This window comes from Saccharopolyspora mangrovi (assembly GCF_035320975.1).
GTDB classification, from domain to species: Bacteria; Actinomycetota; Actinomycetes; order Mycobacteriales; family Pseudonocardiaceae; genus Saccharopolyspora; species Saccharopolyspora mangrovi.
Window position 1 is genome coordinate 1 of the sequence record NZ_JAWLNX010000006.1, and the last position, 44,706, is coordinate 44,706.

Annotated in this window: 32 protein-coding genes and 1 other RNA gene; 12 read left to right on the forward strand and 21 right to left on the reverse strand. The window is 71.9% G+C overall.

All coding sequences use genetic code 11. The annotated features are described in order from the left end of the window. Positions 1-522 precede the first annotated feature (522 nt). From R4I43_RS10235 to R4I43_RS10250, 4 genes are all read right to left on the reverse strand, one after another. Positions 523-4,221 carry an FkbM family methyltransferase gene (locus R4I43_RS10235; RefSeq protein WP_324265340.1) on the reverse strand — a complete coding sequence of 1,233 codons (3,699 nt, stop codon included), beginning with the start codon at positions 4,219-4,221 and terminating at the stop codon, positions 523-525. 235 nt (positions 4,222-4,456) lie between these two features. Continuing rightward, positions 4,457-5,800, reverse strand: a complete 1,344-nt coding sequence (locus R4I43_RS10240; protein WP_324265341.1) for a glutamine synthetase family protein — start codon at positions 5,798-5,800, stop codon at positions 4,457-4,459. A gap of 74 nt (positions 5,801-5,874) precedes the next feature. After that, positions 5,875-7,488, reverse strand: a complete 1,614-nt coding sequence (locus R4I43_RS10245) for an SLC13 family permease (RefSeq protein WP_324265342.1) — start codon at positions 7,486-7,488, stop codon at positions 5,875-5,877. A gap of 59 nt (positions 7,489-7,547) precedes the next feature. Then, positions 7,548-9,128 carry an alpha/beta hydrolase gene (locus R4I43_RS10250; RefSeq protein ID WP_324265343.1) on the reverse strand — a complete coding sequence of 527 codons (1,581 nt, stop codon included), beginning with the start codon at positions 9,126-9,128 and terminating at the stop codon, positions 7,548-7,550. A gap of 83 nt (positions 9,129-9,211) precedes the next feature. Between R4I43_RS10250 and R4I43_RS10255 the strand changes: the two genes are divergently transcribed. The 5 genes from R4I43_RS10255 to panB all read left to right on the forward strand — a co-directional run bounded on the left by R4I43_RS10255 (position 9,212) and on the right by panB (position 16,880). Then, positions 9,212-10,957: an NAD+ synthase gene (locus R4I43_RS10255; protein ID WP_324265344.1), complete on the forward strand. Its 1,746-nt coding sequence runs from the start codon at positions 9,212-9,214 to the stop codon at positions 10,955-10,957. 170 nt (positions 10,958-11,127) lie between these two features. Then, positions 11,128-14,112: a DEAD/DEAH box helicase gene (locus tag R4I43_RS10260; protein ID WP_324265345.1), complete on the forward strand. Its 2,985-nt coding sequence runs from the start codon at positions 11,128-11,130 to the stop codon at positions 14,110-14,112. Continuing rightward, positions 14,105-14,908, forward strand: coding sequence for an SWIM zinc finger family protein (locus tag R4I43_RS10265; RefSeq protein ID WP_324265346.1), 804 nt, complete (start codon positions 14,105-14,107; stop codon positions 14,906-14,908). The genes R4I43_RS10260 and R4I43_RS10265 overlap by 8 nt, the downstream gene beginning before the upstream one ends. A 202-nt stretch (positions 14,909-15,110) precedes the next feature. After that, a complete protein-coding gene (locus tag R4I43_RS10270) occupies positions 15,111-15,902 on the forward strand; it encodes a transporter substrate-binding domain-containing protein (RefSeq protein ID WP_324265347.1) in 792 nt (263 codons plus the stop codon). Positions 15,903-16,025: 123 nt separating this feature from the next. Further along, on the forward strand, positions 16,026-16,880 hold the full coding sequence (gene panB / locus R4I43_RS10275) for a 3-methyl-2-oxobutanoate hydroxymethyltransferase (RefSeq protein WP_324265348.1): 855 nt from the start codon (positions 16,026-16,028) through the stop codon (positions 16,878-16,880). Between the two features lie 48 nt (positions 16,881-16,928). Here panB and R4I43_RS10280 read toward each other — a convergent pair whose 3' ends face one another. The 16 genes from R4I43_RS10280 to cobC all read right to left on the reverse strand — a co-directional run bounded on the left by R4I43_RS10280 (position 16,929) and on the right by cobC (position 32,866). Further along, positions 16,929-17,315 carry a DUF4326 domain-containing protein gene (locus tag R4I43_RS10280; protein WP_324265349.1) on the reverse strand — a complete coding sequence of 129 codons (387 nt, stop codon included), beginning with the start codon at positions 17,313-17,315 and terminating at the stop codon, positions 16,929-16,931. Positions 17,316-17,631: 316 nt separating this feature from the next. Further along, positions 17,632-18,297 (reverse strand): NADPH-dependent F420 reductase, encoded by a 666-nt coding sequence (gene npdG, locus R4I43_RS10285; protein WP_324265611.1) that lies wholly within the window; start codon positions 18,295-18,297, stop codon positions 17,632-17,634. Between the two features lie 80 nt (positions 18,298-18,377). Beyond that, positions 18,378-19,829: an RNB domain-containing ribonuclease gene (locus R4I43_RS10290; RefSeq protein ID WP_407691224.1), complete on the reverse strand. Its 1,452-nt coding sequence runs from the start codon at positions 19,827-19,829 to the stop codon at positions 18,378-18,380. Positions 19,830-19,835: 6 nt separating this feature from the next. Continuing rightward, positions 19,836-19,994 (reverse strand): hypothetical protein, encoded by a 159-nt coding sequence (locus tag R4I43_RS10295; protein WP_324265350.1) that lies wholly within the window; start codon positions 19,992-19,994, stop codon positions 19,836-19,838. A gap of 111 nt (positions 19,995-20,105) precedes the next feature. Continuing rightward, positions 20,106-20,552, reverse strand: a complete 447-nt coding sequence (locus R4I43_RS10300; protein WP_324265351.1) for a hypothetical protein — start codon at positions 20,550-20,552, stop codon at positions 20,106-20,108. Positions 20,553-20,596: 44 nt separating this feature from the next. Further along, positions 20,597-21,610, reverse strand: coding sequence for a C40 family peptidase (locus R4I43_RS10305; protein WP_324265352.1), 1,014 nt, complete (start codon positions 21,608-21,610; stop codon positions 20,597-20,599). Positions 21,611-21,613: 3 nt separating this feature from the next. Beyond that, complete coding sequence (locus R4I43_RS10310) at positions 21,614-22,201, reverse strand: hypothetical protein (protein ID WP_324265353.1); 588 nt, start codon at positions 22,199-22,201, stop codon at positions 21,614-21,616. Positions 22,202-22,219: 18 nt separating this feature from the next. Continuing rightward, complete coding sequence (locus tag R4I43_RS10315) at positions 22,220-24,157, reverse strand: hypothetical protein (RefSeq protein ID WP_324265354.1); 1,938 nt, start codon at positions 24,155-24,157, stop codon at positions 22,220-22,222. Further along, positions 24,154-27,045: an ATP-binding protein gene (locus tag R4I43_RS10320; protein WP_407691225.1), complete on the reverse strand. Its 2,892-nt coding sequence runs from the start codon at positions 27,043-27,045 to the stop codon at positions 24,154-24,156. The genes R4I43_RS10315 and R4I43_RS10320 overlap by 4 nt, the downstream gene beginning before the upstream one ends. Next, entirely contained in the window at positions 27,020-27,577 is a 558-nt protein-coding gene (locus R4I43_RS10325) for a hypothetical protein (RefSeq protein ID WP_324265355.1), read from the reverse strand. The genes R4I43_RS10320 and R4I43_RS10325 overlap by 26 nt, the downstream gene beginning before the upstream one ends. A 6-nt stretch (positions 27,578-27,583) precedes the next feature. Then, positions 27,584-27,874, reverse strand: a complete 291-nt coding sequence (locus R4I43_RS10330; protein WP_125088700.1) for a hypothetical protein — start codon at positions 27,872-27,874, stop codon at positions 27,584-27,586. A 795-nt stretch (positions 27,875-28,669) separates the two neighbouring features. Next, positions 28,670-29,061, reverse strand: an RNA gene (gene rnpB / locus R4I43_RS10335) — RNase P RNA component class A. A gap of 53 nt (positions 29,062-29,114) precedes the next feature. After that, positions 29,115-30,245, reverse strand: coding sequence for a bifunctional RNase H/acid phosphatase (locus R4I43_RS10340; protein WP_324265356.1), 1,131 nt, complete (start codon positions 30,243-30,245; stop codon positions 29,115-29,117). Beyond that, a complete protein-coding gene (locus tag R4I43_RS10345; RefSeq protein WP_324265357.1) occupies positions 30,242-30,967 on the reverse strand; it encodes a zinc ribbon domain-containing protein in 726 nt (241 codons plus the stop codon). Before R4I43_RS10345 ends, R4I43_RS10340 begins: the two co-directional genes overlap by 4 nt. Next, entirely contained in the window at positions 30,964-31,839 is an 876-nt protein-coding gene (locus R4I43_RS10350) for a Nif3-like dinuclear metal center hexameric protein (RefSeq protein WP_324265358.1), read from the reverse strand. The genes R4I43_RS10345 and R4I43_RS10350 overlap by 4 nt, the downstream gene beginning before the upstream one ends. Further along, complete coding sequence (cobC, locus tag R4I43_RS10355) at positions 31,820-32,866, reverse strand: Rv2231c family pyridoxal phosphate-dependent protein CobC (RefSeq protein ID WP_324265359.1); 1,047 nt, start codon at positions 32,864-32,866, stop codon at positions 31,820-31,822. The genes R4I43_RS10350 and cobC overlap by 20 nt, the downstream gene beginning before the upstream one ends. Positions 32,867-32,934: 68 nt before the next feature. Here cobC and R4I43_RS10360 point away from each other — a divergent pair, with 68 nt between their 5' ends. The 3 genes from R4I43_RS10360 to R4I43_RS10370 are packed head-to-tail and all read left to right on the forward strand — an operon-like array spanning position 32,935 to position 35,227. After that, positions 32,935-33,390 (forward strand): low molecular weight protein-tyrosine-phosphatase, encoded by a 456-nt coding sequence (locus tag R4I43_RS10360; protein WP_324265360.1) that lies wholly within the window; start codon positions 32,935-32,937, stop codon positions 33,388-33,390. Then, positions 33,390-34,253 carry a fructosamine kinase family protein gene (locus R4I43_RS10365; RefSeq protein ID WP_324265614.1) on the forward strand — a complete coding sequence of 288 codons (864 nt, stop codon included), beginning with the start codon at positions 33,390-33,392 and terminating at the stop codon, positions 34,251-34,253. Before R4I43_RS10360 ends, R4I43_RS10365 begins: the two co-directional genes overlap by 1 nt. A gap of 47 nt (positions 34,254-34,300) precedes the next feature. Next, complete coding sequence (locus R4I43_RS10370; protein ID WP_324265361.1) at positions 34,301-35,227, forward strand: SURF1 family cytochrome oxidase biogenesis protein; 927 nt, start codon at positions 34,301-34,303, stop codon at positions 35,225-35,227. 97 nt (positions 35,228-35,324) lie between these two features. Here R4I43_RS10370 and R4I43_RS10375 read toward each other — a convergent pair whose 3' ends face one another. Further along, positions 35,325-36,260, reverse strand: coding sequence for a cobalamin biosynthesis protein (locus R4I43_RS10375; RefSeq protein WP_324265362.1), 936 nt, complete (start codon positions 36,258-36,260; stop codon positions 35,325-35,327). A gap of 138 nt (positions 36,261-36,398) precedes the next feature. On the opposite strand from R4I43_RS10375, the gene R4I43_RS10380 reads away from it, so the two are divergent. From R4I43_RS10380 to R4I43_RS10395, 4 genes are read left to right on the forward strand one after another with little or no spacing between them, the layout of a single operon-like run. After that, positions 36,399-38,048, forward strand: coding sequence for a TIGR02677 family protein (locus R4I43_RS10380; RefSeq protein ID WP_324265363.1), 1,650 nt, complete (start codon positions 36,399-36,401; stop codon positions 38,046-38,048). After that, entirely contained in the window at positions 38,045-39,244 is a 1,200-nt protein-coding gene (locus R4I43_RS10385; protein ID WP_324265364.1) for a TIGR02678 family protein, read from the forward strand. The genes R4I43_RS10380 and R4I43_RS10385 overlap by 4 nt, the downstream gene beginning before the upstream one ends. Further along, positions 39,241-43,359: a TIGR02680 family protein gene (locus tag R4I43_RS10390; RefSeq protein ID WP_324265365.1), complete on the forward strand. Its 4,119-nt coding sequence runs from the start codon at positions 39,241-39,243 to the stop codon at positions 43,357-43,359. The genes R4I43_RS10385 and R4I43_RS10390 overlap by 4 nt, the downstream gene beginning before the upstream one ends. Before the next feature lie 28 nt (positions 43,360-43,387). Beyond that, the gene (locus R4I43_RS10395) at positions 43,388-44,608 is read left to right on the forward strand and encodes a DUF2399 domain-containing protein (protein ID WP_324265366.1); all 1,221 of its coding nucleotides are present in this window, start codon (positions 43,388-43,390) and stop codon (positions 44,606-44,608) included. The last annotated feature ends 98 nt before the right edge of the window (positions 44,609-44,706 follow it).

The following is a 44,706-nucleotide window of genomic DNA, read 5'->3' on the forward strand; positions in this document are numbered from 1 at the left end:
AGATCCCGCGATGAGTTGGTTAGGGGCATATAAAGAACACTAACCAAAACAGTCCACTGTTGAGTTCTCAAAGAACACACCCACACCATCACCCACGACCCATTTCAGAGCCGCACGATCCGGGGAGTCATTTCCTCGTTCGTTCTTGTGTTGGTAACTCTAGCAGGCCCTCAATTCGGCGTTTTCAGGGGGGTCCCCCTTACCGATCTCGCCGGAAGAGCGAGCCTTGTTCGAGTTATCAACTGCCGGTTGATCGCCGAACCGAAGTTCCGCGTCTCTCCAGCGACCGCCTTACGTTACCCGGTGCGCTTCGCGGTGTCAAACCGCGCGCCCCGAACCGGTCTGCGCAGTCGCGGTGGTCCGAACCGTGATCCGGAGCTTCGCGGCGCTCCCGGTGCCGTCCTCCGCGAGCAACTCGCGTCGTTCGGCTTTCCGTGCGACAAAGAGAAAGTTACGCACACTCTGCGTCAATGTCAAATCGCCTGCGCATGCCTTGACATCACCCGTTCAGCCCAGTGCCGATCACTTCTGCTTCGGGCGCAGCCAGAGCTTCACGGTGCTGCCGCTGCCGGCCGCCCTCATGGCTTCGAGCAGGTCAGTAGCTTCCACCGGGCGGTCACGACCGACCGGGACGAGCTCGTAGCCCCAGGTTCCGAACTCACGGAGAGCAGCTGCGGGATCGTCGCCGAGCCCGCTGATCGCATCCGGTGTGAACGAGCACACGATCGAGGGACGATCCCGGCGCAGCAGGCGGACCAAGCCGCCGAGCACCCGGTGAACTCGGGCGCCCACGTCGACGTGCACGACGGAGAGCTTGAGGTTCTCCAGCGCTGCGTGGTGCTCCAGCTCCTTGTCGAGCCGGAACGCGGGGACCCGCTCCCCCGGTTCCTGATCGGGTTCCGGCGGGATCGGGCTGACCGACACGCCGCCGGCGAGTGCGGGTTCGCCCGCGAGCTCCGCCGGCCCGTCCCAGGCAGCCCCTTCGATGAGCATCAACCGCTGCGTCCACGCCGATGGCACGTTCATCTCGACGTTGTGCTTGAGCAGGGCTCGCGCCTGCGGGCTGGGCTCCACCGCGACGACCGCGCCGCTGTTGCCGAGCCTGCTGAGCACCCGCACCGTCTGGTAACCGACGTAGGCGCCGACGTCGAGGAACACCCCATCGGGTTCCAGCAGCGAATCGATGAGCGCGGACGCCTCGGCGTCCCACGTCGGGTTGGACGACAGCCACGGCAGCATCAACGCGTCGTCGGCAGGCAGCCGCATCAGACCCGCGTCGCAGAGCACCGGCGTCGTGGTGCCGTCGCCACCGGTGGCGCGCTCGTGCTCGCGCAGCAGGATCCGCTGCAGCACATCGGTGCGCTGCAGCGCGTTGGCCGCGTCCCCGGCCGCGCTGCGAACGCCGGATTCGAGGTCGTGACCGGGCTGGCGGGCCTCCATCGCGTCCATCCGGTCGAGGACCTTCTCCAGCGCGCCGGTGAGACCGTCGATGCGTTCCGCGAGGGCATCCACCCGCTCGTCCGAACCGCTGACGTCGACCGGGACCCCGGCCTCCTCCAGGCGGCGGAGCCTGCGGTGCTGCTCGGCGAGATCGGCACGGGCGCGGACCAGGCCGTCGTCGGTGCCGACCAGCTGCGCACCGAACTGGTCCTGGCGGCGCAGCAGCTGCGCGAGCTCGGCGCGCATGGACTCGACGTCACCGTCGCCATCCGCCTCGAACTGGCGGCGCAGCAGCTCACCCGCGGTCTGCTCGACCCCGTCGACGAGCGAGCGGAGCACGTCGCGGATGTGGTCGTCGTAGTGGCTGAGCGCCCGCAGCACCGCCTTGCGCAGGGTCGGGGCGATCGCGTTGCTGCTCTGCCCGACGTCCGGGGCGCGGTGCAAGGCGTGCCGGGCGACCAGCAGCGGACGCAGCGGGTCGTCGAACTGGCCGTGCTTGTCGCCGGCCCACTTGGTGCGCCAGTTGCGGTAGGCGTGCTCGACGCGTTCGCGCAGCCGGGCGCCCGCGCGGGCGACGGTGTGCGTGCCCAGCAGGGTTTCCCGCGCGGCGACGCCGAACGCCGCGGTGCCCTCGGGGTCGTCGGCGGCGGTGCGCATGATCTCGGCGGCGGCCTCGAGGTCCGGTTCGCCGACTCCCTGGCAGGGCACGAGCCGGGCGCACTGGGCGCCGAGTAGTTCGGCGACCGCGCCGTGCTCGCCTGCGATCACCGGCACGCCGTGCGCGGCCACCTCCATCAGCCGCAGGGCGTGCTCGTCACCCGCGTCACCCCGGTGCAGCGAGCTGAAGCAGTCCGCGGCGGCGAGCAGCCCGTGCAGGTCGAAGTCGGTCTCGACGAGCTTGATGCGGCTGTCGGAAGCGGTGGCGAGGCGGAGCCGTTCGGCCGCCTCGGGGTGGCTGGCCGCGCCGGCCACGCCCATCAGCAGGCGCACGTCGTCGCGCTCGGCGAACGCGGTGAGGAACGCCGAGACGAGACCGAGCGCGTTGTCCGCGCGCTCGGTCGCGTGGTCGACGTGGGCGGCGATGACGAACTCGTCGGAGAGCTCGAACCGCGCGCGAGCGCCCTTGCGGGTGGGCAGGTTGATGCGCTCGCGCTCCGGAGCGGGCAGCGTGACCACGCGGGTCTTGGTGCCGGTGCGGCGCACGGCGGCCCGGCTGGACTCCGACAGCACCCAGGTCTCGGCGGCGTCCGAGGTGGCACCGCCGCCGGTGTGCACGTCGATGACGTAACGACCCGCGGGAACGGCGAGCCCGGGAGCGCAGCGCAGGACCACCGGGTAGTAGGCGGTGTCGGCCGAAGGCAGGCCGGAGGCCCCGACGGCAGTGCGCATCAGGTCCGCGACCGGACCGGTGCCGAGAACCGCGACACCGAGCTGGTCCACCAGGGCGAGATCGCCGCCGGTGCGGCGGTGCACCGCTTCGGCGGGCACTCGTCCGCTGGCGACGCCGACGCCCGCGCACCACTCGTGGAACGCCCCCGCGTCCGCGCCGAACGGGTCCGGGTAGTCGCGGCGCAGCAGCTCGTCGTCCGACCACACCGCCGCTGTCCAGCGCGAACCGCCCGAGGTGCGCTGCCGGTCGTCGGCGGGGGCGCAGGCCCACTCCTTGAACGGCTCCGCTCCGCCTGGTTCGAAGGGGCTCGGTGGTGCGTCGCCGTCGCCGAGCCAGGCCTCGAGGTACTGCTGGCGCAAGCCGTCGGGCAGCAGCACGCCGTCGGCGAGCGCGTCGAAGGGATGCGGTTGCTCGCGGCTGTAGCCGGCGTCGACCAGCGCGTTGCGGTAGTTCGCGCAGAGACCGGCGAGCACCGGGTTCTCCGACAGCAGCAGTCGCGGGCTGTCGGCGTAGTCGGCCGACAGCAGCCACGGGCGCTGCGGCTGGAAACCGTCGAAGTGCACGCTGCGCAGCGCCGATCCGTCCACCACGTGCTCGCCGTCGGCGAGGTCGAGTTCGCGCTGCGCCGCGTTGAACACCGACAGCCCCACGCCCGGATCGCGGATGACCTGGTGGTCGACGAGCGCGGGAGCGCCGTCGAGGACCGGCGCGGTCATCGTCGGGTCGGTGCGCAGCTGCTCGATCCAGGTGGTCAGCAGGTCCTCGGCGCCCGGGCGGACGGCGACGGCGCTGGAGTCGAAGGTGCCGGATTCGGCCAGGTCTGCGGGGCTCGGGCGGAGGCCGTCGGCGGCCAGCGGGTGCAGCACGCGGGGCACCAGGGCGACCGGTCGTTCGGCGATCAGGCCGGCGAGCAGCTCGTCGAACGGGCCGAAGACCTGCACCCACGGTTCGAAGTGCAGCACGGTCGAACCGGAGCGGAGCAGGTGCTTGAGCAGTCGCGGGCGCAGCACGCCGCGGAGCTGCTCGGCGGTGCAGCCGATGGCCAGCCTGGCGAACTCCTGCGGGTCGACGCCGATGTCGGCGATCGACAGGGCGTCGGGCTCGTCGCGGACGGCGGCGGGCTCGTCGACGATCAGCAGGACGAACCCGGCGCCGGGGTGGTGCTTGCGGAAGCTCCTGCGCAGCACGCGCGCGGCCGGGAGCTGATCGCGGCAGGCCAGGGTGCAGCCGAGCAGGGTGAGCGCGGCGGGCTGGGAGGTGGCCGGCTGCTCGGCGGGCCACTCGGGTTCGAAGGACTCCGACGGCTGCTCCAAGACGCCGGACTGCAGCTCGACGGCGGACTCGCCGGAGCGCGTTTCGTCGTGCTCGGAGTGCGGCTGCGAATCAGTCACACCCGCAACCTATCGCCCCCACGCTACTCAGAAGAACTCCGTGGTCCCTCTGCTTAGCGGTGCAGGTAGGGGAACCTGAGCGGCGCTGTGGACTCCGCGCGCCACGACTGATGTATGTCCAATACACGGCGTCGCGGCGTGCTCGCCACAGCACCGCTCAGAACCCCCGGCGGTGCCAGTTGCTCGGGCGGGGTAAGGAGAAAGCGACTTCGTCGCTTGCCTGACGGGCTTCCTCCTACAGCACCGGCAGCATTGAGGAGAGCTCGTAGGGGGTGACTCGGCTCCGGTAGTTGTTCCACTCCTCCCGCTTGTTGCGGAGGAAGAAGTTGAACACCTCCTCGCCGAGGGTTTCCGCGACCAGCTCGGAGTTCTCCATCTCGCCGAGCGCCTCGGTGAGGTTCTGCGGCAGGTTGGCGTAGCCGGCGGCCTTGCGCTCGTGCTCGGTGAGGCTCCAGACGTCGTCCTCGGTGGCCGGTGGGAGCTCGTAGCCCTTCTCCACCCCGCGCAGACCGGCCGCGAGGATCACCGCGTAGGCCAGGTAGGGGTTGCAGGCCGAGTCGGGGTTGCGGACCTCGACGCGCCGCGAGGAGGACTTGCCCGGCGAGTACATCGGCACCCTGACCAGCGCGGACCGGTTGGCGTGGCCCCAGCAGACCGCGGTCGGGGCTTCACCGCCGACGACGAGCCGCTTGTAGGAGTTCACCCATTGGTTGGTCACCGCGCTGATCTCGCGGGCGTGGTGCAGGATGCCGGCGAGGAACGCCCGGCCGGTCTCGGACAGCTCGTAGGGGTCTTCGGGGTGGTAGAAGGCGTTCTGGTCGCCTTCGAAGAGGCTGAAGTGGGTGTGCATGCCCGAGCCCGGCTGGAGGCTGAACGGCTTGGGCATGAAGGAGGCGCGCACGCCCTGGGTGATGGCGACTTCCTTGACGACGTAGCGGAAGGTCATCACGTTGTCGGCCATCGTGAGCGCGTCGGCGTAGCGCAGGTCGATCTCCTGCTGGCCGGGTGCGCCCTCGTGGTGGCTGAACTCCACCGAGATGCCCATCGCTTCGAGGGTTTCGATGGCGTTGCGGCGGAAGTGCGGGGCGGCGTCGTGGCTGGACTGGTCGAAGTAGCCGCCGGAGTCGGCCGGCTCGGGCTCGCTGCCATCGCCGGGCAGCCCCTTGAGCAGGAAGAACTCGATCTCGGGGTGCACGTAGCAGGTGAAGCCGGATTCGGTGGCGCGCGCCAGGGTCCGGCGCAGCACGTGTCGCGGGTCCGACCAGCAGGGCGAACCGTCGGGCATCTGGATGTCGCAGAACATCCGGGCCGAGTAGTGCTCGCCGTCGGCGGTTTCCCAGGGCAGCACTTGGAACGTGGTCGGATCGGGCTTGGCGACCATGTCGGACTCGTAGACGCGGGCGAAGCCCTCGATCGCCGAGCCGTCGAACCCGATGCCCTCGGCGAAGGCGCCCTCCAGTTCGGCGGGCGAGATCGCGACCGATTTGAGCATGCCGAGGACGTCGGTGAACCACAGCCGCACGAAGCGGATGTCACGTTCCTCCAGGGTGCGGAGCACAAACTCCTGCTGGCGGTTCATGCCCCGCACTCTAACTTCCTGGCCTCGTGCTCGTCGTGATCGGCGTGCCCGGTCACGAGCTAGTCGCGCGATCTTTACCCGAACCCGAGAGCGGCGACCATCAGCGGCAGCACCAGAGCGATGGCGATCGCGCCGGCGACGTCGAACACCGCGCCGGAGCGGATCATCTTGGTGATCGGGACCGCGCCCGAGCCGTAGACCACGGCGTTCTGCGGTGTGGACACCGGGAGCATGAACCCGAACGACGCCGCGAAGGTCGCGGCCAAGGCGGGCACGAACGGGTTGGTCCCCGCCGCGAGGGCCACCGGGATGACGATCGGGACCACCACCGACGCCGCAGCGGTGTTGGAAGTCGTCTCGGAGACCAGGATCGCCAGGACGATCGCGAAGATCGTGATCGCGACTCCGCTGGTCAGGCCCAGCGACCCGGCCGTGCCCTCGCCGATGGTCTTGGCCAGTTCGGTGTCGGCGAGCAGCGAGCCGAAGATGATGCCGGTGCCGAACAGCACCACCGTGCCCCAGTCGATGCGGGAGGCCTCGGTCCAGGTGAGCGTGAAGCGGCGCTGGGACCAGTCGGTGGGCAGCAGGAACAGCAGGGCGGCGCCGAGGACGGCGACGATGCCCTCGTCGAGGCGGTCGCTGACGGCGTCGTAGGCGGCGGAGTCGTTGCCGGCGATCAGCGCGACGAACCCGGGCGTCACCCACAGCGCGACGGTGATCCCGAAGGCGATCAGGGTGTTCTTCTCGGCGCGGGACAGCGGGCCGAGCTTGGCGCGCTCGGCCGCGACGTACTCCTCGACACCGGTGAGCTTGTGGATCTCCGGGCGGTTGAGCAGCAGGAGCACCACGGCCAGCACCACGAACATCAGCAGGCAGACGGGCGCGGCCATGGCCATCCACTGCAGGAACGAGATGCGCTGGCCGGTGGCCTCCTCGATCAGCCCGCGGCCGATGAGGTTCGGCGGCGAACCGATCGGGGTGAGCAGGCCGCCCACGCTCGCGCCGTAGGCGAGCATGAGCATCAGCGCGACGCCGACGCGCAGTCGCAGCGGGTCGAACGGCTTCCCCTCCGGGGTTTGCTGGCGGACGAGTTCGGCGATGACGGCGAGGATGCCGACGGCGGTGGGCAGCAGCATCGCGACCGTGGCGGTGTTGGACACCACCGCCGAGAGCACGCAGGTGATCGCGCCGAACGCGATGATGACCCGCCACGCGCTCTTGCCCACGCCCGGCAGCGACAGGATGGTGAAGGCGAACCGCCTGGCCACGCCGTGCCGCAGCATGGCCTGGGCGAGGATGAACGCGCCGATGAAGGTGAACACCGTCGAGGAGCCGAACGGTTCGAGCACGTCGTCGGGCGGCATCACGCCGAGGATCACCACCGCGGCGACGCCGAGCAGACCGCCCACCGGGATCGGCACCGGTTCGCACACCCACAGCACGATCACGCCCAGCAGCACGGCGGCGAGCTTGTGCTGGGCAGGTTCGAGCTGGGTCGGCAGCAGCAGGAAGAGGATGGTCAACGCCGGGGCGAGGAACAGGCCGGTGGTGCGGCGGGCTCGCTCGAACCGCTCCTCCGCCGGGGACAGCACCTGCTCACCGAGGCTCTTGTACGTGCTGCCGGACAGCAGCACCGAGGTCACGCTCTGCTCCGCGGGCTTCTTGCCCGATTCGTCCGCAGGGTCCATGCGCCGACGATAGGCGCGACGTGACCTGGTTCACCACATCGGTGATCAAAACGAATCGATCAACCCGCGCAGCGGGTTCCTTCGGGCGGCACTTCGAGGTCCACCAGGTACTTGGTGCCCGCTTCGTCGACGCAGCCCACCCCCTGCAGGAACACCGTGTGCTGGGTGCCCTCGTAGGTCATCAGCCTGCCGTGCAGCGCCTGCGCCAGCTGCACGCCCGCCTGGTACGGCGTGGCGGGGTCGGCGGTGGTGGAGATGACCAGCACCGGCGGCAGCTGCCCGACCTGCGGCTGGGTGGGCTCGCCGGTCACCGGGACGGGCCAGAACGCGCACATGTCGCGGGCCGAGCTGGGCGGGTTGCCGTCGTCGAGGAACGGCGCGGCCTCGCGGTAGCGGCGGTCCGCGGCGCGGACCTCCTCGGGGTCCAGGACGCGCTTGTCGTCGACGCAGTGGATCGCGTCGAAGGCGTCGGTGGTGTTGCTGTAGCCGCCCGTGGCGTCGCGGCCGAAGTAGCTGTCGGCCAGGCCCAGCATTGTCTGGCCGCGCCCCTGCTTGAGCTCGGCGAGCCCGGTGTCGAGGGTTTCCCACAGCGTCGGCGCGTAGAGCGCCTGGATCGCGGCCATCGTGGAGTCCGAATAGGACAGTTCGCGGCCGTAGCCGGCCTGCACCGGCTTGTCGACCAGCGGGCGGGTGAGCTGCTGGAAGCGGTGGACCGCCTGCTTCGGGTCGTTGCCGAGCGCGCACTGCGAGCGCGCCGCGCACCAGGCGGCGAAGTCGTCGAAAGCACGCTGGAAACCGGCACCTTGGGCGACCAGGGCGTCCACCGTGGTCTGACCGGGGTCGATGGCTCCGTCGAGGACCATCGCGCGGACGTTGCCGGGGAAGCTCTCGGCGTACTCCGAGCCGATCCGGGTCCCGTAGGAGTAGCCGAGGTAGTTCAGCTTCGGTTCGCCGAGCGCGGAGCGCAGCACGTCCAGATCGCGCACCACGTCGCGGGTTCCGACGTTGCCGAGCATGTCGACGCCGGTGCGCTCGGCGCACTTGCCCGCGTACTCGCGCTCCTCCTGCTCGGACTGGGCGACGCCCGGCGGTGAGGTGTCGGCGTCGGAGTCCAGGCGTTCGGCGTCGCGTTCGGGGTCGGTCAGGCAGCGCACGGCGGGTTCGGAAGCGCCGATGCCGCGAGGGTCGAAGCCGACCAGGTCGAAGCGCTCCCCCAGGTCGTTGTCGGCGATGCTCTCGGTGAGGCTCGCCGCCGCGCTCATGCCCGACGCGCCGGGCCCACCCGGGTTGACCATCAGCGAACCGATGCGCGCCTGCTGGTCGGAGGCCGGTTTGCGCAGGACCCCGATCCGGATGGTCTTGCCGTCCGGGTGCGCGTAGTCCATCGGCACTTCCAGCCGCGCGCACTCCAGTTCCGGGTCCTGGAAGGCGGCCCGCTCGGAGGAGGAGGTCGCGTAGTCGGAGCACGGTCCCCAGCTGAGCTCCTGGCCGTAGAAACGGTCCAGGCCGGTGGGGATCGGGCCGACGGGCCCCTTGCGCTCGTTGTGCGGCTGCAACGGCTGATCGCTCGGGACGCCGCATCCTCCGGCGGCCAGCACGAGCAGGGCCATCGCGGTCAGCACTCGAAGTCGGCGGGCCATCTGGTGATCCTGACATGAACGTGCCCGTGTGATTCATGTCGGGCAGGGGCACACCACCTGGGTGGGTGCGCGAAGATGGGCGCATGCCCCAGTTGCGGATCGCACTCGCACAGGTCAACACGTGTGTCGGCGACATCGTCGGCAACAGCTCGCTGGTCCTGGACTGGACTCGCCGCGCTGTGCAGGACGGCGCCCACGTGGTGGCGTTCCCGGAGATGACGCTGTCCGGTTACCCGATCGAGGACCTGGCGGTGCGCAAGTCGTTCGCCGCGGCGAACCGCGAAGCGCTGGAGCGGCTGGCGCGCGATCTGCAGGCCAACGGCTGCGGCGACGCGCTGGTGGTGGTCGGCCACCTGGGCCGCGACGACGAGGGGCCGCGCAACTCCGCGTCGCTGCTCTACGGCGGCGAGGTCGTGGCCACCTACGACAAGCACCACCTGCCCAACTACGGCGTCTTCGACGAGGCCCGCAACTTCGCGCCCGGCTTCGACCTGCCGATCGTCAAGCTGCACGGCATCGACGTCGGCGTGGTGATCTGCGAGGACATCTGGCAGAACGGCGGCCCGGTGGCCGCGCTGGGCAAGGTCGGCGTCGACCTGGTCGTGTGCATCAACGCCTCGCCCTACGAGCGGTCCAAGGACGACCAGCGGGTTCCGCTGGTGTCGGGCCGCGCGGTCGAGGCCGGGGCTCCGCTGGCGTACGTGAACCTGGTGGGCGCGCAGGACGAGCTGGTCTTCGACGGCGACTCGCTGATCGCCGACGCCGAGGGGCGGATCATCGCCCGGGCACCGCAGTTCACCGAGCACCTGCTGGTCGCCGACCTGGAGCTGACCGCGGGCGGCCACACCTCGACGACGGTTCCGGCCGAACCCGGGCCGATGCGGATGCCGGCCTTCGACGTGCACCGGACGGTCCTGCAGCCCGATGCGCTGCCGAGCTACGAGCCGCTGCCGCTGCCCCCGCCCGCGGAGCCGCTGTCCGACGAGGCCGAGGTGTGGGGCGCGCTGGTCACCGGTCTGCGCGACTACGTGCACAAGAACGGGGCGCGGTCGGTGACCTTCGGGTTCTCCGGCGGCATCGACTCGGCGGTGTGCGCCGCGCTGGCGGTCGACGCGCTGGGCTCGGACTCGGTCCACGGCGTGTCGATGCCGTCGGTGTACTCCTCGGAGCACTCCCGCTCGGACGCCGCCGACCTGGCGCGGCGGCTGGGCTGCCACTTCGAGACGCACCCGGTCGCCGACATGGTCGAGGTCTACGTGCGGCAGCTGGGCTTGACCGGGCTGGCCGAGGAGAACGTGCAGGCGCGGGTGCGCGGCATGCTGCTGATGGCGCTGTCGAACCAGCACGGGCACCTGGTGCTGGCCACCGGCAACAAGACCGAGCTGGCGGTGGGCTACTCGACGATCTACGGGGACGCGGTGGGCGCGTTCGCGCCGATCAAGGACGTGCCGAAGACGCTGGTGTGGAAGCTGGCCCGGTGGCGCAACGAGGACGCGGAGAAGCGCGGCGAGGTGGCGCCGATCCCGGAGAACTCGATCAGCAAGGCCCCCTCCGCCGAGCTGCGGCCGGATCAGACCGATCAGGACTCGCTGCCCGAGTACGACGTGCTGGACGTGGTGATCGACGGCTACGTCGAGGGCGACAAGGGCTACCAGGACCTGGTGTCGGACGGTTTCGACGCGGAGCTGGTCGAGCGGGTGCTGCGGATGGTCGACCGGGCGGAGTTCAAGCGCCGGCAGTACCCGCCGGGCACCAAGATCACCTTCAAGGCCTTCGGCCGCGACCGCAGGCTGCCCATCACCAACCGCTGGCACGAGATCGCTCCGTAGGGCGTCCCACCTCGGGGCGTGGTGCGGCCGCGGGAGGCGGTTCGGACCGGAACCGCCCTGCTCCCGCCACCCGGAGGTGAGCGGGAGCGCGGACCCTAGACTCGCGGGAATCCGCTTCCGGGAGCCGCTGGGCGGCTGACCGGGTTCGTCGGGAGCATTGGGGGCCGGTTGTGTGGGTTGTGCACGCGTTGTGCGACTCCGGGGGCCGGTTGCTGGTGTGGGCCGAGGACTCGGAGCGACCCGCGCGGCTGCCCGGGCGGGCGCCCGCCGGAGTTCTGGCGCACCCGTTCGCCGTGGACGGCGAGGAGCTGCTGGGCGCGGTCCCCGTCGACGGGGTCGTCGAGAGCGCCGAGCTGGCGCTGCCCTCCTTCGCGTCGGCCCCGGTGGCCTCACCGGAGCTGGTGCGGGATCCGCTGACGGCCGGAGCGGCACCGCGCGGGAAGTTGCGGTTGCGGCACTGGCGGGTGGGCGCGGTGTCGATCCCGCCCGCGGTCCTGCCGGAGCTGCTCGCCGCCGAGCTGCCCGGGTGCCGGATCGGGTCGGACGCGAGGTTCCTGGGCGAGCTCGCCGACTTCGCCGAGTCCCTGGTCACCGGCGGCCGGGTGATCCCGTCGCTGCTCTTCGAGGGCGATCGGCCCGCCGCGCGGTGGATCCCGGCGATGGCGGGATCGGATTCCGCGCGGTTCGTCGCGCTGCGCGACGCGATGCCGCACGCCCTGCGCGCCGCGAGCGGAGACGCGCCGGAGCAGGTCCTGCACGCGGCGCTGAACGCGCTGGTCGACGACCTCGCGCGCACCAAGCTCACGCGGGGTCTCGTCGCGGCCGAGGGGCCCACCGCGGCCTGGCTCAACGCCCTGACCGGTGAGCCGCACTTCGCCGGCGACCGCGCTCAGCTGCGCACGCTCGCCCGCCAGCTGGAGTCCTGGCACACCGGTCTGGCCGGGCAGAGCCCGTTGCGCACCTGCTTCCGGCTGCACGCGCCGGAGGACGACGAGCCGGACTGGATCGTGGAGTTCATGCTGCAGGCCGTCGACGACCCGGGCGTGCTGATCTCCGCGCAGGACGTGTGGGCCGACAACGACCACGTGCTGCACCGCTGGGTGGACCAGCCGCAGGAACTGCTGCTCGCCGAGCTCGGCCGCGCCAGCCGCATCTGCCCGGAGCTCGACGCCGCGCTGCGCTCGACGCACCCGACCGAGCTGGTGCTCGACACCGAAGGGGCCTACGAGTTCCTCAGCCGCGCCGCTCACCTCGACCAGGCCGGTTTCGCGGTCCTGCTGCCGTCGTGGTGGGGGCGCAGCCAGCGGCAGCTCGGCCTGAAGCTCAACGCCACCAGCACGGGGACCGCGGGCGCGGTCACCAAGGAATCCGGCATCGACAAGAACGCCCTGATCGACTACCGCTGGGAACTGGCGCTGGGCAACGAGACCCTGACCCAGGACGAGCTCGCCGAGCTGGCCGCCGCCAAGGTCCCGCTGGTGCGGATGCGCGGGCGCTGGGTGCAGGTCGACCGCAAGCTGCTGGCCGCCGGCCTGGCGATGCTGGAGCAGGACGCGACCGGCCAGATGACCGCGCTCGACCTGCTCAAGCAGGCGGGCGGTGAGGGCGAGGAGCAGCGCCCGCTGCCGGTGGTGGAGGTCAACGCCACCGGCTGGCTCGGCGAGCTCATGTCGGGCCAGGCCGACCAGCACCTCGAACCCGTCGACCCGCCGACCGGTTTCGGCGCGACGCTGCGCCCCTACCAGCGCCGCGGGCTGGCGTGGCTGGCGTTCCTGAACCGGCTCGGGCTCGGCGGCTGCCTGGCCGACGACATGGGCCTGGGCAAGACCGTGCAGCTGCTCGCGCTGGAAGCCCTCTCCCGCCAGGAGGAGTCGCGCCCGCCGACGCTGCTGGTGTGCCCGATGTCGGTGGTCGGCAACTGGCAGCGCGAGGCCGAGCGCTTCGCGCCCGGGCTGCGGGTGCACGTCCACCACGGCGGCCGGCGGCTCAGCGGCGAGGACCTGCGCGACGAGGTGGAGCGCTACGACCTGGTGATCACCACCTACCCGCTGGCCGCGCGAGATGCCGAGGCGCTGCGCGAAATCCGCTGGGAACGCGTGGTCCTCGACGAAGCGCAGAACATCAAGAACAGCAACTCCCGGCAGGCCAAGGCGGTTCGCGGGTTGTCGGCGCGGCAGCGCATCGCGCTGACCGGCACGCCGGTGGAGAATCGGCTGGCCGAGCTCTGGTCCATCATGGACTTCGCGAACCCGGGAATCCTCGGCTCGCTGAGCACTTTCCGCGCCCGCTACGCGGTTCCGGTGGAGCGCGACGGCGACACCGACGCGGCGGCGAGGCTGCGCCGGGTCACCGGGCCGTTCGTGCTGCGGCGGGTCAAGACCGATCCCGCGGTCATCACCGATCTGCCCGACAAGATCGAGATGAAGCAGCTGTGCAACCTCACCTCCGAGCAGGCCACGCTGTACCAGGCGGTGGTGGACGACATGCTCGCGCGCATCGCCGAGAGCGAGGGCATGGAACGCCGGGGCCTGGTGCTGGCGACCATGTCCAAGCTCAAGCAGGTCTGCAACCACCCCGCCCAGCTGCTCGGCGACGGCTCGCCGCTGCCCGGCCGTTCCGGCAAGCTCGCGCGGCTGGAGGAACTGCTCGAATCGGTGCTCGCCGAGGGCGACAAGGCGCTGGTGTTCACCCAGTTCGCCGAGTTCGGCGGGCATCTCGTGCCGCACCTGTCGGCGCGCTTCGACACCGAGGTGCCGTTCCTGCACGGCGGCACGCCGAAGAAGGCCCGCGACGCGATGGTCGAGCGCTTCCAGGACCCCGAGGGGCCGCGGATCTTCCTGCTCTCGCTGAAGGCGGGCGGCACCGGCTTGACGCTGACCGCCGCCAACCACGTCATCCACCTCGACCGCTGGTGGAACCCGGCGGTCGAGGACCAGGCCACCGACCGGGCGTTCCGCATCGGGCAGCGCCGGGACGTGCAGGTGCGCAAGCTGACCTGCATCGGCACCCTGGAGGAGAAGATCGACCGGATGATCGAGGACAAGAAGGCGCTGGCGCAGCTCGTCGTGGGCAGCGGCGAGAACTGGCTGACCGAGCTGTCCACCCAGCAGCTGCGCGAACTGGTGACGCTGGACGCGGAGGCGATCGGTGCCTGAGCAGTGGAAGTTCGAAGCGCGCGGGCCGATCCGGGTCTCCGGTGGCATCAAGGCGCGCAGCAAGCGCGGCTCGATCCCGCAGACCTGGTGGTCGCAGCGGTTCATCGAGGTACTGGAGTCCTTCGGCATGGGCGGCCGGCTGCAGCGCGGCAAGAACTACGCGCGCGCCGGCCAGGTGCTGAACCTGACGCTGTCGACGAGCGTGGTGGTCGGCCTGGTGCAGGGTTCGCGGTCGGAGCCCTACCGGGCGCGGATCGGGATCAAGGCCTTCACCTCGCAGCAGTGGGCCCACATCGAGCGGGAACTGGCGGGTCAGGCGCTGTACGCGGCGAAGCTGCTGGCCGGTGAGATGCCGACCGATCTGGAGCGGGTGTTCGCTGAGCTGGGGCTGGAGCTGTTCCCGTCGACGATGCGCGAGCTGACGATGGACTGCTCGTGCCCGGACTGGGAGATCCCCTGCAAGCACCTGGCCGCCACCTGCTACCTGCTGGCGGAGTCCTTCGACGAGGACCCGTTCCAGATCCTGGCGTGGCGCGGGCGCAGCCGGGAAGAGCTGCTCGACCGGTTGCGCGCCCTGCGCGGAACGCAGCAGGTCACCTCGGAGGAGGCATCGGCCGAGAAGCCGCTGGAGGACCACCTGCACGACTTCTGGACCAGCCCCGCCCCCGCCGGGACGTCCGAGGGCCAGGCGGCCGGGACACCGGTGCTCGACGAGCTGGAGCCGCTGCCGCTGGAGGTGGACGGCGTGCCGGTGACCGATCTGCTGCGTCCGGCCTACCGGGCGTTCACCGAGTAGTGGTGCGGGGAGGGGAGTACCCCCAGGTGGCTCCCCTCCCCGACTTCGCACGGCTCCCACGCGCTCCGTCCGTTGGACGCGCGTGGGAGCCGTTGGTTGCCTGCCGGGTTTTCCCGTTTTTGCCGGAACTCTCGCGACCCGGGTATGGCTTTCCGAGCGACGGCGGGATATGTCTTGTCGCGCACGGAGATCGGGAGGGCGCATGCGCTGGGTGAAGTTCGGCATCGGGTTGGTCGTGGCAGCGGCGGTGGCGGTGGGGTGCTCCGCGCCGCCACCCGCACCGCAACCGGCCCCGAACCGGCTGCAGGACGTCCTAGGGCGCGGTGAGCTGCGGGTGTGCAGCACCGGCGACTACCGGCCCTTCACCTACCGCGACGCCGCAGGGGCGTGGAGCGGCATCGACATCGACGTCGCCCACGACATGGCGCGCGAGCTCGGCGTGCGCGCCACGATCGTGCCCACCACGTGGAAGACGCTGATGGACGACTTCGCGGCGCGCTGCGACATCGCCGTCGGCGGGGTGTCGATCACCCTGGAGCGCGCCCAGCGGGCGTTCTTCAGCACGCCGTTCGGGGTGGACGGCAAGACGCCGATCACGCGCTGCGAGAACGCGGCCCGGTTCCAGACCCTGGAGCAGATCGACCAGCCCGGGGTGCGCGCGGTGGTCAACCCCGGCGGCACGAACGAGAAGTTCGCCCGGCAGAGCCTCAAGCGGGCGACCATCGTCGAGCACCCGGACAACAACACGATCTTCCAGCAGATCGTCGACGGCCACGCGGACCTGATGATGACCGACGCCTCGGAGACCCGCTGGCAGGCGCGGCAGCACCCGGAGCTGTGCCCGGTCCACCCGGAGCAGCCGTTCACCTTCGCCGAGAAGGCCTACCTGCTGCCGCAGGGCGACGTGGCGTTCCAGCAGTGGGTGAACCACTACCTCGACATCGCCCGCCACGATGGCACCTACCAGCGGTTCGCGTCCGCGTGGATCGGCTGAGCGGCTGTGATGTGAGCCGGTAGTCATCGCCTCGCCGTGTCCCTCGTGCGAGGCTGGGAAGTGCAACCATCCGCAACTACCCGGGGACCCGCTTCGGGCCTCGAGGGAACAGGACGGTCAACGATGACTGCTGCCCACAACCAGGGCGAGACCGCGGCCCCCTACGGATCGGGGCCCGGCCGGCGCAAGGTGCGCATCCACCACCTCCAGCAGCTCAAGGAGCGCGGCGAGCCGTGGCCCATGCTCACCTCCTACGACATGTACAGCGCGCGCATCTTCGACCAGGCCGGCATCCCGGTGCTGCTGGTCGGTGACTCCGCGGCCAACAACGTCTACGGCTACGAGACCTCGCTGCCGGTGACCGTGGACGAGATGCTGCCGCTCACCCGCGCGGTCACGCGTTCCGTCGAGCACGCGCTCGTGGTCGCCGACCTGCCGTTCGGCTCCTACCAGGCCTCGCCCCAGCAGGCGCTGGAGACCGCGACCCGGTTCATGAAGGAAGGCCGCGCGCACGCGGTGAAGCTCGAGGGCGGGCGCCGCTTCGCCCCGCAGATCGAGGCGCTGACCTCGGCGGGCATCCCCGTGATGGCCCACATCGGCTTCACCCCGCAGCACGAGCACGGCCTCGGCGGCTACCGGGTGCAAGCCCGCGGCGACCAGGCCGACCAGCTGCTCGACGACGCTCTCGCCGTGCAGGAGGCGGGCGCGTTCTCGGTGGTGCTGGAGATGGTCACCGCCGAAGCCGCCAAGCGCGTCACCAACGAGCTGCGCATCCCCACCGTGGGCATCGGCGCGGGTCCGGACTGCGACGCCCAGGTGCTGGTGTGGACCGACATGTCCGGCATGAACACCGGTCGCACGGCCAAGTTCGTCAAGCAGTACGCCGACCTCGGCAACATCCTCTCCGGCGCGGCGGAGCAGTTCGCCGCGGAGGTCAAGGGCCGCTCCTTCCCCGGCCCCGAGCACTCCTTCCACTGATCGACCGCGCGAGGGGCCCGGGGTGCGCGCACCCCGGGCCCCTCGTCGTCAGCCCGCCCGGTGGGCGAGGACGTCGGCGTGGCAGGGCTTGGGGGCGCACCAGCAGCCGAGGGCCCGGCCGGCGAGCTCTCCTTCGCGGAGGCGTTCCAGCAGGTCGGGGCGGCCGTCGAGCCACTGCTCGTAGTGGCGGACCATGGCTTCGCGGTCGGTCTTGGCCTCGGAGACGAAGGGGCTGGCGAAGTCCGACTGCGGCCATCCGTGCCTCGGACCGGAATGGCCCACGTAGGTCAGCAGGTCCTGCTCCACCAGCCACGGCACCAGGTGCTTGTGCGGTCCGTCCTTGCGGACGTTGACCACCACGGCGTGCCCGTCGAGCAGTGCGTCCGCCCGCTCCCGCTCGTCATCGCTCCAACTGCTCGCTTCCTCCGGCAGCACCCGAACCACCTCCGCCCCCAGCCTGCCGTCAACGCGGCCACGCCACGACCCCGGCCGCGCTCAACACCCGGAATACCGCCGTAATCAGGGAACGGAATACCGCAGTAATCCACCCAACCGACGATCACCAGACCGAAAACTCCGGTAATCGGTGCCCTGAATACCGCCGTAATCGGGGAAACGAGTGCCGCGGTGATCCGCCTCCCCGGGGGTCACAGGACCGGGTGCACCGGTGATCCACGTCCTGGACACCGCCGTGATCGGGGTGGGCCTGGCTCGGGGCGGCGGATTCGGGTTGAGGGTGGCCGGGTTCCGGTCAGACGTCGGTGATGCGGAGGCCTGCGTGGGCCTTGTAGCGGCGGTTGATGGCGATGAGGTTGGCGGTGAAGGCCTCGACCTGGTGGGCGTTGCGGAGGCGGCCGCCGTAGATGCCGCGGACGCCGGGGATGATGTCGGCGAGTTCCCGAACCGTGTCGGTGGCCTCGCGGTCGTCACCGAGGACCAGGACGTCGAGGTCGACGTGGTCGACACCGAGGTCGGCCAGGGTCACCGCGGAGACGTGGTGGAAGGCGGCGGTGACGCGCGAGTCGGGCAGGATCTGCTCCGCCTGCTGGGCCGCGCTGCCCTCGTCGACCGGGAGCGCGTAGGGGCCCTTCTTGTCGAAGCCCAGCGGGTTCACGCAATCGATGACGATCTTGCCCGCCAGCTCGGTCTGCAGCGACTTCAGCGTGTCGGCGTGGCCCTCCCACGGCAGTGCCGCCAGCACCAGGTCCGAGGCCGCCGCGCAAGCCGCGTTGTCGGCGCCGGTGACGTCGCCGCCGGCGATCTCCTTGATCTCGTCGGCCGCCTGCTGCGCGCGCTCCGCGTTGCGGGACCCGATCACGACCTTCAGCCCGGCCTTGGCCCAGCGGATCGCCAGTCCCCGGCCCTGAGCTCCGGTACCGCCCAACACTCCGACGGTCATCTCCCGCACGCTCGTCACCTTCACGGCCCCTTTCGTCGCCATCGACCTTCCGCGATCCACAATCGACCCGTGGCCCCGAGAATGCCACGAGGTGTGCGTCAGGCCACTTCGAACTCGACGTCGCGGCGGGCCGGGTCGGCGGTCACCAGCCGCACCCGGACCTGCTGGCCCTCGACGAGGCCACCGCCGGTGCAGCGGGCGATGATCGGCGGGTCGGCGACGAAGACCTCCCCCGCCACCCCGTTGGGCACGCGCAGCACGGTCGCCGGGAACTCCTCGCCGACCCGCGACTCCAGCGACCAGGCCTGCGTCTGGGCGATGCAGGCCCGCTCGACCTGCGCGGCGACCCGGTCCGAGCCGCCCATCGCCGAGGGCAGCCCGGCCAGCGCCTCCAGCACCCACCCGGGGATCTCGCGCCCGGCGGTCACCGCCAGGCAGACCTCCGCGCTGTAGCGGTCCACCAGCCGCCGGATCGGGGCGGTGACGTGCGCGTAGGAGGCGCCGATGCCGGCGTGCCCGGACTTGGCGGGAGCACCGTCACCGAACGCCGTGTAGCCGGCGCCGCGCAGCAGGCGGGTGGCCGCGACGTGCACGGCCAGCGCCTCCGGGCGGGCCGGGTCGAGCTCGGCGAGCGCTTCGGCGGCCGAGAGGCCGACCGGCCAGTGCACGCCGAGCTGGTTGGCCGAGCGCCGCAGCACGTCGACGGTGCCGGAGTCCGGGTCGGGCACCGTGCGCAGCACGCCGACACCGGCCTCCAGCATGATCTCGGCCGCGCACATGCCGGTGAGCAGCGAGATCTCGGCGTTCCACTCCTCGACGACCAGCCGGGGCCGCAGCGCCAGCCGCCAGCCGCCGTTGCCGTCGGACTCCACCTGCTGCTCGGGGAGCCCCAGCTCGATCGCGCCGCGCCGCAGCGCCTGCTCGCGGCGCAGCCTGCCGATCTCCGGCAGCAGCTCGATCGACGGGTGCGCGCAGCCCTGCACCAGCGAGCGGTGCACGCCCTCGTAGTCGAGGCGGGCGACCGAGCGCACCAGCGCGCGGCGCAGGTCCACCAGCTCCGGCGAGCCCTCGGCGTCCAGGTCGATGGTCCACAGCACGGCGGGGCGCACCTGGTCGGGAAGCAGGCTCGCGGCGTCCTCGGACAGCCTCGTGGGGTGCAGCGGGATGTTGCCGTCGGGCAGGTAGAGGGTCTGGCCGCGCCGCCGCGCCTCCTCGTCGAGCGCCCCGCCGGGCGGGACGAATGCGGCGACGTCGGCGATGGCGTAGTGGACCCGGTAGCCGGGACCGCGGCGTCGCAGCAGCACGGCCTGGTCGAGGTCCTTGGCGCCCGGCGGATCCACGGTGACCAGCGGCAACTCGGTGGCGTCGTGGCGGAACCCGGTGGGCAGCGGTTGGGCGACGGTCTGCTCGACCTCCGCGAGCGCGCCCGTCGGGTAGTCGCGGGGCAGGTTCAGCTCGCGGCGGACCGCGGCGAAGTCGAGCCCCCACTGGTGCGCGGCGACGGGAGGAACAGCGTGGACGCCGTCCGGGGACTTCTCCGCCGCCGCCACGAGAACTCAGTCCTCTTCTTTCCAGCGGCGGTCGGCCTCATCGGCCGCCTCGTTGCGCTCCTCGGCTATCTCCAGCGCGCGAGCGGCGGTCTGCTGGTCCGGGTACGGGCCCAAGCGATCGGCGGCACGGCAGCCCGATTTGGGCTCGACCTGCCGATGCTTCAAACAGAAGTACCAACCTCCGCGGGCCATGCGTCGAGCCTCGCACGGGAACGCCGAGCTGTCACGCTTCGCGCGCGGGTTCGACCGGGATGTCCGAACGGCCACCACGGTTGGTCACCAGGCGGGCGGCGGTGGTGCGGCCGGGGGCTGGGCGCCGCGCGGCGGGATCGGGTCCAGGCAGGACACCAGCACCTGGTGGTCCTCCGGGTTCTCGATCCGGCGGCCGTCGCGCATCCGGTACTCCAGCTCGCCGTCGTCGCCGACCTCGACGGTGCAGCCGACCTCGGCCAGCTGGTCGTCGTCGAGGTTGGCCAACCGCTCGTAGCGGGACGGCACCACCCGGTAGACCGGCCACTGCACGTGCCCGAAGGCCTGGTGGAACTCGGCGAGCAGGTTGCGCATCTGCTGCTGCCACGGCAGCGGCATCGCCTCGGCGAGCGAACGCGGTAACACCGCGTAACCCGCCGAGCTCCCGGGCGGTGACTGGTTCAGGTAGTCACCGAGCGGCGTGCTCGACGCGGGCGGACCGGTCGGCCGCGGAATCGGGTCCGGCGTGAACATGAGCAACCCTTTCCGGAGTTTCAGCAGGCCGACGCCATTCTTACCTACCGCACGCCGCCTGCGGCGGGTATCGCGCCGGGCGGCGCGGGCGTGTCCGCGACCGGCCGGACGACCGTCGGCAGCAGCTGCCCTCCGTCCCACAGCTTCGTGACCTCGACTGATTCACCCGGCTGCGGTGCGTGCAGCAGTTGATCGTCGCCCAGGTAGAGCCCGACGTGGTGGATTCCGTGCGGGTCCCGGCCGTAGCCCCAGAACACGAGATCACCCGGTTGGGCCTGCGCGAGGGGCACGTGCACGCCGCCTTGGAAGTACTGGGTCTGCGAGTACTTGGGGATCTCGACGCCTGCCGCCTTCCACGCCTGCTGCGTCAGGCCCGAGCAGTCGAACGCCGCGGGACCGGCCGCGCCCCACACGTAGGGCTTGCCCAACTGGCCCTTGGCGTAGGACAGCGCCTGGCCGGCGAGCACGCTGGCACCGGGCATGTCGTCGCAGCCGGTGATGCCGGGGACGTTGCCCTCGACGCTGACCAGGTGCGCGGCCATCGGCTCCCAGCGGTGGTAGCGCAGCGGGAACGCGGAGCGCTCGACGCGCTGCGCGGCCGTGCCGGGCCGCAGCTCCTCCCAGCCGGGAACTTCCTGCAGCACGTCGTAGAACTTGTTGATCTGGTAGTCGACGTCGGTGACCTGCGCGACCGTTCCCCAGCCCATCGAAGGCCGCATCTGGAAGATGCCCAGCGAGTCGCGGTCGCCGTGGGTCAGGTTGGCCAGGTTCGACTCGGTCTTGCCCGCCTGGATGGCGATCTGCCAGGCGCGCGGCGGAAGTCCGCGCTGCTTGCCGACCTCGATGATGCGCTTGGCCAGCTCGACCGACTCGGGCTTGAGGGTGCCCGCGTCGCTCTCACCCCGCCCGGCACCGTCGCCCCACGGACCGAGGTCGGCACTGCAGTTGGACCAGCCCTGGTTGCCGCCGCTGCTGCTGATCAGCATCGTCAGCACGCCGAGACCGATCATTCCTGCGAAACCCGCGAGCACGATGAAAGCGACCACGAGCTTGCGCATGCGTCAACCTTCCTTGTCGTACTGGGCCACCCGCCATCCGGCCGGGGTCTTGTTCACGGTCACGTTGAGCACCCCGATGTCGGTGGGCAGCCGCACGACCATCGAGCCCTCGGTGGAGGTCACCGCGGCGGGCGCACCGGTGATCACGTTGCCCGCGTTCACCGGATCCACGGTGGACAGCTCGGTGAGGAACTCGTCGGTGGTCAGCGGGCGCAACCCGTCCAGCCACCGCTGGCGGTCGGCGCCGACCGGGTGGTTCACCCAGGCCTCGCCCCACTTCTCCACGATCGCCACGCCCGCCGGGTCCGGTGCGGTCGGCGTCGGACCGGCCTGCGGCACCGAGATCGTCGGCGGCCGCTTCGTCGTGGGCACCACGGCGGAGCGCTGCGGCGGCAGCGTGTACGACGTCGTCCGGCCACCCCCGGCGGCCTCGTTGCGGGTCGGCGGCGGTTCGGGCAGCAGGAGTCCGACGACCGTCGCCGCCGCGCCCACCACGACCAGCGCGGCGGCCAGGTGTTTGGGCGAGCGCAGCGGCCAGCCCCAGAACCTGCGGTACACCGCGGCTCGCCCGCGGTGCGTCCGGATCGGCATCAGCTCCCCCTCATCTGGTCAGCCATCGGCCACCTCCAGCCCTCGGGAGGGCCGGTAGATCACGTGCACCGGACGGCCCTGCACGACCTCGCGGTCGGCCAGGCGCGGCGAATCGGCGCCGGCCGGCTGGTCCGACACGCGCTCCACCGTCGCCCGCGACGGGATCAACACCGGATCTTCGTCGTTCCCGTCCCACTTGGCATCCGCCACCGGGTTGGTATCGACCACCCGACTGGTCGCACGCGCTTCCGGAACGCCCTGCACGCCACCCGGTCTGCGCGGCGAACCGCCACCGGCGGGCAGCGCTCCGGCAGCCGCGCCACCACCCGAGGGGATGGCGCCCTGCGAGGGCGGGGAGCCGTCCTCGCGGTCGAGCCGCTGCGCGACCGCGGGCAGCAGCGCCTCGGGGCGCCGCCTGCGCGGCCGGTCGCCGTACTCCTCGTCTGGGTCGCTGTCGCGGACCTGCTCCCAAAACTCGCCGCCGGCCGGGCTCTCACCGCGACGGCCGAAGCGGGCGAAGATGCCGCCGGGCGCGCGCGGCACCGCGCGCCCGACCGTGCCCACCGACAGCTCGACCATCTGCGTCAGCCGCCGGACCGGCTTGGCCACCAGCAGGAACACGATGGTGATCAGCGCCGCCAGCAGGATCTGGGTGAGCGCCGAGAAACCGCGCGTCGGGTCGAAGATCCAGGTCAAGATCAGCGTGTGCAGGCCCGCCAGCGCCGAGACCATCACGACGTTGAGCACGGCCGCGCCCGCGACGCGGCCGATCAGCCGCAGGATCTGGTGGTAGACCAGCGCCACCAGGCCGATCAGCGGCCCGGCCAGGATCAGCACCCGCAGCAGCACCTGCGCCAGCAGGATCGTGGCCTTGGCCAGCAGCTGGAACGAGGCGTAGGACAGCGACTGCACGCTGGCCAGCACGCCCGCGCCGACCCGGCTGCCGTCGATGCCCTGGAAGTAGCCGTAGGAGCTGCCCATCTTGCCCGCGACGTCCTCGAACGCCTGCTTCTTGGGCTCCGGCGAACCGGCGTCGGCCCCGGCGTTGACCTCCTGCTTGGTCCACGCCTGCGCGCGCAGCAGCTCCCGGCCCAGCTGCTGGGCCTGCGGGGTGTCCGGCGAACCGAACTCGCCGCGCAACCAGTTGCGGTAGACGACCTGGTCGTGCAGCAGCGTCGGCAGCGCGTTGGCCTCGTCGACCCCGACCTCGTGCAGGAAACCGGCCTGCACCGCCGAGGTCCCGGTGATCACGATCTCGTCCAGCGCGTGGGTGTAGACCAGCGGCGTCAGGTAGGTCGCCGAGGCGAACCACAGCCCGGCCAGCGCCCACATGCCGCGCTTGCCGATGCTGGCCAGGTCGCCCTGCCAGATGTAGCGGAACAGCACGACCGCCAGCACCAGCGCGACCAGCCCGAACCAGGGGGCGAAGACGCTGTCGTAGAGCGCGACCGTGCCGGTGGCGATCACCTCGTCCAGCGGGTCCATCAGATCGCCGTTGAGCAGCGCGTAGTGCAGCCCGTTGGTCGCGCCCACCAGGTTCTTGGCGAGGTTGAACAGCTCGTTGCCGACCCAGGTGTCGACCAGCGCGTCGGGGTTGGTCACGCCCTGCGGGCCGCAGCCGAGGTCGTAGGTGTGCCAGATCAGACCCGCGTAGCCGACCTCGTCGTAGGCGCTGCCCGGGTTGCCCGCGCCCATCGGCGCCGGGTCCAGCGCGCCCACCATGCCCGATCCGGGACGCTCCGGGTTGGGCGCCTCCTTGCAGTCGAGGCTCTGGCCCCAGGCCGGGGCCGCCAGCAGCGACTGCATCGCCAGCAGGCCCGCGACCAGCAGGTACGCCTTACGCCGACGCGGCGTCAGCACCTCCGCCGAACGCGTCCGGCGGTTGATCACCAGCGTGGTGATCACCGCTGCGAGCGCAGCGGCGACCAGCAGCATGCCCAAGACCGCGGCGCTCACCGGGCGTCGTCCCCACCCCGCTCGCCCGGCCGGCGGGTCGAGCTCTCGGTGCCGTCATCGAAGCCGATGCCGACGCTTTCGAGTTCGAACTCGTCGAACGATTCGAAATCGTCCCCGTAGTCGTCCTCCACCGGGTCCAGCGCGGAGGTGGTGGAGTCGGAGTTGACGCCGTCGCCGTCCGGCGCGGGCGCCAGCGCTCGCGGTTCGCTGTCCGGCTCGGAAGCCGGGGTGGTGTCCAGCGAGTCGCGCACGTGCTCCAGGTGCGGGCCGGAGAAGTCGATGCGGATCTTCTCCACGCCGCCCGCGCCGTCGCCGAAGATGAACTGGCGCGGCGAGCGGTCCCGCTGGGTGGCGTTGCGGGCAGGCCCCGGCCGGCGCCCCAGCGCCGAGACGACCTGCTCGTACCCGGCGTCGACCGGCACCTTGAGCAGTCGCAGCGCGTCGGCCTGCGCCTGCTCGTCGTCGAGACGGCCGATGAACACCGAGTCCAGCAGCGACACGAAGCCCTGGATGCGCAGGAAGTCCGCCGGGATCTGGCTGGACAGCAGCACCCGCACGTTCCACTTCCGCGAGTCCCGGGCGAAGCGGTTCATCAGGACCCGGCCGGTCGGGACCTCGGAGAGGAAGAACGCCTCGTCGATCCAGACGCCCTTGCGCTCGCCCTTGGGCCGCTCGTAGATCGACCGCTGGGTCAGCCACGCCGCCAGGTTGAGCATCTCCACGCCGAGCGCTTCGGCGTCGGTCCAGTGCTCGCGGCCGACACCGTCCTTGGGCAGCGTCAGACCGGCCATCGTCAGCACGGTGAGCCGGTCGTCACGGGTCTCGGAGTAGGGGTCGGCGTCGTTCTCCGGGATGAGCAGCGCCATCCGCTCCCGGATCTCGTCGAGGAAGTCGGCGACGACCACCGCGTGCTCGTGGTGCTCGCTGGCGTCGCGGCGCAGCGCCTCGAAGACCATGCCCGGGTGCGCGTCGACCCGGCCGCCGACGGCGCGGACCGCGCGCAGCAGCACGATCCGGGTCTGCGGCAGCTTCGCCACCTCGTACGGCAGCAGGCCGGTGAGCACGTCGAGCACGAGGCGGCGCCGGGTGGCCGCGGCCAGCGCGCGTTCCCGCCGCCAGCCGCGCTCCGGGTCCTCCTCGTCGACGAAGTGCTCCAGCTCCGGCTCGGCGACCACCCGGTACGGGTTGAGGATGCCGGGCTGGGCGTTGAGCAGGTTGATGTTGCGCGCGTAGGGCTTGAGCTCCGGCAGGTTGCACAGCTCCGCCAGCGGCCCCGACGGGTCCAGCAGCGTCCAGTGCGCCCCGGCCCGCAACGTCTTGTAGACCGTGCCGCCGCCGAGGAACGACTTGCCGCCACCGAGACCGGCGACCATCGCGGTCAGGCCGGAGGCGTCGCGGACCTCCTGCGCCATCCACGGGTCCCAGGCGACGGGACGCCGGGTGGCGGTGCAGGTCTCGCCGAGCAGGATGCCGCGCCGGTCGCCGACCTCCGCGGTCGCCTGCGGCACGGCCGAGGCCGCCCACACGACCGAGCCGCGACGCAGGTAGGCGGTGTTGGCCAGCGGCTCACCGGGGATGAACTCGCGGGCCATCGCGTACTGCGCCTCGGGGTGCTCGATGGCGACCTTCGGCTTGTACAGGTCGAGGATCTGCTGGGCCAGCCGCAGCGCGTCGCGCTCGGTGGGTCCGGACACCGCCATCCGCCACCAGGACTTGACCCGGGTGGCCAGGGCGGTGAAGCCGGAGGTCATCTCGTCGTCGATCTCCAGCACCCGGCCCGCCTGGCGGGCCAGCGAGGTCGGCGGCTCCAGGCCGTGCTCCTCGGTGTAGTGCCGGACCTGGGAGCGGACCTTGTTCATCTGCCGCTGGAGCTCGCCGCCGACGTCCTCGGGGCGTCGCACGTAGATCCGCGCGGACCACTCCACCGGGGCGGGCAGCCGGTCGGAGTGCTGCATCCACGGGTCGTCGATCTCCGGGATCTGCAGACCGTGCGTCTGGCCCACGGTGAGCACCGCGACGTGCCGGGTGACGCCGGCGTTGGACCCGGTCCGCCCGCGCACGGTCACCGTCGGCGCGTACGGGTCCTGGTGCATGTCGGAGGCGTCGGTGAACGACGCGAGGTCCTCGGGTTCCCACGGCGCGCCGGGCACGGCCGGCAGGTTGCGCGGGGCGGGCAGGCCCAGCGAGCAGGACCGGTGCATCAGCCAGGAGATCTCCTCGGCGGTCACCGGGCGGCCGTCCAGCCCGGCGGAGCCGATCACCTGGTCCAGGTGCTCGATCTCGCTGTCGAGCGCGATGAGCTCGGCGTCGACGGCCTCCGGGAAGACCTTGTGCAGCAGCGGTGCGGCCCGCTCGACGGCGCGGTCCACGACGTTGCGGGTCTGCACCTGGACCCCCAGGTAGACCTCCTTCTCCGCCATCGACCGGCCCATCAGCTGCTGCTGCTCGCCGACCATGTAGTCGTCGAAGCTCAGCGCGCCTTCGGTGTCCGGCAGCGGGTTGCGCGCGTTGTGCACGTGCGCTTCGGCCCACATCCGGATCGGGTAGGGCCGGTTGGTCACCCGCAGGTGGAGCCAGCGTCCCTGCAGTTCCGCGTACTGGCCCGCGATGGCCGCGATGAGGTCCTGGCGCTGCGAGTCGGAGCGGAAGGACCAGCGCTGCGGGGAGAGCCGGTACCAGGCGAAGACGTCCTGGCCGGTGCGCAGCAGGTGCCCGTCGATGGTGCGCGCTGCGATCGACGGGGTGTAGGTCGGGATGGACTGCTCGTCACCCAGGCCCCGCGCGCGTTTGCGCGGCTTGCCGCTGCCCTTGGCACCGCGGATCTTGCCGCTGGAACCGCGGGGTACCTGCTGCGGCTGCTGCTCACCGCCTCGACGGCGACCGAACACCGCGAACCTCCTTGCTACGCGTGCGCCTGCTTCCGACCTGCTGGGACCGGCTGGAGCGCTGCTGCTGCGCCTGCCGGCCCTGTTGCCTGCGTGCCTGCGGCTGACGCCGGGTCTGCCGCTGGGCTTGCCCCTGTCGCGGCTGGCCGCGGCGGGGGCGCTGGTTCTTGGGCACGGGACGACGCCGGCGCACCCGGACGCGGGCGGCGCTGGCCGCCCCGCCGGTGGCCTGCGACTTCTCGCGGGGTGCGGTGAGCTCTCGCATCCACATCTGCATCACCGCGCCGAGCGGGCGTTCGTGCCCGATCTTGGCGCAGATCAGCCGGGTCAAGGCGACGGTGATCACCAGGGCCCACGCCGTGGAGAAGAAGCCGAAGCCGATGTTCATCCGTCGTTCGACGGCCAGGACCAGCAGGAACACCACCGTGCCGACGCCCCACGCCACGTAGCGCGCACGCCAGGGGAAGGTCGCCTTCGGCGGGCCGAGCCAGACGGCGTCTACCCGGTAAACCTCGTCATCGGTGCGTATCCGCACTGGGCATCACCCGTTGGTGCTGAAGAGCTGTGCGATGAAGGTGCCGATGTCGATGCCCGCGTTGGTGACCGCGATACCGACGATGGCCAGCGCGACGAGGACGCCGCCGAGCCTGCGCATCACGCCCGCGTTGTCGCCCTTGCCACCACCGAGCCACAGCAGCAGGATCGCGACGGTCAGCAGCAGCAGCGGTAGCAGGTTGTTCAGGATCCAACCGCGAATGCCTTCGGTGCCCAGCTGAGTCTGCTGGGCGAGTACGTCCAGGTGCGCCAGTGTTTCCAGCGGCATGGCGGTCATCTCTTTACCCCTGAGTACGCGGAGTGTCGTCGGGCCGGTACCTCAACGCGTGGCGGTGATCCGCAACGCGCAGATACGAGTAGAACATGACATGGTCACCAGAAGTAGTGGTTGCGAGCTCGGGTGTGGCGGGTTACAGCGGGACGGCGCAACGGACATCACGCGGTGAATAGGCCATTCGAGCAAGCCACCACGGGCTGGTCATCGCGGAATCGGCGCTCAGGAGGCCGGTTTCGAGCCTGGATCTCGTGGCTGTTCACCCGCTTGCGAGCCCCTTCGTAACGCACCGTGAAAATCCCGGTGGTCCAGTGGATTTCCGCACATCGCACCAGGAAGCACCCAACTGGATCACTCGACGTGATCGCCGAACCCGAAAGAACGAGGTGATCTTGGCACGCACGAATCAGGGTAACGCCCCCAACACGAACAGTTCCCCCCAGGGCATGGGTTTTCACACCTAGACCGAATGGAGCACGTGGGCTACTGCAAGCAGCACAACCACCGTCAGGCAAGCACCGAAGGTGCTTCCTCTTCACCCCACCCCAGCAACTGGCACCGCTGTGCCTTCCCTGCCGGGGATTTCTGACACGTCTTCTGGTGAGGACAACCGCAGCGCCGCGTATCGACATACTCAAGTCGCGGATCCCGGAGCCAGAAGGCGTGTCAGGTTCCGCCGCTGGCACCGCCGAGCAGAGGGACCACTGAGCAGTTGATCAGTAGGGCCGAGTGCGCACCGAACAGCACGTCCGACCTCAAGAGAAGCCCCTTACCAAGGACACCCCAGAAAGAGGAGAGCGGAAGAGTCGGTCTGTAAGCCGGATTCTGTTCCCGGCGGCCTTCCGGCCAAACCGTTCAGCGACCATCTATCTAGGCCCGCCGTCGCCGACGAGCTCGTGCGGCCTACCCGCGAACCTCGGGCGAGCAACCCTCAACCGTCCGCGCGGGCGCCGGAACGCCCATCTTGGCCTTGCTCCGGGTGGGGTTTACCGAGCCACCCCGGTCGCCCGGGGTGCTGGTGGTCTCTTACACCACCGTTTCACCCTTACCCGACGCGTGCGCCGGGCGGTCTGCTTTCTGTGGCACTTTCCCGCGGGTCGCCCCGGGTTGCCGTTGGCAACCACCCTGCTCTGTGGAGTCCGGACTTTCCTCGACGGGCCGTGGCCCGCCGCGATCGCTCAACCGGCTCTTCCGCACCGCCGATTTTACCGCCGCGCCCGCGACGCCTTCCGGCCAGGCCTGTTCACGCCCAGTGGGAGATGTCGTTGACCAGGCGCACGGAGGCGTTGCCGTCGGGGTAGAACTCCACGATGGACAGCGACGCGAGGTCGAGGTGCAGCCGGTAGAAGACCTCCGGACCCACGTCCAGGCCCATGCGCAGCAGCGACTTGATGGGGGTGACGTGGCTGACGACGATGATCGTCTTGCCCGCGTGGCGCTCGACGAGGTCGTCGCGAGCGGCGGTGACCCGCTGGTGGACGGCGGCGAGGCTCTCCCCGGCCGGGGGCACGACGGTGGGGTCGCCGATCCACGCGCGGTGCAGCTCGGGGTACTTCTCGGCGGCTTCCAGGAAGGTGAGCCCCTCCCACTCGCCGAAGTCGGTTTCGAGCAGGCCGTCGTGGAACTCGAGCTCGCCGCCGGTGGCGTCGGCGACCGCCTGGGCGCTCTGCCGGGTGCGGGTGAGCGGCGAGGCGATGATCGGGGCCGGGCCGTCGTCGGTGACGACGCCGTCCATCGCGGCGAGGCGCTTGGCGGCGGCGTGGACCTGCCGCTCCCCCAGCTCGGTGAGCTCCACGTCGCCGCGGCCGGAGTAGCGCCTGTCGACCGACATCGGTGTCTGGCCGTGCCGCAGGAGCAGCATCTTGACGGGTGCGCCCCGGAGGTTCTGCCAGCCGGACGGTCGGCTGCGGGCCGAGGCGCTCTCCGCCTCGGTGACCTGCTCGGACTCGTCCGCGACCTGCCGGGGTTCGATGGTGTCGCCGTCCATCGCGTCGTTGGCGAGCTTGTCGGCGGCGGAGTTCTCGGCGCGCGGGATCCACTCGTAATCGACCTGCTGGAAGTCGGCGGCGAGCTGCCGGGCGAGGGCGTTGAGCGGCTGGATGTTGGCGTGCTTGACCTTCCAGCGCCCGGACATCTGCTCGATGACGAGCTTGGAGTCCATCCGCACCGAGACTTCGGCGGCGCCGAGCTCGCGGGCAGCGCGCAGCCCGGCGATCAGGCCCTGGTACTCGGCGACGTTGTTGGTGGTCTCGCCGAGCCCGATGGCTCGTTCGGCCAGGACGGCGCGGGTTCCGGCGTCGAGCACGACCGCGCCGCAGCCGGCCGGGCCGGGGTTGCCGCGCGATCCGCCGTCGGCTTCGACGATGACCTTCACTTGCTCTCCCGGACCATGATCGCGCCGCACTCCTCGCAGCGGACCACGTCGTCGGGGGCGGATTCGCGGACCTCGTTGAGGGCGTGCCGGTCGAGCTCGATGCGGCAGGCGCCGCAGCGGGCGCCCTGCAGCAGGCCGACGCCGACGCCGCGCTGGCTGCGGACGCGCTCGTAGAGGGCGACGAGGTCGTCCGGGAGGGCCTTGGTGATGATCTCGCGCTCGTCCTGCTTGCGCGTCTCGGCGATGTCGAGCTCGCCGAGCGCCTCGTCGCGGCGGGCCTGGATGTCGGCGAGCTGCTGCTCGGCTTCGGTGACGGCCTCGCGGGACTTGGTCACGTTGGTCTCCAGCGCTTCGCGCTGCTCCATGACCTCCAGCTGCTCGTCCTCGAGGACGGCTTGCCTGCGGGCGAGGGTCTGCAGCTCGTGCTCGAGCTCTTCCTGCTGCTTGGCGGGACCGCCGGCGGCCATCAGGTCGCGGTCGCGGGCTTCGCGCTTGCGGACGTTGTCGACCTCGTTCTCCAGGCGCTTGACCTCGCGGTCGAGGTCGTTGAACGCGGTCTGGGCGACCACGAGCTCGTCGCGCTTGGTCTGCACTTCGCGCTCGGCCTCACCGATCCGCTCGAGTTCCGGCAACGTGCGCCTGCGGTGGACGACGCGGTTGAGCTCCGCGTCGACGTCCGCGAGATCGAGCAGCCGTCGTTGAACGGCGGGGTCGGCTTTCACGCGAGCGCCCTCCCTGGGTCTGGGGTCGCACCGGCGTGCACGGTCCACGGGTCGGTGCGTCGGGTGGATACGAGGACTTCGACTGTATCCGGCAGCGCCGCGGACACGAGGTCTGCGGCCTGCTGGCACCACGGCCATTCGCTGGCCCAGTGCGCCACGTCGACGAGCGCGGGCACCGAGGTGCCGGGCACGTCGGCCTGGGCGAGGTGCTCGCCGGCCGGGTGGTGGCGCAGGTCAGCGGTGACGTAGGCGTCGACGCCGGCTTCGGCGGCGGCGGTCAGGAACGAGTCGCCGGCTCCGCCGCAGACGGCGACGCGGCGGATCTCGCGGTCGGGGTCGCCCGCGCCGCGCACGCCCCACGCGGTGGTGGGCAGGCCGTCGGCAACGCGGCGGACGAACGCGCTGAACGGTTCGGCCCGGGGCAGTTCACCGACGCGGCCCAGACCGGTGTCGGCGCCGGGCGCGATGGGCATCAGCGGCTGGGTGGTGGTCAGGCCGAGCGCTCCGGCGAGCGCGTCGGACACGCCCGGGTTGGCCTTGTCGGCGTTGGTGTGGGCGCAGTAGAGGCCGATGCCGGCGCGGATGAGCCGGTGCACGACGCGGCCCTTGTGGTCGTCGGCGGGCACTCCGTGGACGCCGCGCAGCAGCAGCGGGTGGTGCGAGACGAGCAGCTGGGCGCCGAAGTCGATGGCCTCGTCCACCGTGGCCTCGATCGGGTCGACGCAGAACAGCACGCGTTGCACGACCGAGTCGGGGTCGCCGCAGACCAGGCCGACGGCGTCCCAGTCCTCGGCGAGCCCGGTGGGGTACGCCTTCTCCAGCGCGCCGATCACGTCCCGAATCCGCACCGTTTCACCCGCGTTCCACAACATCTCGAAAAGCCTTGACCAACAACGAGTTCTGCTCCGGTTCGCGGACCGCGACCCGGAGGTGGTCCGCGTCGAGGCCGGGGAAGGTGTCGCCCCGGCGCACCGCGACGCCGCGCTCCCGCAGCGCTTCCCGCACCCGCCGGCCGTCCGGCACCCGCAGCAGCAGGAACGGCGCTTCGGCCGCGCGCACGACCTCGACGCCGGGCAGTCCGGCGAGTTCGGCCAGCAGCTGGGCGCGGTGCTCGCCGAACTCCGCTGCGGCGCGCTGGGATTCGGCGATCGCGTGCGGTTCGCAGCAGGCGCGCACGGCGGTGAGCACCAGCGAGTTGACCGGCCAGTGCGGGCGGTTGCGGCCGAGGTCGGCGAGCAGTCGCGGGTCGCCGAGCGCGTACCCGGCGCGCAGGCCGGGCAGGCCCCACATCTTGGTGAGGCTGCGCAGCACGAGCAGTCCTGGTTCGGCGAGGTGCGCCACGGATTCGCGTTCGCCGGGAACGGTGTCGATGAAGGCCTCGTCGACGACCACCACGCGGCCGGGCCGCAGCAGCCTGCGGATCTCCTCGGCGGGGTGCAGCACCGAGGTCGGGTTGGTGGGGTTGCCGAGCACGACCATGTCGGCCTCGTCGGGGACCTGCTCGGCGCGCAGGCGGTAGCCGTCAGCCGCGTCGAGGACCACGCGTTCGACCTGGACACCGGCGTTGCGCAGGGCGAGCTCGGGTTCGGTGAACGAGGGGTGGATCAGCGCGGCGAGCTTCGGGCGCAGCGCGGGCAGCAGCGCGAAGCCCTCGGCGGCTCCGGCCAGCACCAGCACCTCGTCCGGCCGCCGGTCGTGCCTGGTGGCGACGGCGCGGCGGGCGGCTTCGTCCGCCTCGGCCGACGGGTAGGAGCCGAGGTCGTCGAGGGCCTCGGCGAGCCGGGAGCGCAGCCATTCCGGTGGCCGGTCCAGCCGCACGTTGACGGCGAAGTCGGCCAGCCCGCGCGCCGCGTCCACGTCACCGTGGTGGCGCAACAGTTCCCGATCGTCCCCGCTCATCGTGGGCAGTTTAAACGTCCACGTCGGAGCGCTTCAGGGCGCGGGGCCGAGGTCCGTACCCTCGGGGCGTGCATGTCTCCTTCATCTGTACGGGCAACATCTGCCGTTCGCCGATGGCGGCGCTGGTCTTCGCCGAGGAGCTCCGGCGGGCCGAGCTGGACTCGCGGGTCGCGGTCTCCAGCGCGGGCACCGGGCCGTGGCACGTCGGCGAGCCCGCCGACCCGCGCACCGAGAAGGTCCTCGAGGCGCACGGCTATCCCACCGACCACGTCGCCGCGCAGATCGGCGAGCGGCACCTGGGCGCGGACCTGCTCGTCGCGATGGACGAGGGCCACCTGCGCGCGGTGCGCCGGCTGGCCGACGACCCGGACGACGTGCGGCTGCTGCGGTCCTTCGACCCGGACGCCGACGGCACCGAGGTGCCCGATCCGTACTACGGCGGGCCGAACGGGTTCGACGACGTGCTGGCGATGGTCGAGGGCGCGATGCCGGGTCTGATGGCGTGGGTGCGGGGGCGGCTGTGATCGCCGACGAGGTCGCCCGGATCACCGGGCGCGGGGTCGCCGAGACCCGCCGGCTCTCCGGCGGGGACACGGCGGCGGCGTTCGCGGTCCGGCTCGACGACGGCACCGAGGTGTTCGCCAAGTCGACCTCGCCGTCGATGCCGGGTGCGGCCGCGGCGGAGGCGGCGTCGCTGCGGTGGCTCGCCGAGCCGGGGGTCGTGGCGGTGCCGGAGGTGTTCGGCGAAGGCGAGAACTGCCTGGTCACCGAGCACGTGGCGACGGCTCCCCCGTCGGCTCGCGCGGCCGAGGAGCTGGGGCGCGGGCTCGCGCGGTTGCACGCCGCCGGGGCTCCGGCGTTCGGCAGCCCTCCCCCCGGCGGGCCCGCCGACGCGTGGATCGGGCTGGCTCCGATGCGCAACGAGCCCGAGGAGGACTGGCCGGCGTTCTACGCGCGGCACCGCGTCCAGCCCTACGTCCACCGCGGCGTGGACGAGGGCGTGCTGAGCGCGGAGTCGGCGAAGGTGCTGGACCAGGTGTGCGAATCGCTCGCCGAGCTCGCGGGACCCGCTGAGCCGCCCGCGCGGCTGCACGGGGACCTGTGGAGCGGGAACGTGCACTGGGGCCGGGACCGGGCGTGGCTGATCGACCCGGCCGCGCACGGCGGTCATCGCGAGACTGACCTGGCGATGCTGCACCTGTTCGGCTCCCCGCAGCTGGACCGCATCGTCGAGGCGTACTCCGAGGTGCATCCGCTCGCGGAGGGCTGGCGGGACCGGATCGCGCTGCACCAGCTGTTCCCGCTGCTGGTCCACGCGGTGCTCTTCGGCGGCGGCTACGCCGTCCAGGCGGTCCAGGCCGCGCGGCGGGCGCTGGCGTCACACTGAGACGGGGTCTCAGCCCCGCCCCCGGCCACGCGGCCTACCGTGGGGGTGTGCGTCTCAAGTTTTTGCTGCGTCCCGGGTGGCTGGGTGCGATCGCGCTGGTCGTGGTGTTCGCCGGGTTGTGCTTCACGACGCTCGCGCCGTGGCAGTTCGGGCGCAGCGAGGAGACCGAGATCCGCAACCGGGCCATCGCCGAGTCCTTCCACGCCGCGCCGAAGCCGATCAACGAGGTGCTGCCCGCGGGGCGGGCGCCCGATGTGCGCACCGAGTGGTCGCAGGTGCTGCTGACCGGCGAGTACCTGCACTCGGCGGAGACGCTGGCCTGGCAGCGCACCGTGCTCGGCGAACCGGCGTTCGAGGTGATCACCCCGTTCCGGCTGGACGACGGCACGACGGTGCTGGTCGACCGGGGTTTCGTGCGGCCGGTCGACGGCACGCGGGCTCCCGACTACGCCGCCGCGCCCTCGGGGAAGGTGACGATCACGGCCCGGATCCGGGCCGACGAGACCGACAGCAAGCAGCGCCCGCTGTTCGACCACGACGGCCACCGCTGGACCTACGCGGTCAACGCCGGAACGGTCTCCGCGGGCACCGGTGTGCCGCTGCGCCCGGGCTACCTCGCGCTGGCCGAGGGCCAGCCGGGCGTGCTGGGAGCTCTGCCGCTGCCTCGGCTGGAGGCGGGGCCGTACTTCTCGTACGCGCTGCAGTGGATCGCCTTCGGCCTCATGGCGATCATCACCATCGGCTACCTGATCTACACCGAGCTCCGCCCCGACGCGGCCCCGGCCTGGCGCCGCCCGGCCTCGGACGAGCCCGGCACCGAGGACGACACCTCGGAGACCGAGGACTCCGACGCCCCCCGCTACGCCGGGAACGCCAAGTCCCCCCGGAAGCGCCGCCGCAAGCTCTCCGTGGCCGAAGCCATCGCCGAGGAAGAACGCCGCGAGGCGGAATCCCTCAACCGCACCGACCGCTGAACCGAGCCCCGACCAGGGGAATTCGAATTTCGCGCGAAATTCGAATTCCCGGCCACGTGCCTGGGTGGGTCTTCAGCTCTCCGGGTTCGGGTCGTTGTCAGCGGTGGCGGAGGAGGGCTGCTGCCGCGGCTGCGGCTCCGGTGACCGTACCCACGAGGCGGGAGAGCTCGACGCTGCGGGTGACGTCGCCGGCGTCGGCGGTGCGCCCCTCGCCCATGATCGGGCGCTGCTCGGTGACGTGTCCGTAGATGGTCCGCCCGCCGAGGCGGATCTCCAGGGCTCCGGCGAACGCGGCTTCGACCTGCCCGGCGTTGGGGCTGGGGTGGGCCGCCGCGTCGCGCCGCCAGGTGCGCCAGGCTCCACCGCCGGAGCCGCCGACGACCGGGGCGCACACCGCGGTGAGCGCGGCGGCGAAGCGGGACGGCACGAGGTTGAGCAGGTCGTCCAGCCGAGCCGAGGCCCAGCCGAACTCGCGGTAGCGGGGCGAGCGGTGGCCGACCATCGCGTCGAGGGTGTTGGCCGCGCGGTAGGCCATCAGCCCGGGGATCCCGGCGACGGCACCCCACACCAGCGGGGCCACGACGGCGTCGGAGGTGTTCTCGGCGACGGACTCGACGGTCGCGCGGGCCAGGCCCTGCCCGTCGAGGACCGCGGCGTCGCGTCCGCAGAGGTGGCCGAGCCGGTCGCGGGCGGCGTCGATCTCGCCGGCGTCGAGCAGCCGCGCCATCGCGGTGCCCTCGTCGGCCAGCGACGTGCCGCCGAGCACCGCCCAGGTGACCACGCCGGTGGCGGCGGCCTCCAGCACCGGGCTGCGGCGGGCGGCGCGCTGCACCAGCGCGCCGAGCGCGGCCGAACCGCCGACGAGCACCGCGGTGTGGACGACTCCGGCGGAGCGGCGGTCCTGGTACAGCTTCTTCTCCACGGCCTGCGCCGCGCGCCCGAACGCGGCGACCGGATGTCCGCGCCGGGGATCGCCCAGCGCGGCGTCCGCCGCGACGCCGAGCAGCAGCCCGACCGCACGTCCCGCGCTCACCCGCACCTCCACCAACCGGAGAAGACGATCTCGACCACCTCGAAATCAGCACCGCACGCTACCCGGTGAGCCGTTGTGACGGATCACGGCATCCCACGTGACCGGCTGTGTCCGGGCGACGGGATATCGTGGCGGACCGTGACGGCCCCTGATCACGAAGCTGATGTGCTGCGCGCCGGTATCGCGGGACACGCGACCGACGCGCCGCCGCCTGCTGCCGAGACGCCGCTGGACGACGCCCAGCGCCTGCAGCTGTTCTCCTACCTCCAGGCCCCGGAGCACCGGACGTACCTGGCGATCATGCGGCTGTTCACCTCGACGCTGCTGGCGGACCTGTCGGCCGGTGAGGTCGCCGCAGCGCTGGCGGCGGCCGAGCGCGAGGGCCGGGTGGCCGCCGGTGAGTCCGATGTGGACACCGTGATCGACCGGCTCAAGCAGTTGGTCAAGTGGGGCAACCTGGTCGTCGGTCGGCGCGAGACGATCGCCTCCAGCATCGCGGAGTTCCAGCACGGCAGCGTCCGCTACCAGGTCAGCAAGCTCGCCGTGCGCGTCCAGCGCGACGTCGACGCGCTGCTGCGGGTGCCGGAGGGCGCCCGCGAGGTGTCCCGCGAGCTGCTGCCCGCGATCGACCGGGGCTTGGCCGGCATCGGCAAGGCCCTGTCGGACGCGCTGGCCGCCGAGCGCCACGACCCCAGCGCCAAACCGGCCCGCCAGGCGCGGGAGCGGCTGGCCGAGCAGGTCACCACGGTGTTCCTGCAGCACGCCGAGCTCGCCGCCACGGTCCGCGACTTCTACGCCTACCTGGGCCAGGTCGTCACCCGCCACCAGCTGGCGCCGGACGAGATCTCCGGTTTCCGGAACCTGCTGGTCGAGTACATCCAGATGGTCGTGGAGGACGTGCTGCGGCACACCGAGACGATCGCCGGTTCGCTGGCGGGCCTGACCGGGGCGCGCGGCGAGCTGCTGCGGCTGCTCGGCCCGGCCGACCAGCTGGGCACCGACGTCGAGCGGGCGCGCGGCCGCACACCGGCCGACTGGCAGGAGTTGACCGACTGGTTCGTCGACTCCCCCGGCCGCCCCAGCCAGGTCGCCGCGCTGCGCGAAGCCACCGCCCGGGCCATCGGTTCGCTGCTGGCCAGCGTCAAGCGCGCCACCTCCGGCGGCGGCCTGGTGCCCGGCAGGCGCAATGAGCTGCTGAAGCTCGCGAAGTGGTTCGACCGCGCCGACGAGCGCACCGCGCACCGGCTCTACGCGGCGGCCTTCGGCCTGCACTCGGCGCGGCACCTGCAGCCCGCGCCGGACTACGACTCCGACAACGACAAGGTGCCGTGGCGCGACGGGCCGGTGCAGGACGTGACGGTCAGCGTCCGCAGCCGCGGTGATCGCGGTGCGCGCGGCCGCACCTCGCGGGTGCTCGACGACCCGATGACCGAGGAGACGCTGCTGCAGCAGGCCCGCCAGGCCGATCAGCGACGCAGCGCGGCGGTCGCCGAACTCGCCGAGGCGGGCGCGGACGTCGGCAGGCGCACGCTGTCGCCGGACGCGCTGGGCGTGCTGTGCGAGCTGCTGACGCTGGCGATGGCGCAGCGCGACGGCTCCGACGACAAGGGCTCGGCGCTGGACCCGGTGCACCGGTTGCGCGTGACGATCCGCCCGGAACCCGGCCAGGACACCCGGATCAGCAGCGCGGCCGGTGAGCTGACGCTGCGCGACACGGTGCTGGAACTGGTCGGTGACGGCGGATTGCCCGAGTCCGAGGCCCCCGCCGTCCGAGGAGCCGCCCGATGATCTCGACGTTCGAAGAGCTCCCCGACATCGACGCGGCGAACGTGGTGCGCTGCGCCCGAGTTCTGCTGCGCAGGCCGCTGCTGCGCGCCGACGGCCCGGACGGCGACCTGCTGCCGATGATCTACCGGCAGCGCGCGCCGCTGCAGGACGTCTTCTCCGGTCTGCTGGGCTACCGGCTGGTGGTGGAGCGCCGCTTCGCGCGGCTGTACAAGTCCGGGCCGGGTGAGGACGCCGGTCGCGGTGTGGAGTCGCTGAGCCCGCGCGGCTACGCCTACTTCGCGCTCACCTTGGCCGCGTTGACCGGCATCGGCCGCCAGGTGCTGCTGTCTCGGCTGGTCAGCGACGTGCGCGCCGCTGCGGCCGAGGCCGAGATCGAGGTGGCCGACGACCCGGCGGACCGGCGCGCGCTGACCGCGGCCCTGCGGCACCTGGTCGCGCTCGGGGTGATCACCGAGACCGAGGGCTCGGTGACGGCCGAGTCCGCCGCCGAAGCGCTGATCACCATCGACACCGACATGCTGGGCCAGCTGGTCGCCGGCCCGCTGGCCGAGGCCAACGACCCGCAGCAGCTGGTGGAGCTCGCCTCCGCCGCAGGTCCGCGCCGGATCGAGCACGCGGTGCGGCGCAAGCTGATCGAGGACCCGGTGGTGCTCTACGCGGACCTGCCGCCGGAGCAGGCGAGCTGGCTGCGCGAGCACGTCATCAACGAATCTCGGCTGCTGGAGCGCTTCTTCGGCCTGGTCGGCGAGGCCCGCGCCGAGGGCGTGGTGGTGTGCGACCCGGAGGACTACCTCACCGACCTCGCCTTCCCGGGTCCCGGCACGGTCGCGCGGATCGCGCTGCTGGCGCTGCCGGAGCTGCTCGACCGGGGTGAACCCGATTCCGCGGGGCGGCACCCGGTGAGCTGGCAGGACTTCGCCGACGTCTGTCAGGACCTCGTCGACTCCTACCCGTCGGCGTGGTCGCGGCAGGCCACCGAGGACCACCAGAACCTGGTCCGCTCGGTCATCGACCTGCTGGGCAGGCTCGTCCTGCTGCGCGAATCCGACGGATCGTGGCTGCTCAGCCCGGCAGCGCACCGCTGGCTCCCGCAGCCGGACGCGACGCCGGCGCAGCAGCAACGCGAATCCGAACCGCCCGCACCGGAACCGCCGGGCTGGTCACTGTTCGACGAGATGGAAGAGGCACAGCGGTGAGCCCACACAGCACCGAAGCGGCCGTTGCAGAGACCGCCCACCGGTGGCGACTGCACCGCGGCGGGATCGTCAACATCTGGCAGTACGCCGAGACGACCTTCGACCTCGACGGCGGGCGCGCGATCTTCCAGGGCACCAACGGTTCCGGCAAGTCCCGGACCCTGGAGCTGCTGCTGCCGCTGTGCCTGGACGGCGACCTGCGGCAGCTGGGGTCGAAGGGGTTCGACACGGTCAGCATCCGGCGCTTGATGCTCGACGAGTACCCGGGTGGGCCGAACCGCATCGGCTACGCCTGGATCGAGCTGCGCCGCGAGACCCCCGAGGGCGGCGAGGAGTTCCTCACCTGCGGCCTCGGGGTCAAGGCCTCGAAGACCTCGCAGTCGATCAGCGATTCGTGGCGGTTCATCACCGGCCGCCGGGTGGGCATCAACCTGCACCTGGTGGGGTCCGACCGGGTGCCGCTGGGCGCGGCGCAGCTGCGGGAGCTGCTGGGCGCGGACTGCGTGCTCGACGACCAGTCGTTCCGCGCGAAGGTCGCGGCCACCGTCTACGGCGTTCCGGCCGCCCGCTACGGCGACCTGCTGCACCTGCAGCGCACCCTGCGCAACCCCGACGTGGGTCTGAAAGTGCTGGAGGGGCAGCTGGAGCAGATCCTGTCCGACGCGCTGCCGCCGCTGGACGCGGGCCTGATCGAGCGGCTGGCGACCTCGTTCGACGACCTGGAGTCGATCCGCGAGAACATCGTCCGGCTCACCGGCGCGGACAAAGCGCTGACCGCGTTCCTGTCCACCTACTCCGGTTACGCGTTCGGCGCGCTGCGCGACCGCGCGGAGGCGATGCGCACCGCGCAGCAGAAGCTGGCTTCGCTGCGCAAGGATCTCGCCAGCCTGGACAAGCAGTTCACCGGCAAGCGCGAGGACCGGGAAACCGCGCAGCGCACGATCGCCGAGCTGGAGCAGCGCGAGAGCGAGCTGGAGTCCAGCATCGACGCGCTGCGCTCCCACCCCGCCTACTCGGAGCTGCAGAACCTGCGCGACCGCGAGAAGCTCGTCGAGAGTTCCCGCGCCGCAGCGGTTTCCGCGCTCGACACGGCGACGCGGCACCGGGCGCAGGAGACGCGTTCGGCGGAGTCGGTGCTGGGCGTGCTGCGCAGGCTCGCCGGTGACGCCGAGGCCGCCGGGCAGGCCGCGACCCGCGCCGGGCAGCAGCTGGGCACCGCCGGCCTGGGCGGTTCGGGCGTGCCGCAGCCGCCGCCGGTCCCGGCCGCTGAGCTGGTCGCCGAGTCCGATTCGGTGCGCACGTCACCGGAACCGGACGCCGAACCGACCACTGTGGACCGGTACCAGCCGCCGCAGCTGGACGCCGACGCCCTGGCCGGCCAGTTCCGGGCGGTGGTGGGGAGTTCCGCGCAGGCCGCGACCGAAGCGCGGGAGCGCGCCGCGTTGACCCTCGCGCTGCACCAGCAGGCCCGCGAGCTCGACGCCGAGCAGGCGCAGGTCGCCGAGCTGCAGCGCAACGCCCGTCAGGCGCAGCTGACCTCGACCGAAGCGGCCGGTCGCCGCAACCAGGCGCAGCAGGAACTCGCCGACGCCGCCGCGGTGTGGGTCGAGCTGGCCCGCAAGTGGGCCACCGAGTGGCCCGCCGCGACCGAGCAGCCCGCACCGGAACCGCCGAACGTCGAGGACCTGATCAACGACCGCGGCGCGAGCCGCAAGGCCCGCGAGCAGGCCCGGCAGTGGGCGCGTCCGCAGCTGCACGAGGCGCGGCGCGCGGTGTCGTCGGTGGAGCAGGAGATCACCGAGCTGCGCGCGGAAACCCGCATGCGCGAAGGTGAGCTCGCCGAGCTGCGGGCCGGTCACGAGCAGCGGCCGGAGCTGCCGGCCTGGGCCGAGGCCGAACGCGACCCGTCGCAGGGCCGCGCCTTCTACGAGCTGGTCGACTTCGCCCCGTCGCTGAGCGACGCCGACCGCGCGGGCCTGGAGGCGGCGCTGCAGTCCAGCGGGCTGCTCAACGCTTGGGTCACCGCCGACGGCCACGTGCCCGGCCTGGCCGACCTGCTGGCCGTTCCGGCGGCCCCGGTCGACCCGACCACCGGCGGCACGCTCGCCGCGCTGCTCTCCCCCGCCGCCGTGGCGGATTCGCCGGTGCCGCCGGAACGGGTCGCCGGGCTGCTCGCGACGGTGTCGACGGGTGGTGGCACGGGGCTGTCGGTGTCCACCGACGGGTCCTGGAAGGCCGGGGTGCTCAGCGGGACCTGGCGCAAGGAGGCAGCCGAGTACGTCGGCGCGGGCGCGCGCGAGGACGCGCGGGCACGCCGGATCGCCGATCTGGAGGACGAGCTGGCCCGGCTGCGCGAGGCGGTCGGCGAGGCCGAGCGGCGGCAGCGCGAGGCCGGTGAGCACGCGGCCGCGCTGGAGCAGCACCTGGAGGTCTTCCCGGACGACGGCGACCTGCTGACCGCGCAGGCGAAGCTGGCCACCGCGATCGAGACCGCCGAGGACGCCGAGCGCCAGGTCGTGCAGCTGCGCGAGCAGCACCTGGAGGTCGAGCAGCGCTGGCAGGCCGCGCAGGGCGAGCTCGTCCGCGCCGCGGGCCAGGCCGGGCTCCCGGCCGAGACCCAGGCGCTCGACGCCGCGCACCGGGCCGCGGTGGAGGCCCGCTCGGGCATCGACGCGCTGCGCGAGGCCATCGAGTCCCGCTGCCTGCCGACGCTGGCGGACCTGCGCGAGATCTCGCTGCACCACGACGTCGCGGTGGCCGACCGGATGGAGGCCGAATCGCAGGCCGAGCGCCGCTGCGCCGAATACGCCGAGCAGGCGGGCGGTCTCAACGAGCTGACCTCGGCGGTCGGTGGCGCGGCGCAGGAGATCGCCGACAAGGTCAGCGGTTTCGAGCGCGAGCGCGCCGAACTGCGGGAGAAGCTGCCGCAGGAGCGCGAGCGCATCAGCACGCTGCGCGAGGCCGCGGCCCGGCTGGAGACGCAGCTGGAGAACAAGCAGTCGCAGCTGGCCGGTCGCGAGCAGGACGCCGAGTCGGCGACCACCGCGTTCCGCCAGGCCCTGGACATCCCGGGCCTGTGGGCGGCGGCCGAGGTCTCCGAGGAGCCGCCGGGCGAGTGGGAGGAGGCCGCCGAGCTGCTGGCCGGTTCCGACCGCAAGGGCTCGAACGAGTCCACGGTGCTCAACCGGCTGCAGACCTTGCAGCACGCGCTCAGCGGCAACTACGACATCACCGCCGCCGACCAGCACGGCCTGCTCACGGTGACCGTCACCGGCGAGGAGGGCCCGCAGCCGGTCGCCGAGGCGGCGCGCCGGGTGTCCGAGCGGCTCGGCGAGCAGCGCGGATATCTCAACGAGCGCTACCAGTCGATCTTCGCCGACTACCTGATCCGGGACTTGGCGGAGCGGCTGCGCGGGCAGATGACCATCGCCGAAGACCTGTGCAATCGGATGAACGAGGTCCTCGACGGCGCCCGCTCCAGCCAGGGCGTGCACGTCCAGCTGGACTGGCAGCCGTCGGCGGCGTTGGGCGATGACATCAAGCAGGCCATCGAGCTGGTGCGCACGCCGTTCGCCAACCGCAGCGAGGACCAGGACGCGTTGCTGCGGCGGGTGTTCACCGACCTCATCGAGTCCGAGCGCGACAGCGCCTCGGGCGGTTACGCGGAGATCTTGGCGCGGGCGCTGGACTACCGGTCGTGGTTCGCCTTCACGGTGCGGGTGCGCGACACCGGCCCGGACGGCAAGCCGCGGGTCCGCCGCCTGCGGCAGCTGTCCTCGGGCGAGACCCGGTTGATCTCGTACGTGACGCTGTTCGCGGCCGCGGCTGCGTTCTACGACGCGGTCAGCGTGTCCTCGGACGGGCGCGGGCCGCTGCGGCTGGTGCTGCTGGACGAGGCGTTCGAGCGGCTGGACGATCCGACGATCGCGCGGATGCTGGGCCTGCTGGTGGACCTGGACATGGACTGGCTGATCACCTGGCCGAGCGGCTGGGGCGTGTCGCCGAAGATCCCGAAGATGCACATCTACGACGTGCTGCGCCCGCGCAGCGGTCACGGCATCGCGACCACGCACACCACCTGGACGGGCACGGACCTGCAGCGTCCGAACGCCTGACCAGCGATTCTCAACGGAGGTTTTCGCCGTGGCCGTCACGGACGAGATCCGGGACGCCCTCGGCGCACCGGAGTTGCAGGGCCTGTGGGCGGCAGCGCGGGAAGCGCTGTCGTCGTCGAAGCCGACGTTCCGGCTGGAGCTGCCCGACGACGCGACCCGCACCGCCGTCGGGGAGCTCTACGGGCGACCGATGTGGGGCGAGGGCACCCGGATCAGCGTGTCCAAGCTGGACGAGGCGTTGCAGAACCGATTCGGCGTGGGGCTCTCGCAGGTCGTGGAGGCCCTGCACGGCTCGGTCGCGGTGGCCGAACCGGCCGCCGAGTCCTCCGACGAGCTGCTGCCGGTGCTCGACGAGCACGGGCTGGCGGGCGCGTCGTGGGCGGTGCCGTGGCTGCGGTGGATGCGGCAGTACGGGCGGATCGGCGAGGCCGAGCTTACCGGCATCACGCACGCCGGCGCCCGGGTGCTGACGGCCATGTCGCTGACCGAGCCGCCGCGCTCCTGGACGTCGCGTGCGGCGCTGGCCGGGCGGATCGGTTTTCCGCACTCGCTGGACGACGGCACCGCGCTGAGCCGCGTCGTGCTCAAGGCTGCCGCGCTGGCGCAGGGCGTCGAGTCCCCCGGCAACGAGCGCGACCGGCGCGCGCTGTGGGAGCGCTGCGGCGTCGCCCCCGACGCGGTGTCCGCGACCGTGCTGACCTGGGCGTTGCCGGTCGCCGGCGACGACGCCTGGTCGGCGGGCGTCCGCGCCCGCACCGAGCTCGGGCTGCCCGCGCACCTGACGCACCTCGACCTCGACGCGGCCCCGTCGCGGCTGGTGGCGGACGGCGCGGCGATCGCGGTGTGCGAGCACCCCCGGTTGCTGGAGGCGGCGGTCCAGGAGGGCTTGCGCCACCCGGTGATCTGCCTGTCCGGCATGCCGTCGACGGCCGCGCGGGAACTCCTCGAACGCCTGACCGCCGACGGCGCCGTCCTCCACGTGCACGCCGACTTCGACTGGCCGGGCATCGCCGCGGCCCTCACTGCCCAGCGCCACGGCGCGATCCCCTGGCGCATGTCGGCCGACGACTACCGCACGGCCCTCGACCGAGCCGCCCAGGACCGCACGGACCTGCCCAACCTCATCGGCGCCCCAGTACCCACCCCGTGGGACCCGCAACTGGCCGACCTGATGAGCAACACGGCCCGAGCCATCGAGGAGGAGCAAACCCTGCACCCCCTCCTCGAAGACCTCCGCAACGGCCTCTGACCCTCACCTCACCAGGGCCCGGGGGGGGGGGGGGGGGGGTGGGGGGGGGGGGGGGGGCCCCCCCCCCCGCCCCCCCCCCCCCACCCCCCCCCCCCCCC

Excerpts from the sequence above, each read along its gene's own strand:
- R4I43_RS10310 (WP_324265353.1), bottom strand. The coding sequence starts at position 22,201 with ATGCCGATCCGGACGCACCGCGGGCGAGCCGCGGTGTACCGCAGGTTC.
- R4I43_RS10305 (WP_324265352.1), bottom strand. The coding sequence starts at position 21,610 with ATGCGCAAGCTCGTGGTCGCTTTCATCGTGCTCGCGGGTTTCGCAGGA.
- R4I43_RS10330 (WP_125088700.1), bottom strand. The coding sequence starts at position 27,874 with ATGACCGCCATGCCGCTGGAAACACTGGCGCACCTGGACGTACTCGCC.
- R4I43_RS10250 (WP_324265343.1), bottom strand. The coding sequence starts at position 9,128 with ATGGCCCGCCGACTTCGAGTGCTGACCGCGATGGCCCTGCTCGTGCTG.
- panB (WP_324265348.1), top strand. The coding sequence starts at position 16,026 with ATGACTGCTGCCCACAACCAGGGCGAGACCGCGGCCCCCTACGGATCG.
- cobC (WP_324265359.1), bottom strand. The coding sequence starts at position 32,866 with ATGAGCGGGGACGATCGGGAACTGTTGCGCCACCACGGTGACGTGGAC.
- R4I43_RS10255 (WP_324265344.1), top strand. The coding sequence starts at position 9,212 with ATGCCCCAGTTGCGGATCGCACTCGCACAGGTCAACACGTGTGTCGGC.
- R4I43_RS10300 (WP_324265351.1), bottom strand. The coding sequence starts at position 20,552 with ATGTTCACGCCGGACCCGATTCCGCGGCCGACCGGTCCGCCCGCGTCG.
- R4I43_RS10245 (WP_324265342.1), bottom strand. The coding sequence starts at position 7,488 with ATGGACCCTGCGGACGAATCGGGCAAGAAGCCCGCGGAGCAGAGCGTG.
- R4I43_RS10240 (WP_324265341.1), bottom strand. The coding sequence starts at position 5,800 with ATGAACCGCCAGCAGGAGTTTGTGCTCCGCACCCTGGAGGAACGTGAC.
- R4I43_RS10270 (WP_324265347.1), top strand. The coding sequence starts at position 15,111 with ATGCGCTGGGTGAAGTTCGGCATCGGGTTGGTCGTGGCAGCGGCGGTG.
- R4I43_RS10350 (WP_324265358.1), bottom strand. The coding sequence starts at position 31,839 with ATGTTGTGGAACGCGGGTGAAACGGTGCGGATTCGGGACGTGATCGGC.
- R4I43_RS10385 (WP_324265364.1), top strand. The coding sequence starts at position 38,045 with ATGATCTCGACGTTCGAAGAGCTCCCCGACATCGACGCGGCGAACGTG.